The organism is Desulfosoma sp., from assembly GCF_052743555.1.
Genome location: NZ_JBRAHS010000013.1, coordinates 60,475 through 115,966, shown reverse-complemented (window position 1 = coordinate 115,966; position 55,492 = coordinate 60,475). Strand labels below are relative to the sequence as shown.

Here is a 55,492-nt window from a genome sequence, read left to right as displayed (position 1 = left end):
TGGGCCCGAGGGAACGCAAACTCTTCGATATGGCCGACCGCCGCGCCTTGGACTAATGGGGTGTTTGACCGCCGGCCTGCTCTGGGAAAGCCGGCGGTTTTCGAGCGCAGAAGATCCGGCGAGAAGCCGGAACGTTTCGGCTTTGAAACGACGATAGCGTCCTTAAGAAGAGGAGTTGGTTATGTCTCGGTTGGTTGCCTTTGCGGCCATTCAAGGTGCGTACAACATCGTGTCTAAGGTTGAGGGCAAGTTCAAGGAGGCCATGGACAAATACGGCCCGAATCAGCCCTTGGAATTTCCCAACACCGCCTATTATTTACCCATCATTTACTCCATTCTTGGGATCAAGGTGGAAAAATTGGCGGATGCCGAGCCGGTGTTGGAACGATGCAAGAAGCTTTTGCCTCCCCACATCAAGGGCAGGATTCACACCCCTTATCTGGGGGGCACTCTGGATGCAGGTATGGCGGCGATTTTGGCCGAGGAGATTTTCGAAGCCATTCGTTACGTTGAGGATCCAGACTTCTATCAGCCGGTGGAAGATCCGGATGTGGAAGCCGGAAAGCTGTGGGTGGGCGCGGCCGACGATACCATCATGCGCAAACGCGGCATCGAGTTCGTGGACGGCAGCGCTCCGGGTTTTGCGGCCATTGTCGGCGCGGCACCCGATCCTGAAACGGCGAAGATGATCGCCGAGGAGTACCAGAGAAAAAATCTCTATGTGTTTATGTGCGCCAACCAAGCCGGTACCACCTTTACCCAGCAGCTCCTGGACGCGGGGGTGCAGATTGGATGGTCCACACGTCTTGTCCCCTTTGGTCCGGACATTTCCGCAGCCGTGTTCGCGTTGGGTTTTGCCAACCGCGCGGCCATGGCCTTTGGCGGTGTGCAGCCCGGCGACTACCGAAAGATCCTTCTGTATAACAAGGACCGAATCTTCGCCTTCGTCAATGCTCTGGGTGAAGTGAACGCCGAATGGGCGGCCAACGCCGCCGGCGCCATCAACTGGGGATTTCCGACCATTGCGGACACCGACATTCCGGAGATTCTGCCCACGGGTATTTGTACCTACGAGCATGTGGTGTCCAGCGTGCCGCACAGCAACATCTGCGCCAAGTCCATTGAGGTGCGCGGCTTGAAGGTCACCATTACGGAAGTTCCCGTGCCGGTTTCCTACGGGCCGGCCTTTGAAGGGGAGCGTGTTCGAAAAGATGACGTCTATCTCGAGTGTGGTGGTGGCAAGACGCCGTGTTTCGAGCTGGTGCGTATTGCCGAGATGGATGCCGTGGAAGACGGCAAGGTGGAAGTGATCGGTCCGGACATCAAGGACGTGCAGCCTGGAGGTCGCCTGCCTTTGGGAGTGGTTGTGGAGGTGGCGGGCCGAAAGATGCAGGAAGACTATGAGCCTATCTTAGAGCGCCAGATCCACCACCTGATCAATTATGCTCAGGGCGTCATGCACATCGGGCAGCGCGACATCGCCTGGTACCGCATCGGCAAGGCAGCGGTGGAAAAAGGCTTTACCTTGGAGCACATCGGAAAGATTCTGCATGCCAAGTTCCATCAGGATTTTGGGGCCATTTTTGACAAATGCCAGGTCAAAATTTACACAGAGGAAGACAAGGTCAAGGAGCTCCTTCATGTAGCGCAGCAGATGTATCGCACCCGCGACGAGCGCATTGAAGGCATGACCGACGAAACCACGGAAATCTATTATTCATGCACCTTGTGTCAGTCTTTTGCTCCCACCCATGTGTGCGTCATCAGCCCGGAGCGCACGGGGCTTTGCGGAGCCTATAACTGGCTGGATTGCAAGGCGTCTTATGAAATCAACCCTACGGGGCCGAACCAGCCCATCGCCAAAGGGGAAACCCTGGATGAGCGGTACGGCAATTGGAAGGGGGTGAATGAATTTGTGGAAAGGGCTTCGCGTGGTGCCGTCTCCAGCTACAATTTCTACAGCGTTGTCTATGATCCCATGACGACCTGCGGATGCTGTGAATGCATCGCTGCGGTCCTTCCCATCTGTAACGGCGTCATGACTGTCAACCGGGATTACCCCGGCATGACTCCCTGCGGTATGAAGTTTACGACCCTGGCCGGCACCATCGGCGGCGGCACCGTCACGCCGGGCTTTGTGGGGCACAGCAAGTATAATATCACGCAGCGGAAATTCATCGCTGGAGACGGCGGCATCAAGCGTCTGGTGTGGATGCCTAAGATGCTCAAGGAGGAAATCCGCGAACGGTTGATCAAACGCGGTGAAGAGATCGGCATTCCCAATTTCATCGACATGATCGCCACCGAAGAGCAAGGTGTCACCGAAGATGAAATCCTGCCGTTCCTTCAGGAAGTGGGCCATCCGGCGCTGAGCATGGAACCGATTCTGGGCTAAAGAATGGGCTGAGGGCGGCGCGAGACGCCCTCAGCCTCTTTGCGTATTGTTAATGTGTGAGGCGATGAGGAGAAAAACACATGGGCCTGACAGGAATTGAAATCTTCAAGCTTCTTCCCAAAACCAACTGTGGGGACTGCGGCGTTCCCACGTGCTTGGCCTTTGCCATGAACCTGGCGGCGGGCAAGGCCGAGTTGGATGCATGTCCCCACGTTTCTGAGGCGGCAAAGGAAAAATTGGCTGCCGATTCCGCGCCGCCGGTGCGGCCTTTGACCGTGGGAACCGGCGAGTATGCCGTCAAGGTTGGCGGTGAAACCGTGCTCTTTCGCCATGAAAAGACATTCGTCAATCCTCCGGGGCTGGCCACCCTGGTGACGACGGCGGAGGATGCTGCGTCCGTGGACGGCAAGATGGCCCGATTCAAGGCATGCCAGTTCGAACGTGTGGGCTTGAATCTGCGCCCGGAAATGTTTGCCGTCAAAGACGCCACGGGGAACGCTGGGGCCTTTACGGCGCTTGCCAAGAAGATCGCGGACGGAACCGGCGCGGCATTGATTTTGATCTCAGACAAGGTGGATGTCTTAAAGGCGGCCGCGGCCGAACTTAAGGACAAGAAACCGCTTTTGTACGCCGCAACGGCGGACACCGCCGAGGCTCTGGGGGCCGTGGCCAAAGAGACGGGATGTCCTTTGGCGGTTAAGGGCGATGGAACCCTGGACAGTGTCATTGCGGTCACCGAAAAGCTGGCGGCCATGGGCCTCAAGGACATCGTGATCGATACGGGTACGAGGGACCTCAAGAAGGCCTTTGAAGAGCAGATTCAGATTCGGCGGGCAGCCGTCAAAAACCGTTTTCGGCCTCTTGGCTACCCCACTATCATTTTTGCCAACGAAATGGCCGACGATCTTCTGAACGAGGCCATCGTGGCCGCCACCTTTGTGGCCAAGTATGCGGCTTTTATCGTCATGAGCGATGTCAAGCCGGAAGTGCACTTTCCTCTGCTGCTGGAACGGCTGAACATTTACACCGACCCGCAGCGGCCCATGACTGCAGAACAGGGGATTTACCCCATCAACAATCCGGACGAAAATTCTCCGGTTCTGGTCACCTGCAACTTTTCCCTCACCTACTTCATCGTGAGCGGCGAAATTGAATCCAGCCGCGTGCCGTCCTGGCTGCTGGTGCAAGACACGGAAGGCCTTTCGGTGATGACCGCCTGGGCCGCCGGGAAGTTCAACGGCGAATCCGTGGGCACTTTCGTCCGAAAATGCGGTATCATGGATAAGGTGAAACACAAGTCCATCGTGATTCCTGGCTATGCCGCGGCCATCAGCGGGGAACTGGAAGAGGAGATTCCGGGCTGGAACGTGGTCGTGGGTCCGCGGGAAGCGAGCCATATTTCCAAGTTCCTCAAAGAGTTCAAGCCGCAATAAATCTTCGGAAGGGTGGGCCGCACCTGTCGGTGAAGGGATGGGGCCGACAAGTGCGGAGCATCGCGAGCATCACGGCGCCAATGCAAACGCACAAGGAGGGTGCCATTCCATGAAGCTTATCGGCGAAAATCTAAATATCATGAGCAAAAAGTACGGCAAGGCGCTCAAGGAGCGTGACGCCAAGACCCTGCAGGAATTGGCGGTCCAAGAGGCGCAGGCCGGCATGGACTACATTGACCTCAATATCGGCCCCGCGGGCAAGACCGGCGAAGAACTGATGTCTTGGCTTGTGCCCGTGATCCATGAGGTGGTCGACCTGCCTCTGGCTCTGGACACTTCCAATATCAAAGCCATCGAAGCGGGACTCAAGGCCCATAAGAAGGGCCGGGCCATGATCAACTCCATCATGGTGCGCCCTGAGCGAATGGACGCCCTGCTCCCCTTGGCCAAAGAATACGATGCGGAATTCATCGGCCTTCTCTGGGGACCGGAAGGTATGCCTCGGGATGAGAACGAACGGGGCGTATTGTGCGCGGAAATCCTCTTCCGTGCCACCGAAATGGGGATTCCGGCTGAGAGGATCTACATCGACCCCATTCAGACGCCGGTGAATGTGCAGCAGAACCAGATCATGAGCGGCTTGAATTTCATGAAGATGTTTCCGGACATGGCGCCGGGGTGCAACAGCACGATCGGCCTTTCCAACGTGTCCAACGGAGCGCCGGAGAATCTGCGGCCCATTCTGAACCAGGTGATGCTGATTTTGTGGAAGCGCTGGGGCATGAGATCGGCCATCGTTGACACCTTTGACACCGAGCTGCACAAGATTGCCCGCGGCCAGAGGCCCGAACTGGAAGCTCTGGTGGCCAAAGTGGAGGACGGCGAAGAAATTGACATGGCATCTTTGAGCAAGGAAGAAAAAGACTTCGTCAAGACAGCTCGCGTTATTCTTGGACACACTCTCTATTCCGACTCATGGCTTGAGGTGTAATACGCACCGGACCTCGCCTGTTCCACGTTTCTTTTTGACACAAAAACCCCATCTCTGCGAGGTGGGGTGTTTGTGTCTTTGGCCGGTTGCCGAAAAAAGAAGGAGGGAAGCAGACTCTATGGGCAAGCGTTATGTCTATTTCTTCGGGGAAGGGAAAGCCGACGGCAGCGCCGCCATGAAACATCTTCTGGGGGGCAAGGGGGCTAACTTGGCGGAAATGACCAACTTGGGCATTCCCGTGCCGCCAGGATTCACTATTTCCACCGAAGTCTGTACCTATTTCTATCAAAACAAGGGTGTTTATCCACCCCAATTGAAGCAGGAAGTGGAAGAGGCGTTAAGACGTTTGGAAAACATTATGGGACGGCGCTTCGGGGATAAAGAAAAACCCCTGCTCGTGTCGGTGCGGTCGGGAGCAGCCGTCAGTATGCCTGGCATGATGGATACCGTGCTGAATCTGGGTCTCAATGATGAAACGGTCCAAGGTTTGGCTCGGGAAACCAATGATCCTCGTTTTGCCTACGATTGCTACCGACGATTTCTGAGTATGTACGGCGATGTGGTTCTGGGGTTGAAGGCCGAAAGTGTCGATGGCATCGATCCCTTTGAGGAAATCATCGACGAACTGAAAAAGTCCCGTGGCGTTCAGTATGACAACCAACTGAGCGCTGAGGACCTCATGGAGCTGTGCGAGCGCTACAAGGCGCTTGTTCGTCAAAGAACGGGCAAAGATTTTCCACAGGATCCCAAGGCGCAGCTTTGGGGGGCCATCGGGGCGGTCTTTGGCTCCTGGGACAATCCACGGGCCATCGCCTATCGGCAGATCCATGAAATTCCAGACGATATGGGCACGGCGGTCAACGTACAGTCCATGGTCTTTGGCAACATGGGCGACGATTGCGCCACGGGCGTGGCTTTCACCCGGAATCCGGCCACAGGAGAGAATGTCCTCTACGGCGAATACTTGGTGAATGCTCAAGGGGAAGACGTGGTTGCTGGTCTTCGAACCCCTCAGCCCATCAACATTCGGCAAAAGACGGACCCGCAGATGGTGTCCTTAGAGGAAGCCATGCCGGAGGCCTATGCCGAATTGGAGCGGATTCGAAAGATTCTCGATCGGCATTATCGCGACATGCAGGACATCGAATTCACCATTCAGCGCCGAAAACTGTGGATGCTCCAAACCCGCACGGGAAAGCGCACGGGCTTTGCCGCATTAAAGATCGCCGTGGACATGGTTCGCGAAGGCATTTTGACTCCGAAAGAGGCCCTATTGCGCGTGGAACCCAATCAATTGAACCAGCTGCTGCGCCCCATCTTTGATGCACAAGCGAAACAAAAGGCCGTGGCCTCCAAGGCTTTTCTGGCCAAAGGATTGAACGCCGGACCCGGAGCCGCCAGCGGCCGCGTGGTTTTTAACGCTGTGGATGCTGAAAAATGGGCCGAACGCGGTGAGAAGGTGATTCTGGTGCGCTTGGAAACATCCCCGGACGATATTCGCGGCATGCACGCGGCTCAAGGCATCCTCACATCCCGCGGCGGCATGACATCCCATGCGGCCCTGGTGGCCCGCCAAATGGGGAAAGTGTGCGTTGTGGGATGTGGCGATTTGGAGATCGATTACAAGCTTCGCCGAATGACCGTTGACGGTCGTGTGGTCAAAGAAGGCGACTGGATTTCCGTGGACGGCTCCACCGGCGAAGTTTTTCTCGGGCAAATTCCCACTCGACCCTCTGAAGTCATTCAGGTGCTGCTGGAAAAGACGCTCAAGCCGGAGGAGTCCACGATTTTTCAGGACTACATGGAACTGATGCAGTGGGCGGACGCCCACAGGCGCTTGGGCGTGCGCACCAATGCCGACCAGCCCGATCAGGCCCAAACGGCCCTTCTTTTTGGAGCGGAAGGCATCGGGCTCTGCCGCACGGAACACATGTTTTTCGAAGGTGAGCGCATACATACCGTGCGCGAGATGATTCTTGCGGAAACGCAAGAAGGTCGGGAAAAGGCTTTGGCCAAACTCTTGCCCATGCAACGGGAAGATTTTAAGGGCATCTTTCGGGTCATGAAGGGATTGCCCGTGACCATTCGAACGCTGGATCCACCGCTGCATGAATTTTTGCCCTCGGAAGAGGCGGACATTCAAAAGGTCGCGGCCCAAATGGGGGTTCCGGAGGAGCGCGTGCGGGCGAAGATTCAAGCCCTTCACGAAGCCAATCCCATGTTGGGGCATCGAGGGTGTCGGTTGGGAATCGTTTACCCCGAAATCACGGCCATGCAGGCGAGGGCGATTCTGGAAGCGGCCTGTGAAGTGAAGAAAGAAGGCATTGACGTGCATCCGGAGATCATGATCCCTCTCGTGGGACATGTGGCGGAGCTATCCCATCAGAAATGCGTGGTGGACGAGGTGGCCCGTCAGGTCATGGACCATTATGGCATTGAGGTAGACTACGTGGTTGGAACCATGATCGAGGTGCCTCGAGGCGCCGTCACGGCCGATGCGATTGCCAAGGAAGCCATGTTCTTCTCCTTTGGCACCAATGACCTTACCCAGACTGTTTACGGCATCAGCCGCGATGATGCCGCCAAGTTCCTTCACGATTATCTGGAAAAGAAAATCTGGGAGTTTGATCCCTTTGAACGGATCGATCAGGAAGGCGTCGGCCAACTCATGAAGATGGGAGTAGAGAAAGGCCGGGCCACACGCCCGGACTTAAAGGTGGGCATTTGCGGGGAACACGGAGGGGAACCGTCTTCGGTGGAGTTTTGCCACCGGATCGGCTTGAACTACGTCAGTTGTTCTCCGTTTCGCGTGCCTATCGCTCGTTTGGCGGCGGCACACGCGGCCATTCGAGAACAATAGCTGTTGTGCATCATGAGGTCATGGCCCATGGAGCGCCCCATTCGACTGCGCCGGTCTGTCCTTTCAGTTCCTGCCAACCGAGAAAAGATGGTTCGAAAAGCCCTGAGTCTTCCAGCAGATGTCATCATGCTGGATCTGGAAGACAGCGTCCCAGTGGATGAAAAGGAAAAGGCTCGTCACGCCGTGGTGGAGGCGCTTACGGCTTCCGGGTGGAATGGTCGTGTGCGTGCCTATCGCATCAATGACATGGGCACACCTTTTGCCTACAGAGATTTAGTGGATGTGGTGGAAAAGGCGGGCTCTCGGCTGGATGTCATTGTAGTGCCCAAGGTCAACGATCCCTCGGAAATCAAGGCCATCGACTATTGGCTGACCCAAATGGAGATGCGCTTCGGTTTGACGAAGAAAATCGGCCTGGAAGCGTCCATTGAGACAGCCCAGGGTATGCTTCGCGTGGGCGAGATCGCCGCCAGTTCGCCTCGGTTGGAAGCGCTGGTTTTCGGCATCGCCGACTATGGCGCTTCCTTGGGCATGCCCAGCGGCGGCATCAGCGGCCATGGGGATGCCGAAGAGCCGGAGGCGACCCGCCTGCGATGGCTTTTCCCTCTGAGCCGAATGGCCATGGCGGCCAAAGCGGCAGGCCTGGCCGCCGTGGACGCTCCCTTCGGCGACTTTCGCGACGTCCAAGGGTTAGCTCGTTCCTGCGCCATGAGCCGTGCTTTGGGTTATGACGGCAAATGGGCCATTCATCCGGATCAACTGGACGTCATCAATAAGGTCTTTACGCCCACAGACGATGATGTGGCCCGCAGTTTAAGGATCGTGGCCGCTTATGAGGCGGCAAGGGCTCGAGGTGAGGGATCTGTGGCCGTGGATGGTAGAATGGTGGATGCCGCTTCCGTTCGCCTCGCGCAGGTGACGGTCAAGGTGGCGGAAACGGCGCGCCGAGACCGAAACCGTACCTGATGAACCCGATCCGGTCTTGAGCAGCAAAAAGGCCTTGAGGGAGGCGCTTAGACGCCCGAAGATGGATTTTCCTTATCCGCTTTTTTGACGACCCTTGCGCGTACGCTCCGCGACGTTCCCCTCTCCATGCCCCCTCCAGGAAGACGTTGAACCCCAAAAGGGATGGAATGTCTCGAGGAACCATGCACAGGGTTATGTCGCCGAAGCCGACGGCACCTCAGCCCCCATCAAAAACGCAGGGTCTGGCAGTTGAGGCACCAGCCGTGCTGAAGGAACAAATTGTTCGACAGAACAATGAACTGCAAATTCTTTTTGACATTTCTTCCGCCATTCACAGTTCGCCCCGCCTCGAAGACGTCCTTCAGCAGTCGTTGCTGGCCATTCTTCGCACCCTGCGACTCAAAATGGGGGCCATTTACCTTCTGAAACCCGATGCGCACGGCCGCTGGACCATGGTCCTGGCCGCCCAGCACGGTTTTTCATCCACCCTAATCCAGAAGATTCGCTCTTTCCACGTAAGCGATGACTGGATCGGCCCAGGACGCCTCAAGAATCCAGTGGCCTGGCTTAAGAGGGAGCAGCTCTTCTTTCCGGCCTTAAGGGATCGAATGGCGGCGGAGGATATTCAGGAGATCATTCGCATTGCCCTCTTCACCCAAAAAGGCATTTTGGGACTCTTGTATGTGGCCAACCATGGCGCGCTGCAGATTCACCATGACCGCCGGGAATTCTTGACCACTCTCGGGCAACAGATCGGCGTGGCCATCGAAAACGCCCAACTTTTCGAATCCGTGGAACGGGCGAAGACGGAGCTGGAAATCAGCTTTGACGCCATTCAGCACAGCATCTTTTTATTGGAGTCCTCCGGGCGCATTTTGCGCGTCAATCGAACCACGGAAAAAACCTACGGCATGAGAGAAGGTTTACTAGGGCGAAAGTACTGGGAAGTGCTCTATCAGACGGAGGAGCCGCCTGGAGGGTGTCCCATTCGTCAATGCCTGATGAGCCGCAGGCCGGTGCACAAAGAAGGTCCCCATCCGCGCTGGGGTGGCTTTTACCGCTTCTACGCCTTTCCTGTGCTCAATCTGTCCTCGCAGCTGGACCGCATTGTCTATTACGAAAAGGATGAGACAGAGGCGCGAAAACTCGAGCAGCGCATCCAACAGACAGAAAGGCTGCAATCCCTTGGGACTCTGGCGGCAGGGATCGCCCACGAAATTCGAAACCCCTTGGCGACCATCAACTTCAACGCCCAGATGCTTCAGCGTGAAGTGCCTTTGAATGAAAATCAGTCGCAAATGCTTGCCGATTTGATTCAGGAAGTGCGCAAGATCGACAACATCGTTCGGGAAGTCCTCAATTTTGCCAAGCCCCGGGAACCCCAGTTCCTTCCTTCAAACCTCAACGACATTGTGCGCTACTGCCATAACCTGTCCAAGGTGCACATTCGCAAGGCCAAGATCGATCTCACCTTGAGCCTGGACCCGTCCATGCCAGAAATCATAATGGATTCGGACCAAATCGGCCAGGTGGTCATGAATCTCATGATCAATGCGGTGGAAGCCATGCCGCAGGGAGGGCGAATGGAGGTCCAGACGCGGGTGGAGCCGGCGGCCGGGCGTGTGGTGCTCAGCGTGAAAGATACCGGGGAAGGGATCTTGCCGGAGGATGAAGGCCGAATCTTTGATCCCTTTTTTACGCGCAAAGCCGAAGGAACGGGTTTGGGGTTGAGCATTTGCCGAAGAATACTGGAACGTCATGGGGCCCACATGGAGGTGGAGTCTCAGGTGGGTCAAGGAAGCGTGTTCCGTGTGGTGTTTCCCATGATGAAAAAAAACGATAGGCCGCCTGTGGAGGAGACTATCAACTGAGCTGCGTTGCCCACGAAGCGTCCCTGTGGCGAGTCCCTTTTCCGTGCCCTGTGCCAGTGGTGAGCGAACGAGGTGGAACACGACCCTATGCGAACGGCACCGAAGATTCTCATTATCGATGACGAAACCGGATTTCGAGGCGCCATTGCGCGGTTCTTGGGCAAGGGCTACACGGTCCACGAAGCGGAAACCGCCGATGAGGGCCTGCGCTTGACCCAAGAACTGGAACCGGATCTGGTTCTTTTGGATATTGGATTGCCTGACCGTAGTGGTCTTGACCTCCTGCCCCAGCTTAAAGAAACGAAACCATCCCCGACGGTGATCATGGTGACGGCTTATGAGCAGGTGCGGGACGTGGTCCAGGCCATGAAAAAGGGCGCCTTTGACTATCTGGTCAAGCCGGTGGATTTGGAAGAGTTTGAGGTCACGATCAAGCAGGCTTTGGAATATGCGAGTTTGAGGCATGAGGTGGAGCGGTTGCGCCAGGAGATGCTGCGGCTGCACCAGGGCCGCACCCTTGTGGGAAGCAGTCCGGCGTTCCTGGAAGCTCAAGAGCTGGCCATCCGCAGTGCCCAAAGTCCCGACGCCGGCGTGCTTTTGCAAGGCGAAAGCGGGGTGGGCAAGGAACTGTTTGCGCGGCTCATTCACGCCGCAAGTCCTCGAGCCTCCTATCCCTTTGTGGCACTCAACTGCGCGGTTTTTACCCCGGAAATCATCGAGAGCGAATTGTTCGGGTACGAAAAAGGGGCCTTTACCGGAGCGCGGGTGGAAGGGAAAAAGGGTCTGTTGGAAGCCGCCGACGGCGGCACGCTCTTTCTCGATGAAGTCATTGATCTGCCTCCGGAAGTGCAGGCCAAGCTGCTACGTGTCTTGGAAGAACACGAATTCTATCCTCTGGGTTCCACGCGGAAAAAAAAGGTGGACATCCGCGTGGTGGCGGCATGCAATCGGGATCTGTGGCAGGCCTGTGAAGAAGGCCTTTTTCGCAAAGACCTCTTTTTTCGACTGGCGACGATCCAGATTGTACTGCCAGCCCTTCGCCAACGCCGCGAAGACATTCTGCCACTGGCACGATTTTTCCTCGAGCAGTTCAACGACAAGTACAGAAAAAAGTTTCGAGACATCAGCGAAGAGGCCCAGCACATTCTTTTGGCCCACGATTGGCCGGGAAACGTTCGAGAACTCAAGAACACTATCGAACGCATTGTGCTTCTGGAAGACGATGACCTGATCCTCAAAAAACACTTCCACTTTTTGCCCTCCGCCGCCGGCCGAAGTCCCGCTATGGCCGTATCCTCCCATGCAGGTTTTCTGGTCTGGGAAAACATGCCCGAAGGAGGTATGTCCTTGGAAGAGCTGGAGCGGAACATCATTCAAGAAGTCATGGAAAGATGCGGAAGAAACAAGTCCAAGGCGGCCCGATTTTTGAGAATTCCACGGCATGTGCTCATCTACCGCATGAAAAAATTCGGCATGGAAACCCCACCCCGTGCCAAAAAGCTGGGCGAGACATCGTAGAATATTCTTCATTGCCCTTACAGTGCAGACTATTGTGCATGGGCTTGGGAAGACGGCAAGCCAGCGAAGTGCTGAGGTTTGAGCGACCCTGGCCGGGGATCGGCGGCTAAGGTGAAGAAAATTCTTCACATGCTCGCCAGCGTGCGTTTCCCGGCCAGTTTGAGGCGAGGTCTAGAAAGTGGGGAATAAGCCCGTTGGGAGAAAATCGCCATAGATGGTACGCGACTTGCTAAATGAATATGTCGAATGGAGGCGGTATGCAGCGGAATCTCTTTTCGAGTGGGCGAATCCTCCTTGTGGAAAGCGATGCCCCATTCAGGCGTTCTTTGGAAAATGGCGTGAAAAGGGCCGGGTATTCCTTTGACAGCTGCAGCACGTGTGACCAAGCGCGGCGTCTGGCAGAGGCCTTTCGCTACAGCGTGTGTGTGGTGGAATATCATCTCAGGGACGGCAACGGGGCGCGGCTTGTGGCGGAACTGAAAAACGCGCAGGCGAATCTTCGAACGGTTCTCATCTCTTTCTACGATCTCGAGTGGATTTCTCGCGATGTGGTTCCCGTGGCGGATGTTTTTCTCAAGAAACCCTTTGACCTGTTGGACTTCGAGCGGATTTTGGAATCCTTGACTTCTGCGGTTCGTTCTCAAGCGCTCATGCGCGGCATTTCCAACACTTTGGACCAGACACCGGCCCCCATTCTCAGGGAAGGGGTTCTTTAATCCAACGACTGGTGCAGCTCAACGTCGATCTCACTCAGCGAGCCCCCGTGGTTTTCGGCTTTTTGGCATGTTCACGAGCTTACAGCGACAGCGACCCTTCATGCGGATGCGACGGATTTCGACCCAGCGCTCTCTGACAGAGGCCATTTCTCATTCCCGATAAAGCTTCCAAGAGCCCCTTTTCCCTTAAAAGGCCGCAGGGCATGTGCCCTGCGGCCTTTTGTTTGCGCTCCTTTTCGAAACATTCAGACTGGCTGCCGAGTTTGTGAGTTTTTTCCCTTGAAGCCTTGATTTTTAATGGCTATATAAGCTTACATTACAGAGTTGGCGAGTCAGTCATCTAAGACGGGGCGACGCAACGCGGCCTGAAAGGAAAATGAGAAAAATAGGTGCAAGGGGGTGTAAGTGAGGAACGCGCTTTGTCAAAAAATCGGTCAAAAGAAAATGGATTATTTTTTTTGTACACGCCGTGAAGTTTAATCCCGGAATACTCAAGGTGTATTTTGCCAGAGACGGCTATGCGATTTCCACTTGAATAATTAAGCATATGGAAGACGTTCCAGCCGACTGAGAAAGCATATTCTTGACGCCGCGATCTTTCAAATGCTGTGAACCCATCCAACGACTATCTGCATGCCGTGGAGGAGCGTCTCTTTTCTGTAGAAGCTGAAGCGCAGAGCAGTTGAAAATGCGAGAACAGGTCTTTAGGCCATTTCGGTGCTGCTTTCAGTGGAAATGAAGAGGAGGGTGCAAGGTGTTTAGAAATGCCGCCATCGCACTAGGTGGGCATCATAGGCTGCCCTTTGGGCATGGGTGGTATGGCCGAAGGCGAAAAGCTTCAGGGGCCTGATGCACTCCGCGATGGTGCGCAAGTGGATGTGGCCTGTGCGCGGCGCTTGAAAAGATTGTGATGTGTGGCAGGGCGATCCGTTGAGGGGTAAACGGATCTCGGGCACGCCGAAGGGACAGGGTATGGGTGTGCCCCAAGGGCTTCTTCGAAGCGTGGAACCTTCGAAGGAATCAAGAAGACTGTATGGGAACAAGAGGTCTGTGACGGAACAGGAACGCAAGCTTCAGAAGGGCTTGCCGCCGAAGGGTGTCACACGTCGCGACTTCATGAAGTTTTGCACCATGGTGTCGGCGACCATGGGTTTGGCGCCGTCTTTTGCGCCGAAGATTGCCGAGGCCCAGACGTCTGGTCCACGGCCGCCGGTGGTGTGGCTGCATTCTGCGGAGTGCACTGGCTGTACGGAAGGCGTCTTGCGGAGCACATATCCCTGGATTGATGAGCTCCTTTTGGAAATCATTTCTGTAGACTATCATGAAACCATCATGGCCGCTGCGGGTCGTAGTGTGGAAGAAGTGCTCCATCAGACGGTCAAGAAATATGAGGGGAAATTCATCTGTGTCGTGGAAGGCGCCATTCCCACGGCCGACAATGGCATCTATGGCATGATCGGCGGCAGGACCATGCTGGAGATTGCCAAGGAAGTGTGTCCCAAGGCGTTGGCGGTCTTGTGTATCGGCAGCTGTTCTTCCTTTGGAGGTGTGCAGGCGGCGGCGCCCAATCCGACGGGCGCAAAGAGTGTTTCTGAGGCGTTGGCGGATGTGTTGAAGGTTCCAGTGGTGAACATTCCTGGATGTCCTCCGAACCCCATCAATTTCGTTGGAACCGTTGTGAACTATCTGCTCTTTGGCAAACTGCCGGATTTGGACGCCAACAAACGGCCGCTTTTCGCCTATGGCAAGACGGTGCACGATCAATGTCCTCGAAGGTTTCATTTTGAAAACGGCGAATTTGTCAAGGAATGGGGGTCCAAGGAAGCCCTGATGGGCTACTGCCTCTATGAGATGGGTTGCAAAGGGCCTGAGACCTTCAACAACTGTCCTCTGGTCAAGTTCAATGACGGCACGAGCTGGCCGGTGGAAGCTGGGCACCCGTGCATCGGCTGCAGTGAACCCAATTTCTGGGATGCTATGTCGCCGTTTTATGAAAAGCTTTAGCCAGCGTGTCAAAACGCAGGCCTTAACCAGAAAACCCGCCTCAAGGAGAGACGAAAGATGGCAGAGCGCATAGTGGTCGATCCCATCACCCGCATTGAGGGACACCTGCGGATTGAAGTCGAGGTCGCCAACGGAAAGGTGACCAACGCGTGAAGCAGTTCCACGCTCTTCCGTGGTTTAGAAATCATTCTCAAGGGACGTGACCCTCGGGATGCGTGGCTTTTCACGCAGCGCGCCTGCGGCGTGTGCACCTATGTTCATGGTTTGGCGTCTATTCGGTGCGTGGATGACGCCGTGGGCGTCACCATTCCCGACAATGCTCGACTCATTCGAAACCTGCTCATGGGAGCCCAGTTCCTGCACGATCACATCGTGCATTTCTATCACCTTCACGCCTTGGACTGGGTGGATGTGGTCAGCGCCCTTCAGGCCGACCCCGTCAAAGCCTCTAAGATAGCCAACGACGTGTCGCCCGCGCCCAAGAGCGGCCCCAGCGACTTCAAGGCCGTGCAGGCTCGATTAAAGAAATTCGTGGACAGCGGCCAGTTGGGCCTTTTCGCCAACGGCTATTGGGGCCATCCGGCCTATAAGCTGCCGCCGGAAGTGAACCTTATCGCTGCGGCCCATTATTTGGAAGCCCTTCGTCAGCAGGCTCGCACCGCCCGCATGCACGCCGTTTTTGGAGCCAAAAACCCGCATTTGCAGAGCCTGGTGGTGGGTGGGGTGAGCTGTGCTGCGGACCTTAACCCCGACCGCGTCTCCGAGTTTCTGTATTTGTTGAAGGAAACCGTGGACTTCGTCAACAACGTCTACATTCCGGACCTGTTGGCGGTGGCTGGTTTCTACAAGGACTGGGGTTCCATCGGCGGAACCACCAACTTCCTCTGCTACGGCGAATTTCCGCAAAGTGCCAAGGAACCCGAAAGCCTCTTTTTGCCGCGCGGGGCCATTTTCAAACGCAACCTGGCCAAAGTGGAGGCTGTGGATCCGGCCAAGATCACGGAACACGTCAAACATAGCTGGTACGAAGGCGACGGAGCCCTCAACCCCGCTCGGGGCGAAACCAAACCCAAGTTCACCAAACTGGATACGGCGGACCGCTACAGTTGGATGAAGGCGCCGCGTTACAACGGCGAACCCATGGAAGTGGGCCCGCTGGCCCGTGTTCTCGTGGCTTACGGCAAGGGACATGAGCCGACGAAAAAAGCTGTGGACGGCGTCCTTAAGCAGTTGGGTGTTCCCGCGGAAGCTCTGTTCTCCACCTTGGGCCGAACGGCGGCTCGAGCCATTGAAACCAAGATTATCGGTGAGGCCATGGAAGGTTGGATCATGCAGTTGGTGGAGAACCTGAAGAAGGGTGACACCAAGACCTTTGAGCCCTACCAGATGCCGGAGAGCGCTCAGGGCATGGGCCTCAACGATGTGCCGCGCGGAGCCCTGGGGCATTGGATTGAAATTAAGGGCAAGAAGATCGCCAACTATCAGCTGGTGGTGCCTTCCACCTGGAACTTGGAGCCGCGATGTGCCGGAAACAAGCCCGGCCCGGTGGAGGAGGCCCTGATCGGCACACCGGTGGCCGACCCCAAGCGCCCGGTGGAAATCCTTCGCACGGTGCACTCTTTTGACCCGTGTATCGCCTGTGGTGTGCATGTGATTGATCCCCAAAGTAATCAGGTGTATAAGTTCAAAGTCATCTAGGACAAGACGCTGCAGTGAATGCCGTTCAAAAGGGGGACTCCGCCCGCAAGGGCGGAATCCCCTTCTTCTGTTCCAAGAGGATGGACGCCACCGTCATGGTCTCCCAAAAGATTTTAGTGCTCGGTGTGGGCAATGTGCTTTTGAAGGATGAAGGGCTCGGTGTACATCTTGTGCGCCGCCTTGAGGCCGTTTATGATTTTTCCGAAAACGTGCACGTGATGGATGGGGGGACTCTGGGGCTTCGGCTTCTGGACCCCATCTTGGAGGCGGATCACGTGATTGTGATCGACGCCGTGCACAGGGGTGCGGCGCCGGGAACGGTGCAACGAATGTCCGCGGACGATTTGTCTAAAAGGGTTACGTTCAAAAACTCCATCCATCAGCTGGACCTGGTGGAAACCTTGGCCTACGCGGAGGTGCTTGGTCGGCGTCCTTCCTGTGTCATTGTGGGTATGGAACCTTGGACATTGAACCCTGGGGCACCAGCCTAACCCCGCCTGTGGCGGCCAACATGAAGGTGCTAGAAACCCTGGTCTTAGGAGAGATTCAAAAGGCCGGTGGATCGTGGAGGCTCAAGGCGAAAGCGCCGCAGCCGTTCAAGGAGGCGACGGATTATGTGTTTGGCGATTCCTGCGGAAATCATGGAGATTCATGAGGAAATGGCCACCGTGAAGGTGGGGGGAGCGGTGCGCAAGGCGTCCTTGACGCTGCTGCCCGAAGAGGTGTCCGTGGGCGATTATGTCATTGTCCATGCAGGCTTTGCTCTGCACAAGGTCGATCCCCGCGAAGCGGAAGAATCCTTGCGCCTGCTTCGCGAACTGGCCTCCCATGCGTAACGGCGCCGATGACGCGTTTTTTCTTTTTAGAAATCCGCATGGCCCGGTGTGCGCGGAAAAGGAATGACTTCCCGAATATTTCCCAATCCGGTGACGAATTGGACAAGGCGTTCCAGCCCCAGGCCGAATCCGCTATGGGGTGCTGAGCCGTACTCACGCAGCTCCAGATACCAGGCGTAAGCTTCCGGGGATATTCCCTTGCGATGCATTTGCTCCAAGAGCATGTCGCGCCGATCTTCCCTTTGCGATCCACCGATGATTTCCCCCACGCGCGGCACCAGAACATCCATGGCCGCCACTGTTTTTCCATCGTCATTGACCCTCATGTAAAAGGGCTTTAGGTCTCGAGGGAAGTCGATGACGGCCACGGGCCTTTGGAACGCCTTTTCCGTCAAGTATCGTTCGTGTTCCGACTGCAGATCGGCTCCCCACGCCACGGGAAAGGCGAAAGGTTCCTTACATTTCTTGAGAATATTCACGGCTTCCGTATATGAAATGACTTCAAAGGGCTGTTCCTTGAAGGCTTTCAAGGATTCGTTGAGGCCCGGTTCCACGAATCGCTCAAAGAACTGGAGGTCTTCCCACGAATTTTCCAAAAGGTCTGAAACCACGTACTGGAGGCACCGCTGGGCCAGGGCGAGGTCGTCCTGCAGGTCGGCAAAGGCCATTTCCGGCTCCACCATCCAAAACTCCGCCAGATGTCGGCTGGTGTTGGAATTTTCGGCCCGAAAGGTGGGGCCGAAGGTGTAGACTTTGCCGAGGGCCAAGGCATAGATTTCCGCTTGCAGTTGGCCGCTGACGGTGAGGAACGTGGGTTTTTGGAAAAAATCCTGCGCATAAAGAGCTTCCGGATTCGAGGTCGGTGGCTGCGCCGGATGCAACGTGGTCACGCGAAAGATATCTCCGGCACCTTCACAGTCGCTGGTGGTGATGATGGGTGTATGAATATAGAAAAAACCTTCTTCTTGAAAGAAGGTGTGCAGAGCGTAGCTGAGGCGGTTTCGAAGGCGGGCCACGGCCCCTAGAGTATTGGTGCGCGGCCGCAGATGCGCGATGGTTCGCAGAAATTCAAAGCTATGGCGCTTTTTCTGCAATGGATAACGAGCGGGGTCGGCCCATCCGTAGACGAAAATGTTCCCAGCCAGCAATTCCACGCTTTGCCCTTTGCCCGGGGAAGGCGTCAGGGTGCCGTGGACTTCCACGGAGGATCCGGTGGTTAGCCGTTCCACCACAGCGGCGAGATTCGGCCGATCCCTTTCCAAAATCACCTGCAAATTGGTGAGGCATGAGCCGTCATTGACTTCAAGGAAGCTGATGCCGGCTTTGGAATCTCTTCGCGTTCGAACCCAACCCTGAACCACGACGTCTTTTCCTTGAAACGCTGAGGCGTTCCTTAAAATATGCGCAATGCGAAGGGCTTTGTTCATGGGTGCCGAAACCTCCCTTGGTTGGCATCAAGCCCACGGATTTAGACACCGAAGGGGCCAAACGAATTCACAGCCCACGTCTTTTTGAAGAAAAACGGGCAAAGAGGGCTTTTGCACCAGTGTTCTTGTGGCCCCTAAAGCGTCGCCATGGCCGCGCGCATGGCGCCTCGCGTGCGGGACACTTCCATAGCCCCATGGCCAAGCACCCCGTGGTTGCCTCACTTACAAGATTTTGATAACGGTGCCCCGAAGCCTTGGGCGGTCATGGGCAATGCCGCGCGGCAAATCACATATCTCATAAAATGGAAGGGTCTGAACTGGCAAGGAGAATCCCCATGGGGGAGGGTGAGAAGGCATTTTGGCGCCGCCGTCTTTTTGGGGGGCAGGCGCCAATAAGTCGTCAGAACGGTCCCCGCGTTTGGTTTCATGCCGCATCGGTGGGAGAAGTCACGGGAGCTCTCGGTGTCATGGAACGCCTGCGCATCGTGGATCCTCGAACCCAAGTGTTTCTCTCTGTGGGAACGCCTCAGGGCTGTCGTTTTGCTCGGACTCACGTGCCTGCAAATGTTCAGGTCTTTGAGGCCCCGGTGGATCTTCCGTGGGCCGTGTGGCGCACCGTATCGCGGCTTGGCCCCGACGTCTTTGTGGCTTTGGAAAGCGAATTTTGGCCGGTCCTGCATTGGTGTTTGAAAAAACACGGGATACCCGTGGTGCTTCTCAATGGCCGTGTTTCCGAAAAGTCTTGGCGGCGCTATCGGCGTTTTTCTTTCCTCTTCGGCCATATTTTTCCTTCCATTCAATGGGCGTGCGTCAAGTCGGCTGAGGATCAGCGCCGATTGGAGAGCCTTGGGGTTTCGCCGCAGCGCATCACCGTGACGGGTTCTTCCAAGTCCGACACATTAAAGCAGCGTGCCGACCCCTCTTTGGTTGCGGCATGGCGCCAACGCCTGGGACTTCCTCAAGAAGTTCCCGTATTGGTGGGAGGAAGCCTGCGGGCCCAGGAATGCCAAGCGCTCCTGGAAATTTTTGCCAAGCTGAAGCAGGAGTTCCCTGGTCTTGTGGGGATTTTCGCTCCCCGTCACCTGGACAGGGTGGCTTCCATGGTGGCATGGCTTCAGGATCATGGCGTGAATTATGACCTTCTGTCTTCTCTTTCTTCAATCGGGCCGCGGCGCCGCCAAAGCGATTGCCTCGTGGTGGACGGTATCGGGCACCTGTTTGAACTTTACGGACTAGGCGATCTCATCTTTTGCGGCGGCACGTTGGCCCCTGTGGGAGGCCATAACATCCTGGAACCCGTGGTCTGGGGAAAGCCCGTCTACTATGGGCCGCATGTGAAAAAGGTGTGGGAAGAACATGGCGTGTTGCAGCGGCACGGTGTGGGAATCATGGTGCAAAGCGCCGAGGAACTTTATGTGCGTTGGCGCGATGCTCTTTTCACAGGAACCTTTGGTGAGTCCAGAAGCGATGCGGCGCGCAAGGCCCTTGAAGAACTTGGCGGCGCGGCCGACCTGCAGCTGATGGGCCTTCTGCCCTTCCTGCGGCGGACCGACCCTCGAGGGGCTTCGTGATCAGGGTCTGAAAACCAAGGGAGGCTCTTCAAGGGGCGAAGCGCCACCTTTGTTTTGACCAGGCGATGCCAAAAGCCTTTTCTGCCACGGACGGCCCTATGGGCGCGGACATGACCATGGAACGACTTGTTCAGCTGTTGCAATCGTACAAAGAAGGGGCGACCGATCTCCATGAGGTTTTGGATTTTCTTCGGCGTTTGCCTTTTGAGAACTTGGATTTCGCCCGAGTGGACCATCATCGCACATTGCGCCGGGGGTATCCCGAAGTGGTCTACGGAGAGGACAAGGACGCCTCGCAAATCCTTCACATTTTGCAAGCCATGGACGCCACGGGGACCCCTTTGTTGGTGACTCGAGTGCATGCAGAAAAAGCCGCGCAGATCTGCGCCGCCATGCCGAATGTGCACTATGAGCCCAGAGCGCGCGTGCTGTATAAGAAAGGGCCGATATTCGAAAGGACGGTTGCTGAAAGGCTTCCGGTTCAAGTCTTGTCGGCGGGCTCTTCCGACATTCCAGTGGCGGAAGAGGCCGCGGTAACGGCGGAAGTTTTGGGGCAAAAGGTTCAGCGTTTTTACGATGTGGGCGTCGCGGGCCTTCATCGCCTGCTGCATCTTTTGGATGAACTGTCCAAAGCTGCGGTCTATGTGGTGGTGGCCGGTATGGAAGGGGCGCTTCCCAGCGTTGTGGCCGGTTTGGTGCATCGTCCTGTGATCGCCGTTCCCACGAGCATCGGCTACGGAGCTTCTTTCAAAGGCCTTGCTCCTTTGCTGGGCATGTTAAACAGTTGTGCTCCCGGAGTGGCCGTGGTAAACATCGACAACGGCTTCGGAGCCGGCTATCTCGCGAGTATGATTGCCGATATGGCCAACGCTTTCAGGCATGGAGGTTCCGAAGGTTCAGAAACGGGATAAGGAGAAGGTATGGCACGCGATTGGCGACCCAATGTTCGGGAAATGTCCGTCATCTCGAGGCTGGATCAGGCCAAAGAGGTGCAGCGTGTGCGCGCCCTGCAGCTGCTTCGGGACAACGTGGACGACCTCAGCGGGCGCATCGCCATGAAACTCATCGAAAACAAACTGGTGGAAACCACCAGCAAAAACGAACTGGAGGAACAAATCCATCGATGCCTGACCAGCCTGCTTACAGCGGAGGAGTTTGAGGTCCAGTACCAGGTGGCCAACATTCGAGACCTTGTGCCGCGTCCCCATTTTGTGAGTCTCTATGTCACGGCGTATATCATCGAAAAACTCATCGACCATCGTTGCATCGTGGATATTTATGGTACAGATGAAGAAATTTACCGGTGCGTCAATGCTCAGGTGACCCGACTGATTCCTTTCCAGTAGTCTTTCCCTCACAACCGCACCAACACATCGCAGCGGCGCATGAGCTGTTCCATGCGACGGCGTTCCTGAAGGGAAAAAGCATCCACACCCAAGGTGTCTCCGTAGTATCCATTCACCACGCGTGTGGTAAAACCATGCAACCATGCCAATAAGTTTTCCGCAGGTCGCCCCTGTAGATAGAGCGAGGCGTCATTGACGAACACGGTGGGCACCTTGGCCTTCAGCACTTGAGCGAAGAGGGATTCAATGTGTTGCGCGTTCTCCTTGGCAAGCTTCCACCGCTCTTCCACGGTGACGGCCTGAAGCCTGGGTGCGGCAAGTTCCGTGAAAAAGTAAGAAACCCTGTGGGAATCCAAAGGCACCAAGCGCCCTCCGATGCCGGGTCGAAATGCGGGATGAGGGCTGGTGTGTGGGACACGGGGTGCCAGATCCACGACGGCGACGGGTTCAGGAAAGGCTTGCGTGTAAGACTGAAGCAGTCGAGCCGTGAATGTGGTTTTTCCGCGATTCACGTCGCCCACGATCAAAACGAACCGCCCATGGCATTCCTCTGCGGAAGGCATTGCCGGCTTCATGCATGGACCCTTTCCCAAAACCACAGAGCCAAAGCCACGCCGAACCCCAGCGCAGCCCAGAGAATGTCGCGAAGGGACAGTGAGCCCATGGAAACGTCGCTTTTCGGGCTACGGGCAAACCCTCTGGATTCCATGGCCATGGCCAAGTTTTCCGCTAGGATAAAGGCTTGAACCAGCAGGGGCATGATCAGCGCCAAAAGCCGACCCATGTTGCGCAGCCGAAGGCGCACGTCGATGCCTCGTGCGGTCTGGGCGTCTTGGATGTGTCGAAGAGTGCGGCTGAGCAAAGGCACATAGCGCAGAGAGGTCATCAGGATGAACACCAAAGCATAGGGCACCTTCATGGCGCGCAGCGCGGCGGCCAATTCTTCCGCTTGGAGCGTGTGAAAGAATAAGACCGAGGCCGCGAAAAGATTGGCCAGCCGAAGGGCCAGATGCACCGCCGTCTGCAGATCAAAGGCCAGGGCCCCAATAATAAAAACCAGACTCACCATGGGCCAGGCAAGATGGAAGTGAGATAGGCGCCGTTTTCTCTGGGGCGGAGTGCACAGCCCGACGGCGAGAAGGACGCTTTCGGCCACGAGCACCGGCCGGGTTGTTGTCAGAAGCACCACCATGACGGCCAGCAGTCCCAAGAAAAGGCGCACTCTTGGATCCAGGCGGCGTGCCGCGCGGGCAGTGGTCATGGACTGGAATCCCGTCATGGATTTTCCCTTGCGCAGTCCATGGAGCGATCTTCCACGAGTCGGCCCCCCTGCAGGACCAGCCGGCGTTGGCATGTGGCGTAGGCAAAATCCGTGTCATGGGTGACCACCACAATAGTCATGTGCCGGTCCGAAGACAGCCTCTTGAGCCATTCAGACAGTTCCTGGCGGAATCGACCGTCTTGCCCTGCTGTAGGTTCGTCTAGAACAAGCACCTGAGGCTTCAGGGCAAGGACAGACGCCAAGGCGACCCGCTTCTTTTCTCCTTCACTGAGTCGGTATGGGCTGTGATCCTTGAGCGAAGTCAGGCCGAAGAGCTCCAGAGTGTCAGCCATCCACGCAGGGTCCACAGGAAATCCTTTTTTCCCCAGAAAGTTGGGTCCAGCCCACACTTCGTCCTCAACGCGGACTTTGAAGAATTGGTCGTTGGGGTTTTGAAAGCTCACCCCGATGCGCTGCGCTCGAAGTGAAGGAGGCATGGTGTGAATGGGTCGACCGCACCACAGGGCCGACCCTGCGTGGGGTTTGAGTAGGCCGCCCAGGATCTTGACAAGGGTTGTTTTTCCGGAGCCATTGGGGCCGGTGACGGCCACCCGCTCTCCGGCGCTGAGCGTAAAGGACACCTTGTCCAGGACCGCCCTATTTTCCCGATAAAAGCTCACCTCCAAAAGTTCCACCAGATCCTGCCGGCTGCCATGAACGCGGTCTTGGGCGGTTTTGGTATACCGAGGAAGAATGCCCACATCCGTCAGATGGGCACGGGCTTGCTGGGGTGCCCCATCAAAGCGAAGACGGCCGGATTCCATGACAAGGCAACGGTTGGCGCGGAAAAGGAAATCATCCACCACATGTTCCGCCACGATGACGCTTGTGCCCGAGCGGAGAACGGCGTCCAGGGCCCCTTGCACCCGCCGCCTATTTGGAGCGTCCAGATGGGCAAAGGGTTCGTCCAGCACCAGCAATTGCGGTTGCAGGCACAGGGCCGAGGCGATGGCGGCCAACTGCTTTTCTCCCCCGGAAAGATCCTGAGGAGCTCGATGCCTCAAAGGTTCGATGCTCAGGAGGGAGAGAACCTCGTCGATGACCCGTGGAAATAAAGACAGTGGGGTGACGGAGCGTTCCAGCGAAAAATGAAGCTCCGCCTCCACGCTGCTGCAGAAAAGGTACGCATCTGTGTTTTGAAGCACCACTGCCACCTTTTCGCTTAGGACAGCCGGAGGCATTTCTGGAATGGGGTGCCCGCAGACATGTCCCCTTCCTTCAAAGCGTCCGCCGAAAAAGTGGGGCGCCAGCCCGTTGAGCACGTAGGTTAGAGTGGATTTTCCCGACCCCCCGGGTCCCAGAATAGCAACAAACTCACCAGCTTGCACATCCAGGTTGATGTGATCCAAGGCCCACGAAGACCTTGCCCGGCGATCCGGATAGGCATACGCAACATTTTTCAGGTGAATCACGGCTGCCAGAGGCCCCCCTTGCGCAGAAGATGCAAGGCGGCCAGTCCAAGAAGGGTGCCTCCAAGAGTGCTGACGCTGAAGGCGGTCATGAGGGTGATCAAGGGCATGGTCTTGCCCATAAAGACGGGAGCCACAATCCAGACACTGACCAGGGAGCCTAGGATACCCGTGCCCACGACTTCACCAAGGGCGGCGGCGTACATATTTTTCGTGGCTTTATAGGCGAGCCCGGCCAGCAGGGCTCCGATCATGCCACCGGGAAAGGCCAGCACTGTGCCAAGGCCCAGAAGATTGCGAAGCACAGCGGCGGTGATGGCCACCACCACCGCGTACCATGGGCCCAGCATAACGGCGCTCATGACGTTGATCATGTGTTGCGCGGGGAAACATTTGGCAATGCCTACGGGAATGAAAATGGGAGACATGGCCACAGCCAGGGCCACAAAAAGGATTGCTCTGGCCACGTGACGTGTCTGCATGGTTTTCCTCCGCACTCCACACCAAAACCCAATGCGCACCTTCATCGTCCGCGCTTTTGCCTTTGCCTTGCGCGTTTTCATAGCATGGGCGCGGTCAAAGCGCAACGAACCATCCGTGACCGCCGGGATATCAGCAACGCGCATTGCCTCCATGATGTGGAGCGGCCTGGTTGACACGCGAGGTGGGTGAAGGCTATGGTACTTCCTGTGTTTTCGAAAGTATAAGCCAAAGAGCTTGAAATATGGCGCTTTTGAGCTCACCAAGGGCGTGGCGCCGAGTGCGTGGAGCTTGGCGTATGGGGAAGAACATTGGTTTTGTGTCCACGAGATTTGCCGGAACAGACGGTGTTTCCTTGGAAGCCGCCAAATGGGCGCAGATGCTTTGGGATCACCGACATGTGTCCTATTGGTTTGCGGGGGTTTTGGATCGCCATCCTGAGGTCAGTTTTTTGGTGCCTGAAGCTTTTTTCGATCATGAGGAAAACCAGTGGATCAACCGTCGTGTCTTCGGTGTTCAAAAGCGTACGCCGTACATCACCGGCCGCATTCATGCCCTCAGGGAATATTTGAAGATCAAGCTCTATGAATTCATTGCCCAGTACCGTATTGATATTCTCATCGTGCAAAATGCCGTCACCATTCCCATGCACATTCCTTTGGGATTGGCCATCACGGAACTGGCGGCCGAATCGGGCATTCCCACCGTGGCGCATCACCATGACTTTTATTGGGAGCGCACGCGCTTTTCCGTGAACGCCATCCAGGATTATCTTCAGATGGCCTTTCCGCCCAAACTTCCCAACATTCAACACGTGGTCATCAATTCCATAGCTCAGGAAGCCTTGGCGCTGCGCACGGGCATTTCTTCCATCGTCATTCCCAATGTCTTGGACTTTGAAAATGAACCGCCCGTGGACTGGGAATTTACCAAGGGCTTTCGGTTGGAATTGGGCTTTGGCGAGGATGATATTCTGTTTTTGCAGCCGACTCGAGTGGTGCAGCGCAAGGGGATCGAGCATGCCATTGACCTAGTGCACGCCCTTGGGGATCCACGCGTCAAACTCATCATTTCCCACGCCGCGGGAGATGAAGGTCTGGATTACTATCAATGGCTGCGGGATTATGCTGCCGACCATGCGGTGGACATGCGCCTCATCTCCCATCATGTGAGCGACAAGCGAGGGTGGAACGAGGACGGGAGCAAGCGCTATTCCCTTTGGGATGTTTATCCCCATTGTGATTTTGTCACTTATCCCAGCACCTATGAAGGCTTCGGCAACGCTTTTTTGGAAGCCATCTACTTTCGTAAGCCTTTGCTGGTCAACCGCTACGATGTGTTTGTCCGGGATATTGAACCTCAAGGCTTTGATGTGGTGGTGATGGACGGCTACGTGTCGGATCGAGTGGTTCGGGAGGTGCGGGAGATCCTGCATTCCCCTGAACGACGTCAGCGCATGGTGGAGCACAACTATGCCGTGGCCACGAGGCATTATTCCTATTCGGTTTTGCGGAGGCGTCTGGCCTTTTTGATTTCCAACTTTTTCGGCATCGAAATCTAGAAACGGGGCGGCGCAAAACTTGGTTGCTTCACTCTGTGGGAGCGCCGCCGGGCGTGATAAAGCTTCGCGGCTCGCGCCGTTGCTCCACGTGATTTTCTCAAGCCCGTTGTCCTGAATGACCTTGCTTCTGCGGGGTGGAGGTGAATGAAATGGTAGCGGTGATCATGGCGGGAGGATCCGGAACACGGTTTTGGCCCTTGAGCAGAGCTTCATCTCCCAAGCAGTTTCTGCACATCATCGAGGGCAAACCCCTGCTTCGCGTCACATACGAGCGCATGCAGCCTCTCTTCAGCGATGAGCGCATTCTGGTGGTGGTCGGTGCCGATCACGAAGCGCAAACCCGCCGCATTCTGGCCGATACGGGCGTTCAGGTTTTGGTGGAACCCTTCGGCAGGAATACGGCACCCTGTGTGGGTTTGGCTGCACGGTACGCCGCATGGATAGGTGTGCACGAGCCTCTGGTGATTCTTCCGGCGGACCATTACATCGCCGATGCTGCAGCGTTTCGCCGCGCCATTGAAACGGCCGGAGCCTTGTGTGCCGAGGGCGGCATCGGCACTTTGGGCATTGTGCCCACGCGGCCGGAGACGGGCTACGGGTATATTGAAGCGGCCATGGACAAACCGATACAGGATGGGGTGTATGCAGTGGCGCGATTCGTTGAAAAACCCGCCTCTTCCGTGGCCGCCGCCTACTTTCAGAGCGGTCGTCACTTCTGGAATGCCGGCGTCTTTCTGGCCACCCCTCAGACGCTGCTGCAGGAATTCGCAGAACATATGCCTCGGTTTGCCGAGCGCCTGCAGATCCTGGACACGGTTTTTGGAACCCCGAGCTTTACCGATCTTCTGGCGTCCATTTACCGTAGTGTGGAAAACATTTCCTTTGACTACGCCATCATGGAAAAGACCCGCCAACGAGTTTTTGTGGTGCCTGTCAGCTGTGGGTGGAGCGATGTAGGCTCCTGGGGCAGTCTTTATGAAATGCGCCGGGGGGATGAAGGGGACGGGGATGGCAACATTGTGCGAGGGGACGCTTTCACCAAGCAATGCCGGGAATGTTTTGTCGTGTCTGAAGGGGACCGGTTTGTGGCGGTTTTGGGGCTGGAACGTGCTCTGGTGGTGGACACCGCCGATGCCCTGCTGGTGGCGAGCCTTGATAGCACCCAGGAGGTGCGGGCCGTTGTGGAGCACTTGAAAGGTCATGGACGAGAAAAGCTTCTATAAGTATTGTCCTTGTTGTGGAGCGCCAGTGGAGGGGACCCCTCGCGGCCGGCTTCGGTGCGCTGCCTGCGATGTGGTGTTTTATCGAAATCCTACGGTGGGTGTGGCGGTGGTGGTTTTGGAAAACCAGCAGCTTCTGATGGTGCGTCGACGCGGCAGTTACGCCGGACGCTGGTGTATTCCCTGTGGACACGTGGAATGGGGCGAGGACGTGCGCCAAGCCGCCGCTCGAGAGCTTCTGGAAGAGACGGGTGTGCGGGTGGCGGTGGGCCCCGTCGTGGCGGTCCATTCCAATTTTCACGATCCGGCCCATCTCACGGTGGGCGTGTGGTTTTACGGCCGCCGCATCGACGGCGTTCTTCGAGCGGGATCCGATGCCGACGCCGTGGATTTTTTCCCCTTGAACCGATTGCCGGAACCGTTGGCTTTTCCCACCGATGAAAAGGTGTGCGCTCTGTTGCGGCATCACGCGCAGAGAGGGACGCTGGAGTCCTGGATTCGGTGTCTTCACGACAGCCTGGACGGGTTCAAAAACGATTCGGGCATTTAAGATAAAAGACGCGGACAAAGGTCTTCAGGCGCAAAGGCCCGTGACGTGGTATGGTGCTCTCGGAAAACCAACTCTCCCTAGAGAGCATGTTCGAGAACGACTTTAGGGGGCCCCTTTTGTTCCACTCTGTGGGAGCGCCGCACGGCGCGATAGCCACATGGACCCGAGTGGCCATGGAACACATGCCGGCCTCCGGCCGCGGCTTGCGCCGCTGCTACAATGCGCATCGTCGCCTTACACCGGGTGTTCAACATAGACATTCTCGGACAAGCTGCTAAGGCGGATGAAAGGAAAGCACATCTATGGACACATGGCTTGTGACGGGCGGAGCCGGTTTTATCGGCAGTAATTTTGTCCATCTGGTGCGCGGCTTGAGGCGGGCTCGAGTCATCAACCTGGACAAATTGACCTATGCGGGACACCTGGAATCCCTGGAACCTTTGGCCGGGGATGCCGACCACATATTTGTGCGAGGCGACATCGGCAACGTGGAGCTGGTCTCCTATCTTCTGCACACCTACGGGGTATCCGCCGTGGTGAACTTCGCGGCGGAATCCCACGTGGATCGATCCATTGACGGCCCGGGGGATTTTATTCAGACCAACATTGTGGGCACCTTTCGCCTCCTGGAAGCGGCGCGCCATTACTGGAACACCTTGGATGCTGAGCGGCGAGCCCGCTTTCGTTTCTTGCACATTTCCACCGACGAGGTCTATGGATCATTGGGGCCTGAAGGGTATTTCACGGAAAGGACACCCTATGCGCCCAATTCCCCGTACTCGGCCTCCAAGGCGGCGTCGGATCACCTGGTGCGCGCCTATCACGAAACCTACCATCTGCCGACCTTGACCACCAACTGCTCCAACAATTATGGCCCCTACCAGTATCCGGAAAAGCTCATTCCCCTGATGATCCTCAATGCCGTGGAAGGAAAACCTTTGCCGATCTACGGCGATGGACTGAACGTGCGCGACTGGCTCTATGTGGTGGACCATTGTGAAGCACTGCTGTACGTGCTGGAACGGGGGCGTCCGGGAGAGACATACAATATTGGAGGGCACAACGAAAAGACGAACCTGGAAGTGGTTCAAACCCTATGCCGGGTCCTGGAGGAATTGGCGCCTTCTGGAAACAATCGGGCCTTGCATGCACGAGGCGTGCGCTACGAAGACCTCATCACCTTTGTGGCCGACCGACCCGGTCATGACCGGCGCTACGCCATCGACGCGTCCAAGATCGCTCGAGAACTGGGCTGGCAGCCCCGGGAGACTTTCCTGTCGGGGTTGCGCAAGACCGTTCAATGGTATCTGGATCACAAGGACTGGTGCCGAAGAGTCACCGAAGGGGTCTATGATCGATCGCGGCTGGGTACAGCCGTTTTGCCCCACGGACCGGAAGCGCGGCACGAAGGAGCGACGCAATGAGTGCCATGAAGCCCCATGAAATGAAGGCTTTGATTTTGACCGGGGGATCGGGAACACGCCTGCGCCCCCTGACCTACACGGGCGCCAAACAATTGGTTCCTGTGGCCAACAAACCCATTCTTTTTTACGTGCTGGAAAACATTGCGGCGGCGGGCATACGGGATGTGGGGTTGGTGATCGCTCCGGAAACCGGGCGGGAAGTCATGGAATCCGTAGGCAACGGCAGCCGTTGGGGCCTCAATGCCGAATACATTCTCCAGGAAAGGCCCCTCGGTCTGGCTCATGCCGTACTCACCGCGAAAGATTATCTGAAGACCTCGCCGTTTCTCATGTACCTGGGAGACAACCTCATCGGGTGCCGCGTGCGGTGCGAGGTGGAAGAGTTTCTTCAGGACGAGTTTTTGTCGGCAGCCATTTTCCTCAAAGCCGTTCCAAATCCGAGAGCCTTTGGCGTTGCCGTGGTCAACGGCAACGGTCAGGTGGTGGACCTGGTGGAAAAGCCCTCAGACCCCCCGTCCAATCTGGCGCTGGTGGGCATTTATCTTTTTCGGCCCGACGTTTTTGAAGCCATTGGCAATATTCGTCCTTCGGCGCGCGGGGAACTGGAAATCACGGACGCCATCTCGTGGCTGATCAAAAACGGCCGACACGTGCACAGCCACATCATCGAGACCTGGTGGCTGGATACCGGCAAAAAGGATGACCTGCTCCTGGCCAACGACACAGTCATGGACGATTGGCTCAAAACCCACATTGCCGGTTCTGTGGACGCCCACAGCCAGGTGACCGGCCGTGTGCATATCGATGACGGCGCTCAGTTGATCCGTTCCGTGGTTCGAGGTCCTGTGATCATCGGAGCCGGTGCAAAGCTGGTGGAGGCCACCATTGGGCCGTTCACCGCCATAGGTCCCGGCGTGCTGATTGAACGTTCCACAGTAGACCATTCCGTTATCATGGAAGGGTGTCACATTCGCGATATTGCTCGGCTGGAAAATTCCGTATTGGGCCGCCGCGTCAAAGTCTGCCCCACCAGCACCTCTCACGGCGCCATCAGCCTCATGGTGGGCGATGACTGCGTCATTGAGGTCAAAGGATGATTCGGGCCTTGACGGATATTCGTTGACGAGCAACACAGCCTTTTGCTAGAAAAAGCATAAACGTGCAAGAGTGAAAGCAGCGCGGAAAGGCGCTCAGTGTAAGAAGCACAGCTGTCAGAGGAGGCCGACATGTGGGGGATGAACATTATGTGCGCAACGCTCAAGCGCAGCCTGGCCAGTATGCTTCCCTGGGACATTCCGTGGTATGATCCCAGCCACACCGTCTTTTTCGCCGCCCTCTACGGAGCCTTGGGTGTCATCGGCCTGGGTGTGCTCATCGCCGTGCTCATGACCATAAAGCACCTGAAAAAAGGAAACGGCGCGCACCACTGATTCCCCCAATCCTCCGTAACGATTGTCTCCGTGCCCCTTTCAACGGGGTTCGCCCTGTGTTGCCTCAAAGGCGGTCCTGCCGACCGCCTTTTTCATCCCCGAAGTGTTGAAAGATCGTTCCTCGAGCCGCGGTCAGCACAAACCGAATATGGAAAAGAGGAGGGCAGCTGATGGACCCGAAAGCGTTTCGCGAATATGACATTCGCGGTCTGGTGGACAAAGAGATTCATGACGAGGATGTGGTGCGGCTGGGGCAGGCCTTTGCCACCTATCTGGCCCCTTACGGGCGTCGCCGCGTGGTGGTGGGTCGCGATTGCCGTTTGAGTTCCGAGCGGTATCGAGATCTTTTGGTCAAAGGCATGTTTTCGGGCGGACTGGACCTGGTGGACGTGGGCGTCTGCCCGACCCCGCTTTTCTATTTTGCCATTCGCCACCTGGGCCGGGAAGGCGGCGTCATGATCACGGCGAGCCATAATCCGCCGCAATATAACGGCTTTAAAATCTGTAACGGTTTCGACACCATTTCGGGGGCTGAGATTCAAAAATTACGGGAGGTCATGGAGGCCGGCAATTTCGTGCACGGCAACGGATCGATCCGTTCGTACGACATCGTGACCCCCTATTGGGACTTTGTGTGCGAAAACATCACGTTGGATCGGCCCCTGCGCGTCGGGGTCGATTGCGGCAATGCCGTAGGCGGCCCGGTGGCGGTACCTTTATTGGAAAGGCTGGGATGCCGGGTCTACCCGCTTTACTGTGACATGGACGGCACGTTTCCCAATCATGAACCGGATCCCACGGTCCTGGATAACCTTCGAGACCTCATGGACCTTGTCCGCCGAGAATCCTTGGATGTGGGCATTGCCTATGACGGCGATTGCGACAGGCTGGGCGTGGTGGATCATCAGGGCCGGGCGGTCTACGGGGACAAGCTCATGATCATTTTCGCTCGAGAGATTCTCAGCCGAAAACCCGGTGCCGTCTTCATCTCCGAAGTCAAATGCTCAAAGACCCTTTACGACGACATACGAAAGCGAGGAGGCACAGCTATCATGTGGCGCACGGGCCATTCCCTCATTAAAGCCAAGATGAAAGAAACGGGAGCGGACTTGGCGGGGGAAATGAGCGGCCACATGTTCTTTAAGGACCGTTACTTCGGCTTTGACGACGGCATCTACGCTTCCTGTCGGCTTCTGGAAATTTTGGCCCGAACAAACAAGAGGATTCCGGAACTTCTGGAGAATGTTCCCGAAACGGTGTCGACGCCGGAAATCCGCGTAGCCTGCCAGGATGACATCAAATTTAAGGTGGTGGAGCGGGCCGTGGCCTATTTTAAGGAAGCCGGCTATGACGTGATCGATGTGGACGGGGCACGCATTGTCTTTCCGGACGGCTGGGGATTGGTGCGAGCCTCCAACACTCAACCCGTGCTTGTGCTGCGCTACGAGGCGGAAACGGAAGCTCGGCTGAAAGAAATTCAAAGCCTCATTGAAGACACCATCGAAAAGATTCGATCCAAAGCCCTGTAGCCTTGAAAGCTGCGCAGGCCATGATGAGGGCTTTGGAGGCATTGGAAAAGCCCGGGGAATGCTTCCCATATTCCAAAATCCGGCGGGGAACGTGTTGGAAAAGGGTCTCATGGATGAATTCCGTCGAAGCGGCGCACGGCGCGATGCCACCTCTCGGCGTGCGCCGCTTCACAACCGGTGTGCATGGACTCGCTCTTAAGCCTTGACGATTTTTTCTCGCCCCTCTGTGACGTTCTTGGTGGCATTGCGCGTGTCGATGACCAGAGGCGCATGGCGCACGATCCATTCGTAGTCATAGGCGCTATGGTCTGTGAGAATGACCACGGCGTCCGACGATGAGAGGGTTTCCTCCGTCAACGGCACTGATTCCAGTTCAAAACGGTGTTTTCGGCCCGGTTTCAATTTGGGAATATGGGGATCATTGTAGAGAACGACGGCCCCCCTTTCCTGCAGCAACTGCATGATTTCATAGGAGGGGGACTCGCGGTCGTCGTCGATGTCTTTCTTGTAGGCCACGCCCAGAATCAGGACGCGTGAGCCTTTGAGGCAACGGCAGTTGTCGTTGAGCGCATGGATGATGCGTTCCAAAACGTAGTAGGGCATGGACACATTCACTTCGCCAGCCAACTGAATAAATCGCGTGGAAAAGTCGTATTCTCGGGCTTTCCACGAGAGATAAAAAGGATCGATGGGAATGCAGTGGCCGCCCAGACCCGGGCCGGGGTAAAAGGGCGTGAACCCAAAGGGCTTGGTGGCCGCCGCTTCAATCACTTCCCAGATATCGATGCCCATGCGCAGGGCCAACACTTTGAGTTCGTTGACCAGGGCGATGTTCACGCTGCGATAGATGTTTTCGAGAAGTTTGGTCAGTTCCGCGACTCGAGTGCTGGAGACGGGCACGACACGGGTGACGGCGTGGCCGTACAAGGCCTTGGCACATTGGAGGCATGCCGGGGTGACGCCGCCGACCACTTTGGGAATGTTGCCCGTATGAAAATGGGGATTGCCGGGGTCTTGCCGTTCTGGAGAAAAGGCGAGAAAGAAATCGTGCCCCACGCGCAGGCCGGTCCGTTCCAGTTTGGGCAGCATGAGTTCTTCGGTGGTGCCGGGATAGGTGGTGCTTTCCAGGACCACCAGGTGCCCGGGTCTCAGGTGCTGCGCGATGGTGTCTGTGGTGCTTTCGATGAAACGAAGGTCAGGTTCCATCTTGTCGGTCAGGGGAGTGGGCACGCAAATAATGATACAATCGGCGTCGCGAAGCCGCTCAAAGCTTATGGTCACATCCAGCTGCCCGGCTTCGAGAAACCTCTGCACCGGTTCAATGGGAATATGGCGAATATAGCTTCTTCCGTGGAGCAAAGCATTGATCTTGGCGCTGTCCACATCAAAGCCGATGAGAGGAAACCCGGCTTCGCCGAAGCGGATAAGCAGGGGCAGGCCCACATAGCCCAGTCCGATGATACCGACTGTTGCTTTGCGCCCATCAATTTTTTGAAGCAGGTTTTCCATGGATGCCTGGCCTCCGTGTTGGGGTTGCATACTCGCGCGAAGAAAGATCAGCGTTGACCGGCATTGTGCCTAAGAAGAGGAAAAAGAGCAATGGCGAAAGGGCAAGGGCCTTTGAGAACCTGCGTGGTGACGGGGGCTGCGGGTTTTGTGGGCAGCCATTTGTGTGAAAGACTCCTGAGCCTGGACCATACCGTGGTCGGTGTAGATAATTTTTTTTCCGGCCATCCCGAAAACCTCAATCCCTTTGCCGCCCATCCGCGTTTCTTTTTTCATGAAAGGTCGGTGACGGAACCCGGCCTGTTGCCAGGCTTGAGAGCCCAACACGGCGCTTTGTTTGCCGTTTTTCACCTGGCCGCCATTGTCAGTGTGCCCTATTCGCTGGAACATCCCACAGAGACCTTTCAGGTGAACACTCAGGCGACCCTGCGTCTTCTGGAAGAAGCCGAGGCGCTGGGGGTGCGCACCTTTGTGTTTGCGGGATCGGCTGCGGAATACGGGGATCGAGACCGCATGCCCCTGAGTGAAACGGATGCGAACGAGGACACTCGGTGGTTAAGCCCCTACGGAGAATCGAAGTATTGGGCCACCATGGCGGTGGCCTCCCGCCGTGGGAATCTGTGCGGCGTGTCGTTGCGCTGTTTCAATATCTACGGGCCTCGCCAGGATCCGTTCAGCCCTTACAGCGGCGTGATTTCTCGATTTGTGGACATGGCCGTCGCTCAAAGGCCCCTGACCATCTTCGGAGACGGCTTGCAGACGCGGGATTTTGTCTATGTCACCGATGTGGTGGACGCGTACTGCCTGGCCGGCTTGAGGGACGAGGAAAACGAGGCCACGAGGCTTTCCGGTGTTTTCAACGTCGGCTCAGGGCGCGCCACTTCGATTGTGGATTTGGCCCGCTTGATTTGCCGCTTGACACAACAGCCGGAATCCATAACGTTTGGCCCAGAACGTCCCGGCGACATTCGACACAGTAGGGCCGATATCGAAGCCATCACGAGGGTCTTGCACTGGATGCCCCGGATCGGTTTGGAAGACGGCCTGGCAAGGACGATTCAGTGGATGCGCGGTTCCGGATGACCATTGGAGATCGTGAGCCCAGCGTGCATGAGCGTTCAGGTGTTACGAAAGAGAAAGGAGAAAGCCGTGAAAAAGGCGATCGTGGTGGCTGTGGCGTGCCTAGCTTTGGCGGTTGCGGTGATGGCCTGCAAACGCTCCGAAGATGCCGTCAAACTGGCGATGAGTCGAGCCCTTGAACCGTATCGGGCCATGGATTTCGGCCATCTTTTGGGCATGGAAGGCTTCAGCGACGCCCTTTTGAAAATGCATTTCACTCTGTATCAAGGCTACGTGACCAACACCAACGCGCTTTTGGACAAAACCCGCGCCTTGGCCAAGGAAGGAAAGGCGGAGGGACCGGAATATGCGGAACTGAAAAGGCGTTTGGGTTTTGAATTCAACGGCATGAAATTGCATGAATACTACTTCGGTAACCTAGGCGGATCGGGTGTTTTGCCCAAGGATAACGCACTCTATGCGGCCATTGAGGAAAACTTCGGCAGTTTTGAAAACTGGAAGGCGGATTTTGTGGCTACGGGAAGGATGCGCGGCATCGGATGGGTTGTGCTTTACCAGGATCCTGCCACGGGCCGCCTGGTGAACACGTGGATTAACGAGCATGAAACCGGGCATTTTGTGGGTTGCCTGCCCTTGCTGGTCATGGACGTTTTCTAGCACGCCTATGTGACGGATTACGGTCTGGACCGCAAGGCCTACATTGAGGCCTTTTTCAAGAACCTCAACTGGAAGGTAGTCCTGCAGCGCTTCGGTGTTGCCTTAAAAGACAGTGATTTTCCCGAAACCAAGTCGCCCACGCCAAGTCCGCCGGCTGAAGGTGAAAAGGCGGTTTCAGCGCCGGCGGAAAAGGTTCTTCAGCCCGCACCCTCCAAGGGGCATCAGTCTTAAGACACAGTGCGGATTGGGCGTGACGAAAGGGGCTCGGATCGATGGCGTCGAGTCCTGAGCCTCGCAAGGGGCGGGCTTCCGAAGGTGCGGAAGGGTGCGGAACGGAAAGGACGCGGTTGTCCGCATCGCCCCGAGCAGCGCTCTTAGGGAGCCCGGTCGATGCGCAGGGGGGGCGGTGCCAATGATTTGGCGGCCGACCGCGAGCGAGAGAGCCTTTGGCCAAGGACGGATCGAGCATAGGGATTTCGATGCGTGGGTGCGGCGAAAGGCCGACCGCGTGACCGAAAAAGCATCCCTTGATGATCCCGCCGGGATTCCCGGCCTAAAAGCGGGAAGCGAAAGTCTTTGACGATCCCGGCGGAAACCCTTTTTGAACCAAGACCTTATGCCGTGTTTATGACCCGCCTGGCCGAAGCGGGCTTCTTTTTTAGAAACCACGCAAGTTGGAGGAGTCAAAGGGATGGAAAGCATGGTGGAATCCCTGAAAAGGCAAAGGGAACAAGTGGTGCACGGCGCTGATGAGGAAGCACTGCGCCAGCACATGAGCCTTTTGGAGATTGCGGTCATCAGCTTGCATAATCGACTGGTGAATCTCATGGCCTCGGATTCCGAGCGGTTTCGTTCCAGCGGCGCCATCTTGGCCATTGGACGACTGGGGCGTGGGCTCCTTGGGCTTGAAGACCCGGTCAGCCTTTTGTGGCTGCGCACGGAAACCTTTCCGTGGGACGAAAGTGCGCAGCGGGACATTGTGGCGCCGCTTGTGGAAGCGGGATGGCGGGTGAGTCTGCAGAGTGCCACGATTCCCGAACTTCTGGAGGAGCTGGAATCACGGCTGGATTTCTTTTTCGAGCTGCTCGATATGCGCTACCTTTCGGGAAACCGCCAGTTGGTGTCGGAATTGGACCACGCCCTGGACGATTTTATCGCCAGCCATCAGCGGGCCTTGTTTGACCATCTCTACAAGGGAATATGCGAACGGCAGGCGCGTTTTTCCATGCCCGAAGATTGGTTGGAACCCGATATGTTGGAAAGCCCGGGAGCCCTCAAAGACATTGATGCCATTCGCTTTGCCGCCCGGATTTTGTTGGATGTGCGCTGCTTTGACGACGCCATCTTTCAAGGATACTTGACGCGCAAGGAAGTGGATCGACTGCAAAGTGCCGAAAAAAAACTCCTCAAGTGGCTGAATCTCCTGCGCTGCGTCAAGGGGGATCGCCAGAGTGTTCTGGATTTCAAGGTGCAAGAGATCTTGGCGGAAAAACTGGGCTACACGGGAAGGTCTGGCTTTCTTCCCGTGGAATCTTTCATGCAAGGGGTTCATGAAACGCTGCATGAAGTGTTTTGTGTGAGTTCCGAATTTTGTGAACGGTTGCAGGAAACCGGAAAAATCGGGTCCATTCCGTCGTCTTTGGGCCCGAAGGTTCGAGTGGAAGAGGGGCTCTTTGTCGTTGGAGGCCGGCTTCATGTGGATCCCGGACGCTTTGAGCCTACGGCGGCCAACGTCATTCGTCTTTATGCTTTGGCGGCGCAGCATCGAGCCGGGTTTTCCAGTGCCACACGGCGTTGGTTGGAACATCACCGCAGCGTGGTGGAAACGGCTTCCGAAGACCCCGGAGTTCTTCAGGCTCTGTTCCAATTGCTGGCCAGTGATGACAGCCATGTGTCGGTGATTCGTCGGTTTTACAATGACGGATTCTTTCGGGCCCTCGTGCCCGAATCGGCCCTGGTCCACGCCCTGGTCCAGCACGACGCTTTTCACGTCTATCCCGTGCATGAACACCACCTGAGGACTCTACGGGAATTGAAACGGCTCAAGGCCGGGGACTATCAGGACCAGGAGCCGGAACTGACGGCTCTGGCCCATGACATGGGTGACAATCCATGGCTTTCTTTGGCGGCCCTGTTTCACGACATCGGCAAACATGCGGGACGCCACCATGCCAAGCACGGGGCCGACATGTTCCCGCTCATCGCTCGGCGCCTGGGCCTGAGCCTCGACGGCACAGAGCTGGTCACTTTCCTCATTCGCCAGCACCTGCTGCTCATGGACACCGCTTCCATGAGAGACCTGGGCGACATGGAGCTGCTGGTGCAATGCGCCCGCACCGTAGAAGATCCGGAGAAACTGCATCTGCTCATGCTGTTGAGTTTTGCGGACATGATGGCCACCGGGCCGCGGGCGGTCCAAAAATGGCAGGAGACGCCCGTACATGAGCTGTATTTAAGGCTTTTGGATCTTTTGGAAAAAGGAGAGCCGGGGGAGAAGGTTCTGGCGGAACGGTTGGAGAGACTTACAGAAGCGGTCTATGAAAAGGTAGCCGACGTGGTGGATCGATCGCGGCTGGAAGAACATTTTCGCGACCTGGCCCCTCGATACGTCCTGACCATGTCCCCGGAAGCTGTGGCGCGGCATCTCCGGCTGGAAATGGATTTGGGACCGGACATCCATGCTTTTGTCTGGGAAGTGGAAAAGGAAAACGGCGGGGTGGAAATCACCGTACTCAGCCGCGAAATCCCTGGTTTTCTTACCAAGACGGCCGGGATTCTCACCCTTCACGACCTCGATATTCGAGACGCTCGAGTCTTTACCAAGAAAAACGGTGTGATGATTCTCGTTTTTCGATGCCGCTTTGTTTCGCCCGCACAGGAAGAACCCGACTGGGCGTCGGTGCGCGCCGATCTCAGCCGCCTCCTGCAGGGCCGTTTGGCTCTGGATTATCGAATTGCGGCCCATGCGGCGGCCAAAGGATCTTCGCCGGCTCAGACCTTGATTTCCAGTCCCAGCCGAGTTCTGTTGGACAATGATTCCGCAAAGGAATACACCATCGTGGAAGTGTACACCATGGACCGCCCGGGACTGCTGTACACCATCACACGAACCCTGCAGGATCTGCAGGTGCGTATCCATGTGGCCAAAATCACCACCAAGGTGGATCAAGTGGCGGACATCTTTTACATCAAGAATCATCTGGGAGAGAAAATGACGGACCGGGAACAGGTGGAAGAACTTCGGCAAGCGCTGTTGTTTTACCTGGATGGTCCGGCCGGGCACCGGGCCTGATCAGTAAGGACGCACTCCGTGTCGCTTTATATTCGTCGTACGCGATCCGGCCGTCAGATCCGTTATGTTCTCAGGGAATCTTATTGGAACGGATCGTGCTTTGCGGCCCGGGACATTGTGGACTTGGGGAAGGATCCCGCCGAACACATCGTCTACGCTGGTGGCAATGGGTTCTATTTCAGTGAGGCGGTGGAAGAGGCTTTCGCTCGCATGGGACTGGAGCGGGAAACGGAGGACCTGGAACAGGCCTTTTTCCTTTATCTCGCCCCGCACATTCGAAGAGTTATCGGAAATTTTGCGGCGGGACGAGCGCCGCGTGCTCCCTCATGGACCCCCGAAGAATCCGCCCACCACCAGCGGTTCCTTCATCCTTTCGACAAGAGGCGCATGCATTTTCTTCGATGCGGCCGCATGGACATCGGAAACCTGGAAGGTAGAACCTGGAAGTTTCTCAATGTGCTCTGCGACAAGAGCCGTGACGAGATTGAACATGTCATCGAGGGGATGGAAAAGGACTTGCGTCCTCAAGAGCGCCGCAACTACCTCTTTACGGCGCTGGAACTCCAGAAGTATTTTCCGAGCCATCTCATGAAAAACAACCCGGCCGCTCTCAATCCCGAGGTGGTGGATGCGTATTTTCTCGAAGAAATCTGCAGGCTCAACGAGGATTCCACGTTCTTTACGGGCGTTGAAGACCACAACACTCAAACCCTGCACGCCTTCCTCGTCAAATACGTCATCATGTACTTTGATCATTCCTTCAGCCCCGCTTCCCTGCGGGACCGCGTCTTTGCGGATTTTGTGCGCTTTCGTTCGTTTTCTTTTCGGACACCGGCAAAGCAGAACATGACGGAAGAGGAAGCGTGTGCCTGCTTGGGACTACAGCCAAAAGAATACCGGGCCATGAGCGTGCAGACTCTGACCCGGCATTATCGTAGAAAGGCTAAGAAACACCACCCGGATGCGGGCGGGGATCAAGAGACTTTCATCCGTCTCTCGCAAGCCTACGAGTGCCTGGTGCGACGCAAGGCTCACCGGCATTAACGGTGCCGGTCGCGCTGGTCATCGTAATTCGCACTGCAACAGATCCTGGACAACGGTGTAGGGGTCCGTTTGTCGTTCCGTGACCTTGCGCACCAGATCGTCCAGATTTTGCCCCCTTTTTTCCAAGCGCCGAAGCAGTTCAGCCAAAGCCTCTTCGCGAAGGGTTTCCAAGAGTTGGGTCCTGGCCCTTTTTTGGGACACCGCCTCCCATTGACTTCGGTTGTTTTCTAAGAGGTATTGCCGGTGCCGTTCCACGGCGTCCATGAGTTCCGCGATGCCCCTTCCCTTCAAGGCTTCGGTCTCGATGATGGGCGGTTCCCAGTGCTGGTCTTCCAAACGGCGCAAACCCAGTTCGATGAGGTTTCTCAGTTCCCGAACGGTCTTGCGGGACCCTTCGCGATCCGCTTTGTTGACAACGAAAATGTTGCCGATTTCCATAATGCCGGCCTTGATGGCCTGCACTTCATCACCCATGCCGGGAATGGTCACCAGCACCGTGGTGTGCGCGCAATTGGCAATATCCACCTCGTCCTGTCCCACCCCGACAGTTTCCACCATGATGATGTCTTTGCCCATGGCGTCCAGAACGGTGATCATATCGTTGGTGGATTTGGTGAGTCCTCCGAAATGGCCGCGTGTGGCCAGGCTGCGAATGAAGACGCCGCCATCGAGAAAATGGCGCTGCATCCGAATGCGATCCCCCAAAATGGCCCCGCCGGTAAACGGGCTGGTGGGATCGATGGCCAGAATCCCCACTGTAAGACCCTCTTTGCGGTATTCCATGGCCATCTGATCCACCAATGTGCTCTTGCCGACCCCTGGGGATCCCGTAAAACCCAGAATGTAGGCCCGCCCTGTGTGGGGGTAGAGCTCTTTCAGAATATCCCGCGCAGAAGGCATCTGGTCGTCGATGTCCCGAAGAAGGCGCGCCACGGCCCGCACATCCCCTGCCAGGATTTGTTCTGCGATGCTCATGGTTCGTGCCTCTTTTCGTTAAGACACCATGGCTTTGCGGGGTTTCACATGGGTGCGGACCCATTGCACGATATCGTCCAGCTTGGCACCCGGCTCGAAAATTTCCTTAATGCCGATGGCCTTGAGCTTGGGAATGTCCTCCAGCGGGAAAATGCCGCCCCCGATGACCGTAATGTCCTCTGCGTTGTTTTCTTTCAACAGTTCCATAATGCGTGGAAAGGAATACCGGTGGGCTCCAGACAAGATGCTCAGCCCGATCAGATCCACGTCCTCCTGAATCGCGGTGCTCACAATTTGTTCCGGAGTCTGATGGCATCCGGTATAGACCACCTCAAAGCCAGCGTCGCGAAACGCTCGAGCGATCACACGCGCCCCTCGGTCATGCCCGTCCAAACCTGGTTTGGCAATCAATATGCGAAGTTTCCTTTCATCAGCCATGGAAACGCTCCCTTCTGTATCCTCGTTCTCTGGTGATCTGCGGGCACCCACGCCCCACATCGGCGTGGACGGCGCAGCCTGGACAAAAAAATCCTTAGGGCCGTTGTGCAGGCCGAAGGTTAGAAGGTTCCGGGATCAGAATAGGTGCCGAACACTTCCCGGTACAAGTCGCAGCACTCCTGCTCCGTGGCCCCGGCTCGCACCGCATCGATCAGAGCCGGCATGACGTTGTTTTCCCAACACGGAGAACCTTCACACCGGCGGCGCAACTCATCCATAGCCTTTTGCAGCTTGACCTTGTCGCGGCGTGCCTTGAATTGCCGAGTGCGCTCGATTTGAAAGTTTTCCAGTTCATCGTCGATCCGAAGCACAAATTCCAGGTCCGGTCGAGCGCTGGGGAATTTGTTGACGCCGATGATGATTTTTTTGCCCTTTTCCACCTGCTGTTGAAAGTGATAGGCGGCGTCGGCGATTTCCATCTGCGGATAGTTCTTTTCAATGGCGGCTACCATGCCGCCCAGCTCGTCGAGCTTACGGATGTAGACCATGGCTTCTTCTTCCATCTTGTCCGTCAAGGCTTCCACAAAGTAAGAACCCGCCAGAGGATCGATTACATTGGCCACACCCGTTTCATCGGCCAAAATCTGCTGCGTCCTCAAAGCAATGCGCACCGCTTCTTCACTGGGAATCGTGTACACTTCATCCAGGGAATTGGTGTGCAGGGATTGCGTGCCGCCCAGAATGGCCGCCAGGGCTTCCGTAGTGGTGCGTATGATGTTGTTGTAAGGTTCTTGGGCGGTCAGAGAGCAACCCGCCGTCTGCGTGTGGAACCGACACATCATGGAACGCGGCTTTTGCGCCTTGAAGCGATCCTTCATCAGGCGCGCCCACAGGCGTCGAGCAGCCCGCATTTTAGCGATTTCCTCGAAGAAATCGATGTGCGAATTCCAGAAAAAGGACAGCCGTCCTGCAAAGTCGTCCACCTTGAGACCGCGCTTGATGCATTCTTCCACATAGGTGATACCGTCATAGATGGTAAAAGCCAGTTCCTGCACCGCCGTGGCGCCGGCTTCTCGAATGTGATAGCCGCTGATACTGATGGTGTTCCAACGGGGCACTTCGTAAGTCCCGAATTCCACCGTATCCACCACCAACCTGAGGCTCGGCTCCGGGGGCAGCATGAGGGTTTTTTGGGCAATGAATTCCTTGAGGCAGTCGTTTTGAATGGTTCCACCCAGCTTCTTGCGATCGTAGCCCTCATTTTCCGCATTGGCGATGTACATGGCCCAGATGACCGAAGCCGGCGGATTGATGGTCATGGAAGTGGTGACCTCTTCCAAATTGATGCCGGCAAAGAGGCGCTGCATGTCGTCAATGGTATCGATGGCGACGCCGCATTTGCCACATTCGCCGCGTGCCAGAGGGGATTCAGTGTCGTAGCCCATAAGCGTGGGAAAATCAAAGGCCGTGCTGAGGCCGGTTTCACCGTGTTCGATCAGGTAATGAAAGCGTTTGTTGGTGTCTTCCGCCGTGCCCAGGCCGGCGAACATGCGCATGGTCCATAGGCGCGCTCGGTACATGCTGGGCTGAACCCCGCGTGTGAAAGGAAATTGCCCGGGAAACCCAAGGTCCTCAAAATAGTCCTTAGCTTTAATGTCCAGCGGCGTGTACAGCGCCTTCACTTCCACGTCGGAGACAGTGGAAAACCGTTCCAGCCGTTCAGGCATCTTTTGCAAGGCTCTCTCATATTCCCGCAGCCAGTCCTGGTATTCCCTCTCCATGCGATCCAATTGCGATTCCGAAAACATCTTTTGGCCCATTGTGCTGTCCCTCCTCCAACCATGAGAAACCCGCTTTACACGGCGCAGAGGCTCCATGTGCGGCCAAAGGCGGCATCGGCACAGTCCCACCTTCTTGAATGCCGCAAGAACCCTCCGTTCGAACTCGAAAACCTGGTCGATGATCCATGTCCACGCAAAGGAACAGTTTTTCAAGATGCCGTCAAGATTTGTTGATAAAAGAAGCATGCTCCGTAAGGCGTTCGCTCTCGCTCGGCCAAAACACCGATTCGGCGCTGAGGATCGAGCCGTGGGCCTTCATTGCTGTGCGTTGCAAGAATAGGCGTGCGGTGAAGACGCATGCCCCATTTATGTAGGGGTCCGGCTGGGTTTCGGAAACCTTTGGTACGTCAAGGGCATCGTCCCACCCTTGCGGACCTTAAAAGAGCAGGTTATGCATTGTCAAACAAATTTTTTTTCACTTGACCACGGCAAAAACGCTGATGTAGGAAGAAAGCGCACGGAACCAATGGCTTTCACGAACGCTGTGTTTATCCCTGTACCCGAGGCTTTTCCTGCAGCGCGTGTGCCTCCTCGAGCCAAACCCTTCCCGAACGTTGGTTCCATCAACGGCGTGCAAGGTCTTCCATTCTCGTCAAGCCGTACCCTTGGCGTGCCGCAGCTTGGGCACGGTTTCTTGGTGGAGTGCATGCGGGGCATAGCGGGCCTGCTCAAACCCTCGTTCACGGCTTCCCTTGGAAGGTACGGTTTTTCTATGGGCACATGAAGCAGGTGCAGGCGTACTGCCGGCTCCTTTGCCGGGGGTAAGGGCGGCCTCGAGCTGGGGCAAAAAAAGGAGCCGATGCGTCCAAAGGGGCTTTTCTTGTGCTTTTTTTCCAGAGCGTGGTTTTTTTTCTCAGTCCTCGAGGAAAGGAGGTGAAGCACCGACTGGTATTTGGGTTGAGGGGTTCTGGTGTCCATGGGTTCTCTTAAGGGTACTTTTAGAGGAGGTCGCAATGTTTAAGGGAATGCCGAAGATTTTTTGGATCGGTATGCTAATTCTTTATGGGTATTTTTTCGTTTTCTTCTTGCTGGAAATTACTGTACCCAAGTTTCCTTTGGCAAAATTCTTAGGGGTTCCCGCGTGCTATATCTATAACTGGATCATCGGCTTGTTGGTGATTAACCTCATTGTCGCCGCCATCTTTTACCTGGCCGAAGAAGCTCGAGAAGCTCGGCTTGCCAAGAAATAAGGAGGTCAGAATGGGTGCTAATCCAGTGGTTATTGTCGGGGCCTTAATATATTTCGCCATTATGATCGCCATTGGGTACTTTACCCGGAAGGCGGCGCTGAACGCGTCGGATTACTATGTAGCGGGTCGGAAAGTGGGCTCCTTCATCAACGGAGCGGCTTTGGCGTCCACATACTTGAGTCCGGCGAGTTTTCTCGGACTGCCGGCCTTTATCTTTCTTTTGGGCTATCCTTTCTGGTGGGCCTTGGTGGGCATTATCGGGGGCATGCCCATCGCGACTCTTTTGACGGCGGCCCCTTTACGCAAATACGCGCCCACATCCTTTACCGACTATTATGCCGATCGTTATGACACCAAATGGATGCGCCTTATCGCCGGGGTTCCGACCATCATTGCGGGGTTTGCCTATGTCACCCTGTCCATTGTGGGGACGGCCCTTTTCATGCTCGCCATTCTGAAGCTGAACTACAACGTTTCCGTTGTCATCGGGGCCTTGGTGGTCTTTGTTTACGTCTTTTACGGCGGCATGGTGGCCACCACCTGGTCGGCGGCTTTTCAAGGGGTCACGATGGCTGTGGCGGCCGTGGTGGGAGCTCTTTACACCATCGCCCATTTTGGCGGCATTAATCCCATGACGGAAGCCATCTTGAGTGTGTCGCCCAATTTCTTCAACGCGCCGTACGTAAACGAAAAACCCTCCAGTGCTCTCATGGGCATGTGGACAGGGATCGTGGGCTTTTACTTCACATGGCATTTCGGCTTTGCGGCCATGCCCTACACGGTGGTGCGCTTTTTTACCGCCCAGGACATCAAGTCGGCGCGCCGCAGTGTCTTCTGGGCCATTTTCTTTGGCGGCTCCATGTACGTGGGCTTGATTATCATCGGCTCGGCGGCCCGAGTGCTCATTGAAACGCTGCATCCCTACATGTCCGTGGAAGGGGTCAAGGACGCCATGGGCGTGCTCAAGCACATGAAAGGCGTCTACGGCGTGGGCGGAGCCGCGGTGACTGACTATTCCATGATCGCGGCCATGGAAGCCCTCAAGAGCCCCTTCCTGCTGGCGGTCATCTGCGCCGGCGGTTTGGCCATCGCCATGTCCACGGCGGCCGGCTGGATCATGGTGCTCAATGTGCTTCTGGGACGCGACCTCATCGGCAAAGTCTTTGGAAGCAAATGGCCCGAAGAAAAGCCTGTGCAGGTGACGCGGATCATGACCATCATCGTCACCATCATTTGCACTATTGTCGCTTTCAGCCCGCCAGCCTTGGTCTTGGACATTTCCGGAGCCGCCTTCATCGTGATTCTATGCTCCGTTGGGCCTCCGCTGGTGCTGGGCATCTGGTGGGATAAGGCCAACACCACGGCGGCCATCACCAACATCATTGTTATGACGGTTTTGTCCACTTTTTCGTGGATGTACGCCAATTCCAAGCTGGGAAGCGCCCACTGGTTTTTCCTGAGCAAGAAAGGCGGCCTGGTGACACCCCATCAATTTTACTGGGTATTTGTTGGGTTCATTTTCTTTATCCTTCTCAGCCTGGTGACCAAACCCAATAGCCCTGAGGTCGTCAAGAAGTACTCTTACGACCTGCGACCCGAAACCTAAAGGCGATGCCAAGGACCGAAGGGGCCACCTTTCGGTCCTTTCGGCACAAATCGGCATAAAAGGCTACATGAAGATTTTTCGAGGAAATGCATGGCTGGCGAAAAAGCAAAAGAACGGCTGGAACGTTGGGAGCGACATCGAAGACGATGGTATCTTCTGTATTTTTATGTTGGTGTCGGTATCAATTTATTGCTATATTTTACGAAGCCATATGGGTTTGATCCCAGTGGAAGCCTTTTCTGGGGATCCTTTTACGGCATAGGCATTCCCCTGTGCACCATGTTTCTTGGTGTGTCCATTCATCGCAAAATTTTGGGTATCTAAAAATTCCGTGAAAATATCCTGTTGTCTTGGTTTGTTTCTTGGCGTGCTTTTTGGCTTGCTGTTCGGCCACGAACTTACGGCTCGAGGTGATGTGACCTACGTTCACGAGGTGGAGGCCGATGATTTATTCACGGGCAGAAAGGTCCTCATGTTGACCACAAGCTATCGGGCCGATGGTATCTATATGGATCAAAAAAGGCATTACACAGGATCCTGGATGCGTCTTCTTTTCGGAGGTGTGCGCCAGGATCGTCGGACGGTGATCATTTCCTTAGCGTCCCAGGATATTCGGGAGGTCGACTGGGGGCGTGACCGGTGCCGCATTTTTGCTCTGGAGCGTTTGAAAGATTCCGCATGGATGCACAGCTTGGAGAAGGCTCGAGAAGAGCACGTTCCTCTGATGGCGGGCCGGTATGAGGTGCGGTCGCCCGAGCTGACCATTGAGGTCGAGCAGGCGTTGGAGACGGTCGGGACGTATCGATGCCGCCATGTATCGGCTCGGCTGCTTCAGGACACTTACGACAAGCTGCGCCAGGCGCACAGCCTCACGGAGGTACAGCAGGATCTTTGGGTTTCCGACGAGGTGCCGGGCATGGCCGAACGGGCTGGCGTTCAGGCTCAGTTGGCGGCGATTCTGGGCATGGAAGCGGAGCGCCTCGGGCCCTTGTCTTCTCTTTTATCCTATTGGCAGGGATCATTACAGCCCATCGCTGCGGATGTGGCCAAGGTGCATGGTTATCCCGTGAAAAGTACGGTGCACGTTACGGCGCACTATGTTCCCAAGGAAGGGGAATCCAAAAAGGTGAGTCGAGTCATCAATGAGGAAACCAGCATTTTAAAAGAGGTTCGTCCATCGTTTGAGGCCGGGTTGTTCGATGTGCCCCCTCATTTCACGACGGTTCGTGTTCCTTAAGTGAAGGTGTTGAAAGAGCAGGGAATCAAGGAAAGGGAGTCATCCATGGCACGAGAAGACTATTTCAAATGGGCGGAAAGCCTTCTTGATCCTTCCAAAACCTTTGAAAAGCCGGAAGCTCTTGCGGATATCAAAATCGTGGAGTTATGCACGCTCATTTTGGGCCCCTCCTTGCCAAGCTACCTCTCCGAGCTGGGAGCGACCGTTTTTAAGGTGGAACTGCCGGGCATGGGGGACACCATGAGGTCGCTGACACCGTTTGCCAAGTTCTTTAATGGAGCGGCCCTAGGCTGGCTCAAGGAAGCCCGCAACAAGTACCATCTGGCCATTGATGTGCGTGTTCCGGAAGGCGCGGAGCTTTTCCGGGAACTGGTCAAGCGCTCGGATGTGGTCGTGGAAAACCTTCGGGCCGGCACCATGGACAAATGGGGCATCGGTTATCGGCAGCTTCGAGAAATTAACCCGAGGATCATCTACATCGCTTTGAACGGGTTCGGGCAGTGGGGGCCGTATTTGGAGCGGCCATCCTATGATGCCATCGCCCAGTCCGAATCGGGAGAAGCCTGGATCAGCGGCTTTCCCGACAAACTGCCCATGAAGGCCGGCATTTGGTTGGCGGACTATTACGGCGGGCTGGTGGGCGCCATTGGGGTGTTGGCCGCCTTGGCCCATCGGGATCGCACAGGCCGTGGCCAATACATCGAATATTCCCAAGCCGAAAACCTCATGCGGGCGATGGACTGGACGTGGCTATACCAGCATTTCACCGGAAAGTGCCGCGAGCGGTACGGGAACCGTGATGTGAGCATTTGTCCGGCGGATATTGTCCCCAGCAAGGATGGCGAAATGGTGGCCATCGGCGCCGCGACGGACCAGCAGTTTTTAGGGCTGTGCCAAGCCATGGGCAAGCCTGATCTGGCTCAGGATTCTCGCTTTGCCACGCATCTGGAAAGGTTGAAAGAAGAAAACGCTGTGGAGCTTTTGTCGATGATCCGTGCTTGGGCGGCCAGCAAGACCTATGGCGAAATCGACCAGCTGGCCTCGCAATACGGCTTCGGCGCCCAAAAGGTGGCCAACGGCAAAGATCACTTTGAGGACGAGCATTTGCGCCGGCGCAATTTCACCTACTATGTGGACGACCCCATTTACGGTGAACTGTATGAAGAAGGAATCGCCCCGAAATTGTCGGAAACCCCGGGTCGCATCAAATGGGCTGGTAAACCCGTGGGTTTTGACAACGAATATGTTCTGAAGCGTTTTCTCGGGCTCGAGACTAAAAAGATTAAGTATCTCAAAGAAAAGAACATCATCGGCAAGTGGGTGGATGTCCCTCCCGGCCGCAAACCGCCGCAGGATTGGGATGGCAAATCCGGGGTTCTTTTGGTCTAGGCATGGATGAATCGTCGAGAGCGTATGTTAACTCTGTGAATGCAGGGAGGATATCGATGCATGTAGAAACGGAAAAAAGCTGGGGGGATTGGATTCGCGAATTGGACGATCCGGCGAAGAACCGCGAAAAGCCCGAGGCGCTGGACCATATTACCGTGTTGGATGTGAGCTACGCCAACATGGCGGGGTGTTTTTGCACATCCACCTTGGCGGAATTTGGAGCCAATGTCATTCGTTTTGAGCCGCCCGGTGGGGATCCGGCGCGGACTTACAGCCCGTGGGGTTACCTGCACAAGGGGACCGGCCTGGGGTATTTGAATGAAGGGCGCAACAAATTCCACGTGACTTTGAATCTGGAAACTGAAGAAGGACAGGAAATCTTTCGAAAACTGGCCAAGCGAGCCGATGTGGTGGTGGAAACATTTCTCCCCGGCACCATGGACGCCTGGGGTATCGGATACCGCCAGCTGAAAGAACTTAACCCTGGCCTCATCTATTGCGCCCTTTATACCTATGGTCAATTCGGGCCCAAAGCCGCCTGCGGCAAGGCGGATGTGGATGTAGTGAATCAGGCCTACTCCGGCGTCGTGTCTGTAAGCGGTGAGCCCCCGGAAGATCCTCAAAACCCGAAACCGTCGGAAGTGCCCACCAAGCAGGGCAATTGGATGGGTTGGTATGCTGGAGGCGCATGGGCGGCGGTGGCCATTCTGGCCGCTCTGCATTGGCGTGTGAGTTCGGGCAAAGGTCAATTCATCGACGTGTCTTCGGCGGAAGCCTATGGTCGGTGCATCAATTACGGCATCAACTACTATTACGGCTTTCAGGACACGATTCCTCGAGTGGGCAACTACGATGTGGGTGTGTTTCCCTACACGTATTTTAAATGCAAAGATGGTTTTGTGTTCCTGTCCGGCTTTGCTGATCCCAACTGGAAGGCGCTGTGCACCATCATCAACCGTCCGGATCTGCAGCAGCAGTTTCCGACCATTTTTGAGCGGTTGAATGTGGACAACATGAAGGTCATGTACAAGGAAATCGAAAAGTGGACCATGGCGCACACCTATGATGAGATTTTTGATGCCGTCATGGACTACAATAAAAATATCGGACAAGGCGTGGTGGTTCCCGGCCGCATCTCCTCGCCCATGGACACCATGAAGGCGGAAAACTGGTGGGTGCGCATGGCCTTGGAAACCATCGAGGACCCGCATTACGGCGAAGTGACCATTGCCAATCATGCGCATAAGATGACGGAGACACCGCCTCGCGTGAAATGGATCTGCCGGCCCGTGGGCGGGGACAACTATTATGTCTACGCCAGAATGCTCGGCTATGGCCCCAAGCGCATTGAGGAGCTGAGAGAAAAGGGCGTTGTCTGATGATGGGCCCCTTTTAACGAACAAAGAAAAAGGCCACGCTGTGGCCTTTTTCTTTAAGAAAGCCGCCACGATTGATTCCTCCGAAGGAATTTTTCCGTAAGATTAAGCCGTTTTCCTTTCTTTCCGAAGAACATTTGAGCGCGTTGGTGGGCGGTTTGGACGTGGCCATGTACGCAGCGGGTACGGTGGTGTGTGCCAAAGACGAGGTGAGCCCTTCGGTCTTTTTGGTTTTTTCAGGACTTGTGGGCCTCTACGACAGCGATGAGCTGGTGGATCTCGTCTCCAAAGGCGAAATTTTCGGTCTTCTTTCAGCTATGCACCATACCCCCTCCTATTACGAAGCGCGCGCTTTGGAAGACAGCATCTGTTACCTGATCGACGCCGAAGCTTTTGAAAAAGTCTATCGGGCTCACAGTGCCTTTGCCTCCTTTTTTACCACTTTTATCGAGCGGCGTTTTCGTTCTTTTTCGCAACTGGCTCGAGAGCAGGAATCCCTGCAGGATGGCGCCACGGCCGTTTTGGTGGAAGCCTTGGTGAGCAAGGCGCCTGTGACTTGCCGCCCTGACCAAACGGTGAAAGAAGCCGTGGGGATTATGGACACACACGGTGTCGGGTCCGTGGTGGTAGTGCAGGACGGAAAGCCCGTGGGCATCCTGACCAACCGGGACATGCGCCGCGTGCTGCTTCTGGGAAACCCAGACAGCGCGGTCAATGAGTTCATGTCCGCGCCGGTCATCACGGTGGATTGCCGATCTTCAGTGCTGGAGGCGTACACGGTGCTTTTGCGCACCGGCATCGATCATTTGGTGGTGATGGACCAGGATCGCCTCCACGGCGTGATCACCAGCAAAGACGTGCTGGCTCAGCTGGAACCCTCTTCATCCATCTTGGCCATATATCGAAAGATTCTCAAGGCCGTTGACCTGGAGGAGCTCAAAAGCGCCTTTCACGCCATCCGTGTGGCCGTTTCCGAAATGGCTTTGAAAGGCATCCACTTTTACCAACTGTCCCGAATGCTCACCACCGTCTATGACACGGTGGTGATTCGTGTCATTCAGCGGCACACGAGCCCGATGGAAGGCCAGGATTTCTTGTGGGTCCATGTGGGAAGTTCCGGCCGCAAGGAACAAATCCTCACCACGGATCAAGACAATGCCGTCCTATGCAGCGCCACAGGGCCATGTCTCGCCGCCGCCCAAGACATCACGCGCATCTTGGAAGAGCTCGGCATTCCGCGCTGCCCGGCGGATTACATGGCCTCAAACCCGCGCTGGCATTTGAGCCTGGAAGAGTGGAAGGAGCATTTTCGGCGATGGTTTTTGGAACCCATTCCCGACCATATTCGGTATTTGACGGTGTTCCTGGATATGAGAGCGGTTTATGGGAACCTGGAATGGCTTGGAGAACTCATCGACGCCATTCACAACGCCATCACCAATCAGGCGGTGCGCTTTCTCGCCTACGATGCCGCCTTGCATGAACCGCCCATCGGCATTTTCGGCATTCGACATCGAGATCGGGGTGTCGATGTGAAGCGGTACGGGATTTACCCCATTGCCAACGGCGTTCGCGTGATGATTGCGGCCAACCGCATGCTGCGCATCACAAACACGCGTGAGCGCATTGAAGCGCTGCGCGATGCCGGTGTTCTGAGTCAGGAGAGCGCCGGCGATCTCCTGGAGGCATATGCTTTTTTACAGGACCTTCGGCTGCGCCATCAGGCGTGGGCCATGAAGCACGGCAGCCCTGAAGCCAACCTTTTGATGCCGGATAAGTTGGATAAAATGGATCTTCTGGTCTTGAAAGAATCCCTTAAGGTCGTGGCCTCTTTTCAAAAAAATCTCAAGGCCCTCTACGGTGTGGACCGAGGGCTGTGATGCTCTTAAGCGAAGCGAACTTTGTGTCTGTGGACCTGGAGACCACAGGGCTGGATGTGCGCCGGGACGACATCATCGCCGTGGCTCTGGTGCCCATGGAGGGATTAAAGATCCGTGTGCGGCACGCCTACTATACCTTGGTCAAGCCCCGCACTTATCGGCTCAAGACCATGAAGTACCATGGCATCGATCGCGACGCTCTGCAGCATGCACCCGCCTTTAAAGACATTGCCCATGACCTTCTGGCTCGGTGCAATGGTTTTCTTTTGGGGCACTGCGTGCAGATGGACTATCAGTTTCTTCGGCGGACTTTTAAGGAGGTGGGCCTGTCCTTTCAGCGGCATCTGGTGGACATTGCGGAGGTGGAAAAGTGGATCGGCGGAAAAACCTCCCATCGGCCCAGCTGTGACGAATTGAGCCTGGACGCCTTAATCAGCCGCTATGGACTCAAGGAACACTACCGCCATCACGCCTTGGCGGACGCTTTTTTCGCCGCTCAGATCTTTCAGATTCAGATGACACGCCATGGCGTGCTGCACGTGGAACAACTGCTTGACCAGCTCAGGAATCAAAAAGTCTGCGACACACCGTTTTTGGTTTAGAAGCTTATCGGAAAACAGGGTTCGACGTTTCTTGTATCCCTATTGAAGATGTCCGCGCCCACGTTTTCGAAGGGACGGCCTCCCGGCTGTCCGCACACTGGCGGACACGCGGGAGCGTGTCCCTTCAAAAACAGGGGACGCTCACGTTAGGGGCAGCGTCCGGAAGTGCTCCAGACATTGAGCTTAAATCCATACCTTTGGGAGAAGCTTATTGGAATTCTTCTGAAAATGCTATCCATAGGAGCGGCGCAAGCTGCGAGCCCAGGCCGCTTCTGGTTCGGTGGCTATTCGGGTCCATGGTGTGATCGCGCCTTGCGGCGCTCCTACAGAGTGAAACGAAAGCGGCCCCGAAAAGCCATTCTGGATCATTTGTCCTTGCGGTTTGCGCTTTTGCGGACTTTTATGTCCAATGCTTTGACAAGCGTGACGAAAAGCGTTTCACACCCCTGTAAGAAAGCCTGTCGATCTCAATGGCTCGAAGCCTCTGGGCGGAAGGCGCGGTGGAACCGGATGCCGAAGGCCGGCGGCTTGAAAAAGGGTGCGTGCCGGTGGGGAAAACAGGCTTTGAGATCGCGGTGCTATGTGGTAGTGAAAAAAAATTGACGGAGCAGCGACCGACACTTGGCGTTTGAGGCCATGAGCCGAGGAAGGATGGACCAGGCATTTCAACGCAGGAGGTGCAGGATGAAAAAATGGACGATGGTTTTGGGTCTCGCCGTGGCGGTCGCGACGGCCATGGCTGTGCATGGTTGGACGGCGGACATCGAATTGGCCAAGAAGTCCACGCTGGAACAGATTCTGCAACGAGGCGAGTTGCGCGTTGGGTTTGAAGCCGGGTACATGCCTTTTGAAATGACGGACAAGAAAGGCAATTTCGTGGGCTTTGACATCGACATGGCCAAAGAGATGGCCAAGGCCATGGGGGTGAAGTTTGTTCCGGTCAATACGGCGTGGGACGGTATTATTCCGTCGCTCATTACGGGCAAGTTTGACATCATCATGAGCGGAATGACGGTCACGCAGGAACGCAACCTGAAAGTGAATTTTGCCGACCCTTACATCATTGTCGGCCAGACCATTCTTCTGCACAAAAAGCATGAAGGGACGGTCACCTCCTACAAGGACCTGAACGACCCTAAATACATTGTGACCTCCAAGCTGGGCACGACGGGTGAACAGGCCGTCAAGCGCCTGATCCCCAAATGCACTTACAAGTCCTTTGAGACGGAAACGGAAGCCGCTCTGGAAGTGGTCAACGGCAAGGCGGACGCCTTTGTCTACGACCTTCCCTTCTGTGTCGTGTTCTTGGCGCAGCAGGGGGCCGGCAAGCTGGTGTTTCTGGACCAACCCTTTACGTATGAACCCCTGGCCTGGGCCATCAACAAGGGAGACCCCGATTTTCTCAATTGGCTGAACAACTTCCTGCGCCAGGTGAAAAACGACGGCCGCTACGATCAAATCTACAACAAGTGGATCAAGAGCACGGAATGGATTCAGGATGTGGCCCAGTAGGCCGAAGATCTCTTGATTCGATGGGCAAGGGCCCAGGATAGTGGCTCATGGCACGAGTGTCGCAACACATGACTCGAGGGGCTTACGCCTTTTGGGTCATGGTTTTTTTTCTGATGGTTATCGGGGTTGTGGGGGTTCTTTACTACGCCACGCAAAAAGTGGATTAGGTGTGGCGTTGGTATCGCGTGCCCCAATATTTCTATTACAAAGAGAAGGTCGAGATTCGCTCAGAGATTCAAGGGCGCATTGAGGAGATCGCTCGCACTGGTGATACCGCCTCCCTTCGTGTGGCCGGGTCTGGGGAAACGGCCCAGTACACGGTTCCCGTGAAGGGACTGCGCGTGGATGCGGGAGATACGGTCTATCCCGGCGATGTATTGGGGGTGTTTCATCGCTGGAAAGTGGGCATTCTCATGCAAGGCCTGTGGCTGACCCTCAAGGTCAGCCTGATTTCCATCCTGCTGGGTATTCTCATCGGGCTGGTGGCCGGTCTAGCCCGTATTTCCACAAACCCCGCGCTCAAGTGGTCGGCCGTGACCTATGTGGAGATCATTCGCGGTTCTCCGCTGCTCGTGCAGATCTTTATCTGGTACTTCGTGCTGGGCACGGTGATCAACACCCTTCTGGCCAAGAACGGCCTCGAACAACTCCCGCCCATCTGGTACGGTGTGGCGTCCCTGGCCTTTTTCTGTGGAGCCTATGTGGCGGAAATCGTGCGGGCCGGCATTCAGTCCATTCACAGAGGCCAAATGGAAGCGGCCCGCTCCTTGGGCATGAGTTACCCGCAGGCCATGCGCCACGTGATTCTGCCCCAGGCTTTGCGGCGCATTTTGCCTCCTTTGGCGGGCCAGTTCATCAGCCTCATCAAGGATTCCTCGCTTCTGGGCATCATCACCATTCGGGAACTGACCAAGGCAACGCGGGAAGTGGTCACGACGAGCCTACAGCCCTTTGAACTGTGGTTCATGTGTGCTCTGCTCTATCTGGTGCTCACCTTTGGGCTGTCCATGTTTGTCCAGTATTTGGAAAGGAGGACCGCGGTTTCGTGATCACGGTGGACAACGTTTCCAAGACATTTCATGCTCCGCATGAGGTCAAGGCCCTGCAGAACGTCTCCTGCCAGGTGACCAGAGGGGAAGTGGTGGTGATCATCGGCCCTTCGGGGTCGGGAAAGAGCACCCTGCTTCGATGCCTCAACCGCTTGGAACATGCGGATACGGGACACATTTATATCGACGGCGTGGATATTCTGGACCGCAAGACCAATATCAACAAAGTGCGGGCGGAAGTGGGCATGGTTTTTCAGTCCTT

43 protein-coding genes and 3 pseudogenes are annotated in these 55,492 nt (G+C 56.0%); 37 read left to right on the top strand and 9 right to left on the bottom strand.

Annotated elements, in window-relative coordinates:
- Positions 1-181 precede the first annotated feature (181 nt).
- The 12 genes and pseudogenes from acsB to ACUVSA_RS10150 all read left to right on the top strand — a co-directional run bounded on the left by acsB (position 182) and on the right by ACUVSA_RS10150 (position 17,288).
- On the top strand, positions 182-2,395 hold the full coding sequence (acsB, locus tag ACUVSA_RS10205) for an acetyl-CoA decarbonylase/synthase complex subunit alpha/beta (RefSeq protein ID WP_445894721.1): 2,214 nt from the start codon (positions 182-184) through the stop codon (positions 2,393-2,395).
- Positions 2,396-2,475: 80 nt separating this feature from the next.
- Positions 2,476-3,828 (top strand): acetyl-CoA decarbonylase/synthase complex subunit gamma, encoded by a 1,353-nt coding sequence (gene acsC, locus ACUVSA_RS10200; protein ID WP_445891990.1) that lies wholly within the window; start codon positions 2,476-2,478, stop codon positions 3,826-3,828.
- 109 nt (positions 3,829-3,937) lie between these two features.
- Positions 3,938-4,819, top strand: coding sequence for a dihydropteroate synthase (locus ACUVSA_RS10195; RefSeq protein WP_445891991.1), 882 nt, complete (start codon positions 3,938-3,940; stop codon positions 4,817-4,819).
- A gap of 118 nt (positions 4,820-4,937) precedes the next feature.
- Positions 4,938-7,679, top strand: a complete 2,742-nt coding sequence (gene ppdK, locus ACUVSA_RS10190) for a pyruvate, phosphate dikinase (protein WP_445894720.1) — start codon at positions 4,938-4,940, stop codon at positions 7,677-7,679.
- Between the two features lie 12 nt (positions 7,680-7,691).
- Positions 7,692-8,645, top strand: coding sequence for an HpcH/HpaI aldolase/citrate lyase family protein (locus ACUVSA_RS10185; protein WP_445894719.1), 954 nt, complete (start codon positions 7,692-7,694; stop codon positions 8,643-8,645).
- Positions 8,646-8,908: 263 nt separating this feature from the next.
- Positions 8,909-10,516 (top strand): ATP-binding protein, encoded by a 1,608-nt coding sequence (locus ACUVSA_RS10180; protein WP_445894718.1) that lies wholly within the window; start codon positions 8,909-8,911, stop codon positions 10,514-10,516.
- 87 nt (positions 10,517-10,603) lie between these two features.
- On the top strand, positions 10,604-12,034 hold the full coding sequence (locus tag ACUVSA_RS10175) for a sigma-54-dependent transcriptional regulator (protein ID WP_445894717.1): 1,431 nt from the start codon (positions 10,604-10,606) through the stop codon (positions 12,032-12,034).
- A 233-nt stretch (positions 12,035-12,267) separates the two neighbouring features.
- Complete coding sequence (locus tag ACUVSA_RS10170) at positions 12,268-12,750, top strand: response regulator (RefSeq protein ID WP_445894716.1); 483 nt, start codon at positions 12,268-12,270, stop codon at positions 12,748-12,750.
- Between the two features lie 1,050 nt (positions 12,751-13,800).
- Complete coding sequence (locus tag ACUVSA_RS10165) at positions 13,801-14,754, top strand: hydrogenase small subunit (protein WP_445894715.1); 954 nt, start codon at positions 13,801-13,803, stop codon at positions 14,752-14,754.
- Positions 14,755-14,811: 57 nt separating this feature from the next.
- Positions 14,812-16,452: pseudogene (locus ACUVSA_RS10160) on the top strand (nickel-dependent hydrogenase large subunit).
- Between the two features lie 80 nt (positions 16,453-16,532).
- On the top strand, positions 16,533-16,943 hold the full coding sequence (locus ACUVSA_RS10155) for a HyaD/HybD family hydrogenase maturation endopeptidase (RefSeq protein WP_445894714.1): 411 nt from the start codon (positions 16,533-16,535) through the stop codon (positions 16,941-16,943).
- Positions 16,944-17,066: 123 nt separating this feature from the next.
- Positions 17,067-17,288, top strand: a complete 222-nt coding sequence (locus tag ACUVSA_RS10150; protein WP_445892000.1) for a HypC/HybG/HupF family hydrogenase formation chaperone — start codon at positions 17,067-17,069, stop codon at positions 17,286-17,288.
- Positions 17,289-17,314: 26 nt separating this feature from the next.
- On the opposite strand, the gene asnS is transcribed toward ACUVSA_RS10150, so the two are convergent.
- Positions 17,315-18,715: an asparagine--tRNA ligase gene (gene asnS, locus ACUVSA_RS10145; protein ID WP_445892001.1), complete on the bottom strand. Its 1,401-nt coding sequence runs from the start codon at positions 18,713-18,715 to the stop codon at positions 17,315-17,317.
- A gap of 335 nt (positions 18,716-19,050) precedes the next feature.
- Between asnS and ACUVSA_RS10140 the strand changes: the two genes are divergently transcribed.
- From ACUVSA_RS10140 to ACUVSA_RS10130, 3 genes are all read left to right on the top strand, one after another.
- Positions 19,051-20,286 carry a 3-deoxy-D-manno-octulosonic acid transferase gene (locus ACUVSA_RS10140; protein ID WP_445894713.1) on the top strand — a complete coding sequence of 412 codons (1,236 nt, stop codon included), beginning with the start codon at positions 19,051-19,053 and terminating at the stop codon, positions 20,284-20,286.
- A 98-nt stretch (positions 20,287-20,384) separates the two neighbouring features.
- On the top strand, positions 20,385-21,197 hold the full coding sequence (larB, locus tag ACUVSA_RS10135) for a nickel pincer cofactor biosynthesis protein LarB (protein ID WP_445894712.1): 813 nt from the start codon (positions 20,385-20,387) through the stop codon (positions 21,195-21,197).
- Positions 21,198-21,206: 9 nt separating this feature from the next.
- On the top strand, positions 21,207-21,632 hold the full coding sequence (locus ACUVSA_RS10130; RefSeq protein WP_445892004.1) for a hypothetical protein: 426 nt from the start codon (positions 21,207-21,209) through the stop codon (positions 21,630-21,632).
- An 8-nt stretch (positions 21,633-21,640) separates the two neighbouring features.
- Here the strand turns inward: ACUVSA_RS10130 and ACUVSA_RS10125 are convergent, their stop codons facing one another.
- The 4 genes from ACUVSA_RS10125 to thiW are packed head-to-tail and all read right to left on the bottom strand — an operon-like array spanning position 21,641 to position 24,829.
- Entirely contained in the window at positions 21,641-22,207 is a 567-nt protein-coding gene (locus ACUVSA_RS10125; RefSeq protein WP_445894711.1) for a hypothetical protein, read from the bottom strand.
- Positions 22,204-22,911 carry an energy-coupling factor transporter transmembrane component T family protein gene (locus ACUVSA_RS10120; RefSeq protein WP_445892006.1) on the bottom strand — a complete coding sequence of 236 codons (708 nt, stop codon included), beginning with the start codon at positions 22,909-22,911 and terminating at the stop codon, positions 22,204-22,206. The genes ACUVSA_RS10125 and ACUVSA_RS10120 overlap by 4 nt, the downstream gene beginning before the upstream one ends.
- A complete protein-coding gene (locus ACUVSA_RS10115; protein ID WP_445894710.1) occupies positions 22,908-24,365 on the bottom strand; it encodes an ABC transporter ATP-binding protein in 1,458 nt (485 codons plus the stop codon). The genes ACUVSA_RS10120 and ACUVSA_RS10115 overlap by 4 nt, the downstream gene beginning before the upstream one ends.
- Positions 24,362-24,829 (bottom strand): energy coupling factor transporter S component ThiW, encoded by a 468-nt coding sequence (thiW, locus tag ACUVSA_RS10110; RefSeq protein ID WP_445894709.1) that lies wholly within the window; start codon positions 24,827-24,829, stop codon positions 24,362-24,364. The genes ACUVSA_RS10115 and thiW overlap by 4 nt, the downstream gene beginning before the upstream one ends.
- Before the next feature lie 311 nt (positions 24,830-25,140).
- Here thiW and ACUVSA_RS10105 point away from each other — a divergent pair, with 311 nt between their 5' ends.
- From ACUVSA_RS10105 to ACUVSA_RS10075, 7 genes are all read left to right on the top strand, one after another.
- The gene (locus tag ACUVSA_RS10105; RefSeq protein ID WP_445892009.1) at positions 25,141-26,403 is read left to right on the top strand and encodes a glycosyltransferase; all 1,263 of its coding nucleotides are present in this window, start codon (positions 25,141-25,143) and stop codon (positions 26,401-26,403) included.
- A 149-nt stretch (positions 26,404-26,552) separates the two neighbouring features.
- A complete protein-coding gene (locus ACUVSA_RS10100) occupies positions 26,553-27,626 on the top strand; it encodes a mannose-1-phosphate guanylyltransferase (RefSeq protein WP_445892010.1) in 1,074 nt (357 codons plus the stop codon).
- A 25-nt stretch (positions 27,627-27,651) separates the two neighbouring features.
- Positions 27,652-28,173 (top strand): nucleotide triphosphate diphosphatase NUDT15, encoded by a 522-nt coding sequence (locus ACUVSA_RS10095; protein ID WP_445894708.1) that lies wholly within the window; start codon positions 27,652-27,654, stop codon positions 28,171-28,173.
- A gap of 302 nt (positions 28,174-28,475) precedes the next feature.
- The gene (gene rfbB / locus ACUVSA_RS10090; protein ID WP_445894707.1) at positions 28,476-29,597 is read left to right on the top strand and encodes a dTDP-glucose 4,6-dehydratase; all 1,122 of its coding nucleotides are present in this window, start codon (positions 28,476-28,478) and stop codon (positions 29,595-29,597) included.
- The gene (locus tag ACUVSA_RS10085) at positions 29,594-30,694 is read left to right on the top strand and encodes a glucose-1-phosphate thymidylyltransferase (RefSeq protein WP_445894706.1); all 1,101 of its coding nucleotides are present in this window, start codon (positions 29,594-29,596) and stop codon (positions 30,692-30,694) included. The genes rfbB and ACUVSA_RS10085 overlap by 4 nt, the downstream gene beginning before the upstream one ends.
- Before the next feature lie 129 nt (positions 30,695-30,823).
- The gene (locus tag ACUVSA_RS10080; RefSeq protein WP_445894705.1) at positions 30,824-31,027 is read left to right on the top strand and encodes a hypothetical protein; all 204 of its coding nucleotides are present in this window, start codon (positions 30,824-30,826) and stop codon (positions 31,025-31,027) included.
- A 170-nt stretch (positions 31,028-31,197) separates the two neighbouring features.
- The gene (locus ACUVSA_RS10075; protein WP_445894704.1) at positions 31,198-32,556 is read left to right on the top strand and encodes a phosphomannomutase/phosphoglucomutase; all 1,359 of its coding nucleotides are present in this window, start codon (positions 31,198-31,200) and stop codon (positions 32,554-32,556) included.
- Between the two features lie 195 nt (positions 32,557-32,751).
- On the opposite strand, the gene ACUVSA_RS10070 is transcribed toward ACUVSA_RS10075, so the two are convergent.
- The gene (locus ACUVSA_RS10070) at positions 32,752-34,065 is read right to left on the bottom strand and encodes a nucleotide sugar dehydrogenase (protein ID WP_445894703.1); all 1,314 of its coding nucleotides are present in this window, start codon (positions 34,063-34,065) and stop codon (positions 32,752-32,754) included.
- Positions 34,066-34,155: 90 nt separating this feature from the next.
- Between ACUVSA_RS10070 and ACUVSA_RS10065 the strand changes: the two genes are divergently transcribed.
- From ACUVSA_RS10065 to ACUVSA_RS10050, 4 genes and pseudogenes are all read left to right on the top strand, one after another.
- Positions 34,156-35,145, top strand: coding sequence for an NAD-dependent epimerase/dehydratase family protein (locus ACUVSA_RS10065; protein WP_445894702.1), 990 nt, complete (start codon positions 34,156-34,158; stop codon positions 35,143-35,145).
- A 159-nt stretch (positions 35,146-35,304) separates the two neighbouring features.
- Positions 35,305-35,892: pseudogene (locus ACUVSA_RS10060) on the top strand (superoxide dismutase); the annotation flags it as partial.
- 598 nt (positions 35,893-36,490) lie between these two features.
- On the top strand, positions 36,491-39,091 hold the full coding sequence (locus tag ACUVSA_RS10055) for an HD domain-containing protein (RefSeq protein WP_445894701.1): 2,601 nt from the start codon (positions 36,491-36,493) through the stop codon (positions 39,089-39,091).
- 18 nt (positions 39,092-39,109) lie between these two features.
- Complete coding sequence (locus ACUVSA_RS10050) at positions 39,110-40,135, top strand: J domain-containing protein (RefSeq protein ID WP_445894700.1); 1,026 nt, start codon at positions 39,110-39,112, stop codon at positions 40,133-40,135.
- Between the two features lie 18 nt (positions 40,136-40,153).
- Here ACUVSA_RS10050 and meaB read toward each other — a convergent pair whose 3' ends face one another.
- From meaB to ACUVSA_RS10035, 3 genes are all read right to left on the bottom strand, one after another.
- Positions 40,154-41,110, bottom strand: a complete 957-nt coding sequence (meaB, locus tag ACUVSA_RS10045) for a methylmalonyl Co-A mutase-associated GTPase MeaB (RefSeq protein ID WP_445892020.1) — start codon at positions 41,108-41,110, stop codon at positions 40,154-40,156.
- An 18-nt stretch (positions 41,111-41,128) separates the two neighbouring features.
- Positions 41,129-41,548: a cobalamin B12-binding domain-containing protein gene (locus ACUVSA_RS10040; RefSeq protein ID WP_445894699.1), complete on the bottom strand. Its 420-nt coding sequence runs from the start codon at positions 41,546-41,548 to the stop codon at positions 41,129-41,131.
- Between the two features lie 119 nt (positions 41,549-41,667).
- Positions 41,668-43,356 (bottom strand): acyl-CoA mutase large subunit family protein, encoded by a 1,689-nt coding sequence (locus tag ACUVSA_RS10035; RefSeq protein WP_445894725.1) that lies wholly within the window; start codon positions 43,354-43,356, stop codon positions 41,668-41,670.
- A gap of 986 nt (positions 43,357-44,342) precedes the next feature.
- Between ACUVSA_RS10035 and ACUVSA_RS10030 the strand changes: the two genes are divergently transcribed.
- The 11 genes and pseudogenes from ACUVSA_RS10030 to ACUVSA_RS09980 all read left to right on the top strand — a co-directional run.
- The gene (locus tag ACUVSA_RS10030) at positions 44,343-44,579 is read left to right on the top strand and encodes a hypothetical protein (protein WP_445892022.1); all 237 of its coding nucleotides are present in this window, start codon (positions 44,343-44,345) and stop codon (positions 44,577-44,579) included.
- Positions 44,580-44,589: 10 nt separating this feature from the next.
- Positions 44,590-46,185 carry a solute symporter family protein gene (locus tag ACUVSA_RS10025; RefSeq protein WP_445894698.1) on the top strand — a complete coding sequence of 532 codons (1,596 nt, stop codon included), beginning with the start codon at positions 44,590-44,592 and terminating at the stop codon, positions 46,183-46,185.
- A gap of 90 nt (positions 46,186-46,275) precedes the next feature.
- Positions 46,276-46,509, top strand: coding sequence for a hypothetical protein (locus tag ACUVSA_RS10020; RefSeq protein WP_445892024.1), 234 nt, complete (start codon positions 46,276-46,278; stop codon positions 46,507-46,509).
- Between the two features lie 7 nt (positions 46,510-46,516).
- The gene (locus tag ACUVSA_RS10015) at positions 46,517-47,422 is read left to right on the top strand and encodes a hypothetical protein (RefSeq protein ID WP_445894697.1); all 906 of its coding nucleotides are present in this window, start codon (positions 46,517-46,519) and stop codon (positions 47,420-47,422) included.
- Between the two features lie 45 nt (positions 47,423-47,467).
- The gene (locus ACUVSA_RS10010; RefSeq protein ID WP_445894696.1) at positions 47,468-48,811 is read left to right on the top strand and encodes a CaiB/BaiF CoA transferase family protein; all 1,344 of its coding nucleotides are present in this window, start codon (positions 47,468-47,470) and stop codon (positions 48,809-48,811) included.
- Between the two features lie 56 nt (positions 48,812-48,867).
- The gene (locus tag ACUVSA_RS10005; RefSeq protein ID WP_445894695.1) at positions 48,868-50,190 is read left to right on the top strand and encodes a CaiB/BaiF CoA transferase family protein; all 1,323 of its coding nucleotides are present in this window, start codon (positions 48,868-48,870) and stop codon (positions 50,188-50,190) included.
- Positions 50,191-50,324: 134 nt separating this feature from the next.
- Positions 50,325-52,067, top strand: a complete 1,743-nt coding sequence (locus ACUVSA_RS10000) for a putative nucleotidyltransferase substrate binding domain-containing protein (RefSeq protein ID WP_445894694.1) — start codon at positions 50,325-50,327, stop codon at positions 52,065-52,067.
- Positions 52,067-52,669: a 3'-5' exonuclease gene (locus ACUVSA_RS09995; protein WP_445892468.1), complete on the top strand. Its 603-nt coding sequence runs from the start codon at positions 52,067-52,069 to the stop codon at positions 52,667-52,669. The genes ACUVSA_RS10000 and ACUVSA_RS09995 overlap by 1 nt, the downstream gene beginning before the upstream one ends.
- Positions 52,670-53,368: 699 nt before the next feature.
- Positions 53,369-54,181 (top strand): transporter substrate-binding domain-containing protein, encoded by an 813-nt coding sequence (locus ACUVSA_RS09990; RefSeq protein WP_445894724.1) that lies wholly within the window; start codon positions 53,369-53,371, stop codon positions 54,179-54,181.
- Positions 54,182-54,228: 47 nt separating this feature from the next.
- Positions 54,229-55,230 (top strand): annotated as a pseudogene (locus ACUVSA_RS09985) (amino acid ABC transporter permease).
- Positions 55,227-55,492, top strand: a 266-nt coding sequence (locus tag ACUVSA_RS09980) for an ATP-binding cassette domain-containing protein (protein WP_445894693.1), incomplete at its 3' end; no start/stop codon positions are given. The pseudogene ACUVSA_RS09985 and the gene ACUVSA_RS09980, both read left to right, overlap by 4 nt.

What these genes read in the sequence shown, in the direction of transcription:
- acsB (WP_445894721.1), top strand. Translation starts at nt 182, where the DNA reads ATGTCTCGGTTGGTTGCCTTTGCGGCCATTCAAGGTGCGTACAACATC.
- acsC (WP_445891990.1), top strand. Translation starts at nt 2,476, where the DNA reads ATGGGCCTGACAGGAATTGAAATCTTCAAGCTTCTTCCCAAAACCAAC.
- ACUVSA_RS10195 (WP_445891991.1), top strand. Translation starts at nt 3,938, where the DNA reads ATGAAGCTTATCGGCGAAAATCTAAATATCATGAGCAAAAAGTACGGC.
- ppdK (WP_445894720.1), top strand. Translation starts at nt 4,938, where the DNA reads ATGGGCAAGCGTTATGTCTATTTCTTCGGGGAAGGGAAAGCCGACGGC.
- ACUVSA_RS10185 (WP_445894719.1), top strand. Translation starts at nt 7,692, where the DNA reads ATGAGGTCATGGCCCATGGAGCGCCCCATTCGACTGCGCCGGTCTGTC.
- ACUVSA_RS10175 (WP_445894717.1), top strand. Translation starts at nt 10,604, where the DNA reads ATGCGAACGGCACCGAAGATTCTCATTATCGATGACGAAACCGGATTT.
- ACUVSA_RS10170 (WP_445894716.1), top strand. Translation starts at nt 12,268, where the DNA reads ATGAATATGTCGAATGGAGGCGGTATGCAGCGGAATCTCTTTTCGAGT.
- ACUVSA_RS10155 (WP_445894714.1), top strand. Translation starts at nt 16,533, where the DNA reads ATGGACGCCACCGTCATGGTCTCCCAAAAGATTTTAGTGCTCGGTGTG.
- ACUVSA_RS10150 (WP_445892000.1), top strand. Translation starts at nt 17,067, where the DNA reads ATGTGTTTGGCGATTCCTGCGGAAATCATGGAGATTCATGAGGAAATG.
- asnS (WP_445892001.1), bottom strand. Translation starts at nt 18,715, where the DNA reads ATGAACAAAGCCCTTCGCATTGCGCATATTTTAAGGAACGCCTCAGCG.
- ACUVSA_RS10140 (WP_445894713.1), top strand. Translation starts at nt 19,051, where the DNA reads ATGGGGGAGGGTGAGAAGGCATTTTGGCGCCGCCGTCTTTTTGGGGGG.
- larB (WP_445894712.1), top strand. Translation starts at nt 20,385, where the DNA reads ATGGGCGCGGACATGACCATGGAACGACTTGTTCAGCTGTTGCAATCG.
- ACUVSA_RS10130 (WP_445892004.1), top strand. Translation starts at nt 21,207, where the DNA reads ATGGCACGCGATTGGCGACCCAATGTTCGGGAAATGTCCGTCATCTCG.
- ACUVSA_RS10125 (WP_445894711.1), bottom strand. Translation starts at nt 22,207, where the DNA reads ATGAAGCCGGCAATGCCTTCCGCAGAGGAATGCCATGGGCGGTTCGTT.
- ACUVSA_RS10120 (WP_445892006.1), bottom strand. Translation starts at nt 22,911, where the DNA reads ATGACGGGATTCCAGTCCATGACCACTGCCCGCGCGGCACGCCGCCTG.
- ACUVSA_RS10105 (WP_445892009.1), top strand. Translation starts at nt 25,141, where the DNA reads ATGGGGAAGAACATTGGTTTTGTGTCCACGAGATTTGCCGGAACAGAC.
- ACUVSA_RS10100 (WP_445892010.1), top strand. Translation starts at nt 26,553, where the DNA reads ATGGTAGCGGTGATCATGGCGGGAGGATCCGGAACACGGTTTTGGCCC.
- rfbB (WP_445894707.1), top strand. Translation starts at nt 28,476, where the DNA reads ATGGACACATGGCTTGTGACGGGCGGAGCCGGTTTTATCGGCAGTAAT.
- ACUVSA_RS10085 (WP_445894706.1), top strand. Translation starts at nt 29,594, where the DNA reads ATGAGTGCCATGAAGCCCCATGAAATGAAGGCTTTGATTTTGACCGGG.
- ACUVSA_RS10080 (WP_445894705.1), top strand. Translation starts at nt 30,824, where the DNA reads ATGTGGGGGATGAACATTATGTGCGCAACGCTCAAGCGCAGCCTGGCC.
- ACUVSA_RS10075 (WP_445894704.1), top strand. Translation starts at nt 31,198, where the DNA reads ATGGACCCGAAAGCGTTTCGCGAATATGACATTCGCGGTCTGGTGGAC.
- ACUVSA_RS10070 (WP_445894703.1), bottom strand. Translation starts at nt 34,065, where the DNA reads ATGGAAAACCTGCTTCAAAAAATTGATGGGCGCAAAGCAACAGTCGGT.
- ACUVSA_RS10065 (WP_445894702.1), top strand. Translation starts at nt 34,156, where the DNA reads ATGGCGAAAGGGCAAGGGCCTTTGAGAACCTGCGTGGTGACGGGGGCT.
- ACUVSA_RS10055 (WP_445894701.1), top strand. Translation starts at nt 36,491, where the DNA reads ATGGAAAGCATGGTGGAATCCCTGAAAAGGCAAAGGGAACAAGTGGTG.
- meaB (WP_445892020.1), bottom strand. Translation starts at nt 41,110, where the DNA reads ATGAGCATCGCAGAACAAATCCTGGCAGGGGATGTGCGGGCCGTGGCG.
- ACUVSA_RS10040 (WP_445894699.1), bottom strand. Translation starts at nt 41,548, where the DNA reads ATGGCTGATGAAAGGAAACTTCGCATATTGATTGCCAAACCAGGTTTG.
- ACUVSA_RS10035 (WP_445894725.1), bottom strand. Translation starts at nt 43,356, where the DNA reads ATGTTTTCGGAATCGCAATTGGATCGCATGGAGAGGGAATACCAGGAC.
- ACUVSA_RS10030 (WP_445892022.1), top strand. Translation starts at nt 44,343, where the DNA reads ATGTTTAAGGGAATGCCGAAGATTTTTTGGATCGGTATGCTAATTCTT.
- ACUVSA_RS10025 (WP_445894698.1), top strand. Translation starts at nt 44,590, where the DNA reads ATGGGTGCTAATCCAGTGGTTATTGTCGGGGCCTTAATATATTTCGCC.
- ACUVSA_RS10020 (WP_445892024.1), top strand. Translation starts at nt 46,276, where the DNA reads ATGGCTGGCGAAAAAGCAAAAGAACGGCTGGAACGTTGGGAGCGACAT.
- ACUVSA_RS10010 (WP_445894696.1), top strand. Translation starts at nt 47,468, where the DNA reads ATGGCACGAGAAGACTATTTCAAATGGGCGGAAAGCCTTCTTGATCCT.
- ACUVSA_RS10005 (WP_445894695.1), top strand. Translation starts at nt 48,868, where the DNA reads ATGCATGTAGAAACGGAAAAAAGCTGGGGGGATTGGATTCGCGAATTG.
- ACUVSA_RS09995 (WP_445892468.1), top strand. Translation starts at nt 52,067, where the DNA reads ATGCTCTTAAGCGAAGCGAACTTTGTGTCTGTGGACCTGGAGACCACA.
- ACUVSA_RS09990 (WP_445894724.1), top strand. Translation starts at nt 53,369, where the DNA reads ATGGTTTTGGGTCTCGCCGTGGCGGTCGCGACGGCCATGGCTGTGCAT.